At 53.0% G+C, this 57,671-nt stretch carries 53 protein-coding genes (2 of these 53 cut by a window edge); 23 read left to right on the top strand and 30 right to left on the bottom strand.

What is annotated here, in order from left to right; all coding sequences use genetic code 11:
• The 6 genes from ACOTXR_RS06645 to ACOTXR_RS06620 all read right to left on the bottom strand — a co-directional run.
• Positions 1 to 240, bottom strand: the 5' end (the start) of a protein-coding gene (locus tag ACOTXR_RS06645) for an amino acid ABC transporter permease (protein WP_014885453.1). 864 nt of this gene lie to the left of the window's left edge; 240 of the gene's 1,104 nt are visible here — the first part of the coding sequence; the start codon lies at positions 238 to 240; its stop codon lies off the left edge, out of view.
• A gap of 9 nt (positions 241 to 249) precedes the next feature.
• Complete coding sequence (locus tag ACOTXR_RS06640; protein WP_058690870.1) at positions 250 to 1,431, bottom strand: amino acid ABC transporter permease; 1,182 nt, start codon at positions 1,429 to 1,431, stop codon at positions 250 to 252.
• A 67-nt stretch (positions 1,432 to 1,498) separates the two neighbouring features.
• A complete protein-coding gene (locus tag ACOTXR_RS06635; protein ID WP_014885451.1) occupies positions 1,499 to 2,524 on the bottom strand; it encodes an amino acid ABC transporter substrate-binding protein in 1,026 nt (341 codons plus the stop codon).
• A 474-nt stretch (positions 2,525 to 2,998) separates the two neighbouring features.
• Entirely contained in the window at positions 2,999 to 3,220 is a 222-nt protein-coding gene (locus ACOTXR_RS06630; protein WP_008502867.1) for a lipoprotein, read from the bottom strand.
• 304 nt (positions 3,221 to 3,524) lie between these two features.
• Positions 3,525 to 6,638, bottom strand: coding sequence for an efflux RND transporter permease subunit (locus ACOTXR_RS06625; protein WP_045268631.1), 3,114 nt, complete (start codon positions 6,636 to 6,638; stop codon positions 3,525 to 3,527).
• Positions 6,639 to 6,649: 11 nt separating this feature from the next.
• Positions 6,650 to 7,789: an efflux RND transporter periplasmic adaptor subunit gene (locus ACOTXR_RS06620; RefSeq protein ID WP_058690871.1), complete on the bottom strand. Its 1,140-nt coding sequence runs from the start codon at positions 7,787 to 7,789 to the stop codon at positions 6,650 to 6,652.
• A 389-nt stretch (positions 7,790 to 8,178) separates the two neighbouring features.
• Between ACOTXR_RS06620 and envR the strand changes: the two genes are divergently transcribed.
• On the top strand, positions 8,179 to 8,895 hold the full coding sequence (gene envR, locus ACOTXR_RS06615) for an acrEF/envCD operon transcriptional regulator (RefSeq protein WP_014885448.1): 717 nt from the start codon (positions 8,179 to 8,181) through the stop codon (positions 8,893 to 8,895).
• Here the strand turns inward: envR and ACOTXR_RS06610 are convergent.
• From ACOTXR_RS06610 to ACOTXR_RS06530, 17 genes are all read right to left on the bottom strand, one after another.
• Positions 8,811 to 10,892, bottom strand: a complete 2,082-nt coding sequence (locus ACOTXR_RS06610; protein WP_222834715.1) for a putative bifunctional diguanylate cyclase/phosphodiesterase — start codon at positions 10,890 to 10,892, stop codon at positions 8,811 to 8,813. The two genes, envR and ACOTXR_RS06610, sit on opposite strands and share 85 nt — an antisense overlap.
• Positions 10,893 to 11,027: 135 nt before the next feature.
• A complete protein-coding gene (locus ACOTXR_RS06605; RefSeq protein ID WP_014885446.1) occupies positions 11,028 to 11,192 on the bottom strand; it encodes a DUF2556 family protein in 165 nt (54 codons plus the stop codon).
• 179 nt (positions 11,193 to 11,371) lie between these two features.
• Positions 11,372 to 11,668: a DNA-binding transcriptional regulator Fis gene (gene fis, locus ACOTXR_RS06600; RefSeq protein ID WP_000462905.1), complete on the bottom strand. Its 297-nt coding sequence runs from the start codon at positions 11,666 to 11,668 to the stop codon at positions 11,372 to 11,374.
• A gap of 23 nt (positions 11,669 to 11,691) precedes the next feature.
• On the bottom strand, positions 11,692 to 12,657 hold the full coding sequence (dusB, locus tag ACOTXR_RS06595; protein WP_014885445.1) for a tRNA dihydrouridine synthase DusB: 966 nt from the start codon (positions 12,655 to 12,657) through the stop codon (positions 11,692 to 11,694).
• Between the two features lie 330 nt (positions 12,658 to 12,987).
• Positions 12,988 to 13,728 (bottom strand): carbonic anhydrase, encoded by a 741-nt coding sequence (locus ACOTXR_RS06590; protein WP_014885444.1) that lies wholly within the window; start codon positions 13,726 to 13,728, stop codon positions 12,988 to 12,990.
• 128 nt (positions 13,729 to 13,856) lie between these two features.
• A complete protein-coding gene (prmA, locus tag ACOTXR_RS06585) occupies positions 13,857 to 14,738 on the bottom strand; it encodes a 50S ribosomal protein L11 methyltransferase (RefSeq protein ID WP_014885443.1) in 882 nt (293 codons plus the stop codon).
• Positions 14,739 to 14,749: 11 nt separating this feature from the next.
• A complete protein-coding gene (gene panF / locus ACOTXR_RS06580; protein ID WP_014885442.1) occupies positions 14,750 to 16,201 on the bottom strand; it encodes a sodium/pantothenate symporter in 1,452 nt (483 codons plus the stop codon).
• Positions 16,191 to 16,433 (bottom strand): YhdT family protein, encoded by a 243-nt coding sequence (locus tag ACOTXR_RS06575; RefSeq protein ID WP_014885441.1) that lies wholly within the window; start codon positions 16,431 to 16,433, stop codon positions 16,191 to 16,193. Before ACOTXR_RS06575 ends, panF begins: the two co-directional genes overlap by 11 nt.
• Positions 16,434 to 16,537: 104 nt before the next feature.
• On the bottom strand, positions 16,538 to 17,857 hold the full coding sequence (locus ACOTXR_RS06570; RefSeq protein WP_257440721.1) for a M60 family metallopeptidase: 1,320 nt from the start codon (positions 17,855 to 17,857) through the stop codon (positions 16,538 to 16,540).
• Between the two features lie 182 nt (positions 17,858 to 18,039).
• On the bottom strand, positions 18,040 to 18,549 hold the full coding sequence (locus ACOTXR_RS06565) for a hypothetical protein (protein ID WP_257411029.1): 510 nt from the start codon (positions 18,547 to 18,549) through the stop codon (positions 18,040 to 18,042).
• 171 nt (positions 18,550 to 18,720) lie between these two features.
• Positions 18,721 to 20,622, bottom strand: a complete 1,902-nt coding sequence (locus tag ACOTXR_RS06560; RefSeq protein ID WP_058690874.1) for a M60 family metallopeptidase — start codon at positions 20,620 to 20,622, stop codon at positions 18,721 to 18,723.
• Positions 20,623 to 20,844: 222 nt separating this feature from the next.
• Positions 20,845 to 22,194 carry an acetyl-CoA carboxylase biotin carboxylase subunit gene (gene accC, locus ACOTXR_RS06555; protein ID WP_003860388.1) on the bottom strand — a complete coding sequence of 450 codons (1,350 nt, stop codon included), beginning with the start codon at positions 22,192 to 22,194 and terminating at the stop codon, positions 20,845 to 20,847.
• Between the two features lie 10 nt (positions 22,195 to 22,204).
• Positions 22,205 to 22,666: an acetyl-CoA carboxylase biotin carboxyl carrier protein gene (gene accB / locus ACOTXR_RS06550; RefSeq protein ID WP_010436174.1), complete on the bottom strand. Its 462-nt coding sequence runs from the start codon at positions 22,664 to 22,666 to the stop codon at positions 22,205 to 22,207.
• A gap of 21 nt (positions 22,667 to 22,687) precedes the next feature.
• Entirely contained in the window at positions 22,688 to 23,140 is a 453-nt protein-coding gene (gene aroQ / locus ACOTXR_RS06545) for a type II 3-dehydroquinate dehydratase (RefSeq protein WP_023331425.1), read from the bottom strand.
• A 234-nt stretch (positions 23,141 to 23,374) separates the two neighbouring features.
• Entirely contained in the window at positions 23,375 to 23,974 is a 600-nt protein-coding gene (gene msrQ, locus ACOTXR_RS06540) for a protein-methionine-sulfoxide reductase heme-binding subunit MsrQ (RefSeq protein WP_014885437.1), read from the bottom strand.
• Positions 23,975 to 24,976, bottom strand: a complete 1,002-nt coding sequence (gene msrP, locus ACOTXR_RS06535) for a protein-methionine-sulfoxide reductase catalytic subunit MsrP (RefSeq protein ID WP_023331424.1) — start codon at positions 24,974 to 24,976, stop codon at positions 23,975 to 23,977.
• Positions 24,977 to 25,053: 77 nt separating this feature from the next.
• Positions 25,054 to 26,028: an MDR family oxidoreductase gene (locus ACOTXR_RS06530; RefSeq protein WP_200923726.1), complete on the bottom strand. Its 975-nt coding sequence runs from the start codon at positions 26,026 to 26,028 to the stop codon at positions 25,054 to 25,056.
• Between the two features lie 182 nt (positions 26,029 to 26,210).
• On the opposite strand from ACOTXR_RS06530, the gene csrD reads away from it, so the two are divergent.
• The 8 genes from csrD to tldD all read left to right on the top strand — a co-directional run bounded on the left by csrD (position 26,211) and on the right by tldD (position 38,476).
• On the top strand, positions 26,211 to 28,151 hold the full coding sequence (gene csrD, locus ACOTXR_RS06525) for an RNase E specificity factor CsrD (RefSeq protein WP_058690875.1): 1,941 nt from the start codon (positions 26,211 to 26,213) through the stop codon (positions 28,149 to 28,151).
• A gap of 282 nt (positions 28,152 to 28,433) precedes the next feature.
• Positions 28,434 to 29,477 (top strand): rod shape-determining protein MreB, encoded by a 1,044-nt coding sequence (mreB, locus tag ACOTXR_RS06520; protein ID WP_000913396.1) that lies wholly within the window; start codon positions 28,434 to 28,436, stop codon positions 29,475 to 29,477.
• A 61-nt stretch (positions 29,478 to 29,538) separates the two neighbouring features.
• The gene (gene mreC, locus ACOTXR_RS06515) at positions 29,539 to 30,555 is read left to right on the top strand and encodes a rod shape-determining protein MreC (RefSeq protein WP_008502850.1); all 1,017 of its coding nucleotides are present in this window, start codon (positions 29,539 to 29,541) and stop codon (positions 30,553 to 30,555) included.
• Positions 30,555 to 31,043 (top strand): rod shape-determining protein MreD, encoded by a 489-nt coding sequence (gene mreD, locus ACOTXR_RS06510; RefSeq protein ID WP_008502849.1) that lies wholly within the window; start codon positions 30,555 to 30,557, stop codon positions 31,041 to 31,043. The genes mreC and mreD overlap by 1 nt, the downstream gene beginning before the upstream one ends.
• A gap of 10 nt (positions 31,044 to 31,053) precedes the next feature.
• Positions 31,054 to 31,647 carry a Maf family protein gene (locus tag ACOTXR_RS06505; RefSeq protein WP_058690876.1) on the top strand — a complete coding sequence of 198 codons (594 nt, stop codon included), beginning with the start codon at positions 31,054 to 31,056 and terminating at the stop codon, positions 31,645 to 31,647.
• The gene (gene rng / locus ACOTXR_RS06500) at positions 31,637 to 33,106 is read left to right on the top strand and encodes a ribonuclease G (protein WP_014885432.1); all 1,470 of its coding nucleotides are present in this window, start codon (positions 31,637 to 31,639) and stop codon (positions 33,104 to 33,106) included. The genes ACOTXR_RS06505 and rng overlap by 11 nt, the downstream gene beginning before the upstream one ends.
• A gap of 42 nt (positions 33,107 to 33,148) precedes the next feature.
• Positions 33,149 to 36,946: an AsmA2 domain-containing protein YhdP gene (gene yhdP, locus ACOTXR_RS06495; protein WP_058690877.1), complete on the top strand. Its 3,798-nt coding sequence runs from the start codon at positions 33,149 to 33,151 to the stop codon at positions 36,944 to 36,946.
• 84 nt (positions 36,947 to 37,030) lie between these two features.
• Positions 37,031 to 38,476 carry a metalloprotease TldD gene (gene tldD / locus ACOTXR_RS06490; RefSeq protein WP_421767003.1) on the top strand — a complete coding sequence of 482 codons (1,446 nt, stop codon included), beginning with the start codon at positions 37,031 to 37,033 and terminating at the stop codon, positions 38,474 to 38,476.
• A 51-nt stretch (positions 38,477 to 38,527) separates the two neighbouring features.
• Here the strand turns inward: tldD and aaeR are convergent, their stop codons facing one another.
• Positions 38,528 to 39,454 (bottom strand): HTH-type transcriptional activator AaeR, encoded by a 927-nt coding sequence (gene aaeR, locus ACOTXR_RS06485; RefSeq protein ID WP_045134756.1) that lies wholly within the window; start codon positions 39,452 to 39,454, stop codon positions 38,528 to 38,530.
• Positions 39,455 to 39,633: 179 nt separating this feature from the next.
• Here aaeR and aaeX point away from each other — a divergent pair, with 179 nt between their 5' ends.
• The 5 genes from aaeX (at position 39,634) to ACOTXR_RS06460 (ending at position 44,611) form a co-directional block, all read left to right on the top strand.
• Positions 39,634 to 39,837, top strand: a complete 204-nt coding sequence (aaeX, locus tag ACOTXR_RS06480) for a p-hydroxybenzoic acid efflux pump operon protein AaeX (RefSeq protein ID WP_003860416.1) — start codon at positions 39,634 to 39,636, stop codon at positions 39,835 to 39,837.
• Between the two features lie 7 nt (positions 39,838 to 39,844).
• Positions 39,845 to 40,777, top strand: a complete 933-nt coding sequence (gene aaeA / locus ACOTXR_RS06475) for a p-hydroxybenzoic acid efflux pump subunit AaeA (RefSeq protein ID WP_058690879.1) — start codon at positions 39,845 to 39,847, stop codon at positions 40,775 to 40,777.
• 5 nt (positions 40,778 to 40,782) lie between these two features.
• Positions 40,783 to 42,750 carry a p-hydroxybenzoic acid efflux pump subunit AaeB gene (gene aaeB / locus ACOTXR_RS06470; RefSeq protein ID WP_014885427.1) on the top strand — a complete coding sequence of 656 codons (1,968 nt, stop codon included), beginning with the start codon at positions 40,783 to 40,785 and terminating at the stop codon, positions 42,748 to 42,750.
• Between the two features lie 89 nt (positions 42,751 to 42,839).
• Positions 42,840 to 44,294, top strand: a complete 1,455-nt coding sequence (locus ACOTXR_RS06465) for an NAD-dependent succinate-semialdehyde dehydrogenase (RefSeq protein WP_023337864.1) — start codon at positions 42,840 to 42,842, stop codon at positions 44,292 to 44,294.
• Between the two features lie 44 nt (positions 44,295 to 44,338).
• Positions 44,339 to 44,611 carry a barstar family protein gene (locus ACOTXR_RS06460; RefSeq protein WP_045281399.1) on the top strand — a complete coding sequence of 91 codons (273 nt, stop codon included), beginning with the start codon at positions 44,339 to 44,341 and terminating at the stop codon, positions 44,609 to 44,611.
• Positions 44,612 to 44,678: 67 nt separating this feature from the next.
• Here ACOTXR_RS06460 and yhcN (ACOTXR_RS06455) read toward each other — a convergent pair whose 3' ends face one another.
• The 3 genes from yhcN (ACOTXR_RS06455) to argR form a co-directional block, all read right to left on the bottom strand.
• Positions 44,679 to 44,945, bottom strand: a complete 267-nt coding sequence (yhcN, locus tag ACOTXR_RS06455) for a peroxide/acid stress response protein YhcN (protein ID WP_014885424.1) — start codon at positions 44,943 to 44,945, stop codon at positions 44,679 to 44,681.
• Positions 44,946 to 45,056: 111 nt separating this feature from the next.
• Positions 45,057 to 45,320, bottom strand: coding sequence for a peroxide/acid stress response protein YhcN (gene yhcN / locus ACOTXR_RS06450; RefSeq protein WP_014885423.1), 264 nt, complete (start codon positions 45,318 to 45,320; stop codon positions 45,057 to 45,059).
• Positions 45,321 to 45,695: 375 nt separating this feature from the next.
• On the bottom strand, positions 45,696 to 46,166 hold the full coding sequence (argR, locus tag ACOTXR_RS06445; RefSeq protein WP_008502836.1) for a transcriptional regulator ArgR: 471 nt from the start codon (positions 46,164 to 46,166) through the stop codon (positions 45,696 to 45,698).
• Positions 46,167 to 46,563: 397 nt separating this feature from the next.
• Here argR and mdh point away from each other — a divergent pair, with 397 nt between their 5' ends.
• Positions 46,564 to 47,502, top strand: coding sequence for a malate dehydrogenase (mdh, locus tag ACOTXR_RS06440; RefSeq protein WP_014885422.1), 939 nt, complete (start codon positions 46,564 to 46,566; stop codon positions 47,500 to 47,502).
• 88 nt (positions 47,503 to 47,590) lie between these two features.
• Here the strand turns inward: mdh and degS are convergent, their stop codons facing one another.
• From degS to zapG, 3 genes are all read right to left on the bottom strand, one after another.
• Positions 47,591 to 48,658, bottom strand: a complete 1,068-nt coding sequence (degS, locus tag ACOTXR_RS06435) for an outer membrane-stress sensor serine endopeptidase DegS (RefSeq protein ID WP_014885421.1) — start codon at positions 48,656 to 48,658, stop codon at positions 47,591 to 47,593.
• A 92-nt stretch (positions 48,659 to 48,750) separates the two neighbouring features.
• On the bottom strand, positions 48,751 to 50,118 hold the full coding sequence (gene degQ, locus ACOTXR_RS06430) for a serine endoprotease DegQ (RefSeq protein ID WP_023331415.1): 1,368 nt from the start codon (positions 50,116 to 50,118) through the stop codon (positions 48,751 to 48,753).
• Positions 50,119 to 50,288: 170 nt separating this feature from the next.
• Positions 50,289 to 50,687 carry a Z-ring associated protein ZapG gene (gene zapG / locus ACOTXR_RS06425; protein ID WP_010436126.1) on the bottom strand — a complete coding sequence of 133 codons (399 nt, stop codon included), beginning with the start codon at positions 50,685 to 50,687 and terminating at the stop codon, positions 50,289 to 50,291.
• Between the two features lie 189 nt (positions 50,688 to 50,876).
• Here zapG and zapE point away from each other — a divergent pair, with 189 nt between their 5' ends.
• From zapE to ACOTXR_RS06385, 8 genes are all read left to right on the top strand, one after another.
• Entirely contained in the window at positions 50,877 to 52,001 is a 1,125-nt protein-coding gene (gene zapE / locus ACOTXR_RS06420) for a cell division protein ZapE (RefSeq protein ID WP_058690881.1), read from the top strand.
• 330 nt (positions 52,002 to 52,331) lie between these two features.
• On the top strand, positions 52,332 to 52,760 hold the full coding sequence (gene rplM, locus ACOTXR_RS06415) for a 50S ribosomal protein L13 (RefSeq protein ID WP_003860434.1): 429 nt from the start codon (positions 52,332 to 52,334) through the stop codon (positions 52,758 to 52,760).
• Between the two features lie 15 nt (positions 52,761 to 52,775).
• Positions 52,776 to 53,168, top strand: a complete 393-nt coding sequence (gene rpsI / locus ACOTXR_RS06410) for a 30S ribosomal protein S9 (RefSeq protein ID WP_003860436.1) — start codon at positions 52,776 to 52,778, stop codon at positions 53,166 to 53,168.
• A 308-nt stretch (positions 53,169 to 53,476) separates the two neighbouring features.
• The gene (gene sspA, locus ACOTXR_RS06405; RefSeq protein WP_014885418.1) at positions 53,477 to 54,115 is read left to right on the top strand and encodes a stringent starvation protein SspA; all 639 of its coding nucleotides are present in this window, start codon (positions 53,477 to 53,479) and stop codon (positions 54,113 to 54,115) included.
• Positions 54,116 to 54,120: 5 nt separating this feature from the next.
• Complete coding sequence (gene sspB / locus ACOTXR_RS06400) at positions 54,121 to 54,615, top strand: ClpXP protease specificity-enhancing factor (RefSeq protein WP_014885417.1); 495 nt, start codon at positions 54,121 to 54,123, stop codon at positions 54,613 to 54,615.
• Positions 54,616 to 55,068: 453 nt separating this feature from the next.
• Positions 55,069 to 55,752 carry a DUF1120 domain-containing protein gene (locus tag ACOTXR_RS06395; RefSeq protein ID WP_045134758.1) on the top strand — a complete coding sequence of 228 codons (684 nt, stop codon included), beginning with the start codon at positions 55,069 to 55,071 and terminating at the stop codon, positions 55,750 to 55,752.
• Positions 55,753 to 55,872: 120 nt separating this feature from the next.
• Positions 55,873 to 56,577, top strand: a complete 705-nt coding sequence (locus ACOTXR_RS06390) for a fimbria/pilus chaperone family protein (protein WP_014885415.1) — start codon at positions 55,873 to 55,875, stop codon at positions 56,575 to 56,577.
• 4 nt (positions 56,578 to 56,581) lie between these two features.
• Positions 56,582 to 57,671, top strand: the 5' portion of a protein-coding gene (locus ACOTXR_RS06385) for a fimbrial biogenesis usher protein (RefSeq protein WP_078309665.1). Its footprint extends 1,331 nt past the window's final position; only the first 1,090 of its 2,421 coding nucleotides appear in the window; it begins with the start codon at positions 56,582 to 56,584; its stop codon lies beyond the right edge, outside the window.

The raw sequence follows: 57,671 nt of genomic DNA, 5'->3' as shown, positions 1-57,671 counted from the left end.
AATAAACACCCAGCATGCGCCTGCTTTCGTACAGTCGGCACGCGTGGAACCCACCCAGTTCGCCTGCAGGAATGCCCAGTTGAGTAGCGGCGGGATCAGTTCCCACATCAACCACAGGCAGACTATTGTCAGCAGGCTGTTGCTCCAGCTGGAGAATAGGTTCTTACGTGCCCAGATAATGAAACGTCCACCGGTTGTGCTGGCTGGACGCGAGGAGTGCGACAGTATCGCTTTCGACATCATAAATCCTTAGCGCTCGACCAGTGCAATACGGCGGTTATAAAGGTTCATCAGCAATGAAATCGCCAGACTGATGATCAGATAGACAGACATGGTGATGGCAATGGTTTCTATAGCTTGTCCGGTCTGGTTAAGCACGGTGCCGGCGAAGAGAGACACCATATCCGGGTAACCAATCGCGGCGGCCAGCGAGGAGTTTTTGACAATGTTGAGATACTGACTGGTCAGTGGCGGAATGATTACCCGCAGGGCCTGGGGAATAATGACCTGGCGCAGCGTCACGGTATTCGGTAAACCAAGTGAACGCGCCGCCTCGTGCTGTCCGTAAGGCACCGCCTGGATCCCGGAGCGAATGATTTCTGCAATAAATGCGGAGGTATAAATCGAGAGCGCCAGCGTGAGTGCTGCCAGTTCAGGAATTAACACCATCCCGCCCTGGAAATTGAACCCGCGCAGATGGGGGATATCCCAGTGCAAAGCCGCACCAAAAAGCCAGTGTGCGACTAACGGTAAGCCAACAATTAGCGCAGCGCCAACGGGCCATGTTTTACGAAGCTGCCCTGTTTTAATCTGGTGCTTGCGGTTATAACGGAACAGCCCGACAGAAATGGCGATCGCAATAATAACTGCGACGATGAAGGCGTAAAGCCCTTCGGCGAACTGCGGAGAGGGAATGTATAGCCCACGATTACTCAGGAAAAACAGCTCAAACGCATCGACGGCCTGACGGGGGCCAGGAAGGTTACGCAGGACCGCGAAATACCAGAAAAAGATTTGCAGCAGCGGTGGGATGTTGCGGAACGTTTCAATATAAAAGGTTGAAAGCTTCCGCAGGAGCCAGTTTTCAGAAAGACGAGCCAGGCCAATAAAGAAACCCAATATCGAGGCGAAGACAATACAAAGCGCCGATACCAGCAGCGTATTCAGTAAACCGACCACAAACACGCGTCCGTACGTGTCACCTTCCTCATAATCAATAAGATGCTGAACAATACCAAACCCTGCACTGCGATCCAGGAACGCAAAACCGGAGGTAATACCGCGGTTATTCAGGTTGGTGATGGTGTTATGGATGAGATACACGGCGATGAGAACAACCACAACAATAGCAATGATCTGGAATAGCCAGGCGCGGACCGCGGGATGAGAAAAGGATAGCGTTCCTTTTACGGCTGAGCGGCGATGGGACATAAAGAAACCTCAGTAACCATGACTCTGGACTGGGCACCGCCTGAGCAGTGCCCGTTACAGCTTTGACTTAACGTACTGGTGGCGCGTACTGAATGCCGCCGTTATTCCAGAGATTGTTCTGGCCGCGTTTGATCTTCAGCGGGCTTTCCGATCCCACGTTGCGCTCAAAGATCTCAGAATAGTTACCCACCTGCTTGATGATGTTGTAAGCCCACTTGTTATCCAGCTTCAGATCCTTGCCGAAATCACCCTCTTTACCGAGCAGGTGAGCCATATCCGGGTTGGATGGATTAGCGGCTTTCTCATCAACGTTTTTCGAGTTGATGCCCATCTCTTCCGCGTTCAGCATGGCAAACAGGGTCCAGCGAACAATGGAGAACCAGTCTTCATCACCACGACGAACAACAGGTCCGAGAGGTTCTTTGGAGATCACTTCTGGCAGCACAATCCATTCTGCCGGGTTGCTCAGCTTAATACGTAAGGCATACAGCTGTGACTGGTCAGAGGCCAGCGTGTCGCAACGGCCGGATTCCAGTGCTTTGGCTGATTCATCCGAGCGATCAAACGTCACAGGGGTGTATTTCATCTTATTGGCTTTGAAATAATCCGCGACGTTCAGCTCCGTATCCGTACCCGCCTGGATACACACGGTGGCGCCATCCAGTTCTTTGGCACTTTTCAGGCCCGCTTTATTGTGGGTCAGGAATCCGATGCCGTCATAATAGGTCACGCCGGTAAATGACATCCCCATACCTGCATCACGAGAGGAGGTCCAGGTGGTATTACGAGAGAGCATGTCAACTTCACCGGATTGCAGCGCCGTAAAGCGTTCTTTCGCCGTCAGCGGGGTGTATTTTACTTTGCTGTCATCCCCAAAAACGGCAGCTGCGACGCCGCGGCAGACATCCACATCAATACCGGTAAATTTGCCGTTCGCATCGGCATATGAGAAGCCAGGCAGACCATCACTGATACCACATTGAACAAAACCTTTCTTTTTAACGGCATCCAGTGTCGTACCCGCATGGGCCTGGCCCGCTACGGCAAACAACATGCCTGCAGCGGTCAGGCTGGCTATCATCGTCTTTTTCATAATGCATCCTGTGTGGCGAAATTTATCGTTATAGAAGCGCTTTTTAAGCGCTAAACCTGTCTGTGGCTTTGGCCAACGTTTATAAAGCAAACGTAATGCCAGTTTTGCGTTCCACAAAATAAGTGATAACAGAACGCTTAATGCTGAGTGTAGACACGCTTAAATAAAACGAACGCCCCGAAACGGTGCGAAATTACAACCTGTGCCACAAATCGGAGCAAAAGTTTCGATGAGGATGAGATAAATCAAGAGATAGTTTCTGAAGTGAATATTGGCAGGGTATTCAATAAGATTAATGTGTGAAAATCATCACGATAAAATATGAAATAAACTTTTATATACTAAAAAGATGTGATAGCCAGTCGATGGGAATTAATTTCTTGAATAAAAACGGGGCTATTTTTTTACTTATTAGAAAACAATGCACTTTTTAAACGCAAAAGCGCGGCCCGAGCCGCGCTTTCTTAATGGATGTTACTTCGTCAGGGCAACGATACCTAGCGTCAAACCCGCCACGGCAGCCGCTCCGCCGGCGATAGCACCCGCGGTTTCCCAGTTATCCTGGGTGGTGCCTTTCATACAGGTATTGGTATGAACCAGTCGACCCTGGTCATCGTAAACCGGTACACATGGAGAATCGTGCGCGCATCCAGCAAGTAGCGCAGCGAGAAGTGCAACGGAAATGAATCTTTTCATGATGTTACCTCAGTATTATTTCTCATTCGCTACAAAGCCAGGAGGGCTATTAACGAACCGGAGGCTATTTTACCACCGGGGTAACACCTCGTTGCACGGGGAATAATCTCAAAGTATGTCGTTTGTAAAAATCGTGGAGAAAAGTCGGTTTCAGGATGAATTAATGGAGAAATTATGGAGACACAACAGGGCGTTTCTACTTAATGTAAATCACCGCATTTTTAACACTGCAATTCAATAATGTCTAATTTATTGTTTATATTAAAAATAAAAAAGGCACCGCAGGGTGCCTTTCATGGGGGCGTTACTCTTTATGGCGGGTAAACCGTCGCCGGACAACCACAAAGAAAACGGGAACGAAGAAAATCGCCAGCAGCGTCGCGGAAAGCATGCCTCCCATAACGCCCGTACCGACAGCATTTTGCGCACCACTCCCGGCTCCGGTACTGATTACCAGCGGCATGACGCCAAGGATAAAGGCCAGGGAGGTCATCAGGATCGGTCGAAGGCGCATCCTTGATGCTTCCAGGGTGGCTTCAATAATCCCTTTACCTTCTTTATCCATCAGGTCCTTAGCAAATTCGACAATCAGGATGGCGTTTTTCGCCGACAGGCCAATTGTCGTCAGCAGGCCGACCTGGAAATAGACGTCATTGTTCAATCCGCGCAGCGACGCGGCGAGCAGAGCACCGATAACACCCAGCGGCACAACCAGCATCACGGAGAATGGGATGGACCAGCTCTCATACAGGGCCGCCAGACACAGGAACACCACGATCAGTGAAATGGCATACAGTGCGGGCGCCTGGTTACCGGAAAGGCGTTCCTGATAAGACATGCCCGTCCAGTCATAGCCAATTCCTGCAGGCAGTTTTGCGGCAAGGCTTTCCATCAACACCATCGCTTCGCCGGTACTTTTACCCGGTGCGGATTCCCCGAGGATCTCCATTGAAGGCATCCCGTTGAAGCGTTCCAGGCGAGGTGAGCCATAAACCCAGTGAGAGTAGCTAAAGGCGGAGAAGGGAACCATCTCTCCGTTCGCGCTGCGCACGTAGAGGTTGTTAATGTCCCCCGGCAGCATGCGGAAACGGGCATCTGCCTGCACGTAAACTTTTTTCACGCGCCCGTGGTCGATAAAGTCGTTCACATAGGTGCCACCCAACGCCGTCGAGATAGTCTGGTTGACGTCGGAAAGGCTGACGCCCAATGCCTGCGCCTTTTCCTGATCGACATCCAGCTTGAACTGAGGCGTATCTTCCAGCCCGTTTGGACGCACGCGCACCAGCAGGTCTGGGTGCTCTTTTACCATCCCGAGCAGTTGATTACGTGCCTGCGTTAGCTGGGTATGTCCCAGGTTAGCCTGATCGATAAGTTCAAAGTCGAATCCCGTTGCGGTTCCAAGCTCAATAATCGCAGGCAGGTTGAACGGGAACACCAGGCCGTCTTTAATCTGACTGAACGCTTTTGTCGCGCGACCCACGATAGCTTCAACGCTATTTTTCTCGCCCGGGCGCTCCTCCCAGGGCTTCAGGCTGACAAAGGCAATACCGGAGTTCTGACCCTGGCCGCTAAAGCTAAAGCCGTTTACGGTGAAGACGGATTCAACGTTCGCCTTCTCTTTGCCCAGATAGTAGTCCTGAACCTGGTCGAGGACCGCCTGAGTACGCGTCTGGGTCGCCCCTGCCGGGAGTTGAACCATTGTCATAAAGACCCCCTGGTCCTCTTCGGGCAGGAAGGAGGTCGGTAAGCGCAGGAACAACACCGCCATGCCACCAACAATAATGACGTACACCACCAGATAGCGACCGGTCTTACGCAAAATACCGCTCACGCTGTTGCTGTAGTGTTCCACACTCTTATCAAAGAGCGCATTGAACCAGCCAAAGAAGCCCCCTTTTTTCTCGTGGTGGTCGCTGGAGACGGGCTTAAGCAACGTTGCGCAGAGTGCGGGGGTCAGGATCAGCGCGACCAGTACGGATAGCGCCATCGCGGAAACGATAGTTAACGAGAACTGGCGATAGATGGCCCCAGTCGAGCCACCAAAAAATGCCATCGGAACAAAGACCGCCGAGAGGACCATGGCGATCCCCACCAGCGCGCCCTGAATCTGCTCCATCGACTTCTGCGTGGCCTCTTTCGGCGGTAGTTTATCTTCCACCATCACGCGCTCAACGTTCTCGACGACCACGATGGCGTCATCAACCAGTAGCCCTATCGCCAGCACCATCCCAAACATCGTCAGGGTATTGATGGAGAAACCGAACGCAGCCAGCACGGCGAAGGTCCCCAGCAGAACAACCGGCACGGCGATCGTTGGGATCAGCGTTGCCCGCAGGTTTTGCAGGAACAGATACATGACCAGGAAGACCAGAATGATCGCCTCAAACAGGGTCTTCACCACTTCATGAATCGAGATTTTCACAAAAGGCGTGGTGTCGTAGGGGTAGACGACCTTCAGTCCCTGCGGGAAGAACTGTTGCAGTTGTGCCAGCTTGCTCTTGATGGCTGCCGCCGTATCCAGCGCGTTTGCACCAGTAGCGAGCTTAATCCCCAGACCGGTTGCCGCCTGCCCGTTGATTTTGGTCACCATATTGTAGTTTTCGCCACCCAACTCAATGCGAGCCACATCCTTCAGATGAACCATTGAGCCGTCCTGGTTCACTTTGAGCGTGACGCGACCAAACTCTTCCGGTGATTTCAGGCGAGTTTGCGCGATGATGGAGGCATTCAGCTGCTGTCCAGGGACTGATGGTGTTCCACCCAACTGGCCTGCCGCTATCTGGTCGTTCTGCGTTTTTAACTGATTGATAATATCCAGCGGCGTCAGTTGGTATTTGTTCATCGCGTTACTGTCGAGCCAGATGCGCATCGCATACTGGGCACCAAACAGCTGAACGTCGCCGACACCCGATGTTCGGCTGATGGCATCCTTGACGTTCGAAGCGACGTAGTCGGAGATATCATCCTGAGTAAGGCTTTTATTGTCCGAAACAAAACCGGCGACCAAAAGGAAGCTGCTGCTGGACTTCTCAACGCCAATCCCTTGCTGCTGAACTTCTTGCGGCAGCAGCGGCATGGCCAGCTGCAACTTGTTCTGTACCTGCACCTGGGCGATGTCCGGGTCTGTTCCCGACTCGAAGGTCAGGGTGATGGTGACATTACCCGCTGAATCGCTGGTGGAGGACATATACATCAGGTTATCGATACCGTTCATGTTCTGTTCGATAACCTGGGTCACGGTATCCTGTACCGTCTGGGCATCTGCGCCGGGGTAGGTTGCGGAAATCGCAACGGCTGGCGGGGCAATCGTTGGATACTGGGCAACGGGCAGTTTGAGAATAGCCAGCCCGCCTGCAATCATCAAAATGATGGCAAGTACCCAGGCGAAAACCGGCCGCTGTATAAAGAAATTAGCCATGTCGTCGTTCCTTAACTGGCGGGCGCTGTGGTGGTATCTGGGGTGGCGACGACGGTGGCACCTGGCCTGGCTTTTTGTAATCCGCTGACAATCACGCGGTCACCGTTTTTCAGCCCTTCCGTCACCAGCCAGCGATCGCCAATGGCCTGAGGCGCAACGACGGTGCGTGGCTCAACCTGGTTTTTATCGTTAACCACCATGACGGTTGCATCACCTCGCGGCGTACGGGTCAGACCCTGCTGGGGAATCAGAATTGCATTCGGCTGTGTGCCTTCATCAATGCGGGCGCGAACGAACATCCCGGGTAACAGAAGGTGTTGAGGGTTAGGGAAAATGGCGCGCAAGGTAATCGAACCGGTGCTTTGATCCACCGTGACGTCTGAGAACTGCAACGTTCCTTTCAGCGGATAAGGCTGACCATTTTCCATCAGCAGTTCAACGCTGCTGGCCGTGTCGCCTTTTTGCAGGCTTGTCTGTTTCAGGCGCATAAATTCACAGCTGGACTGGGTGACGTCGACGTAAATCGGATCAAGCTGCTGGACTGTTGCCAGTGCAGAGGCCTGCCCGTTCGTGACGAGAGCACCTTCTGTCACGCTGGATTTGCCGATGCGCCCATCGACGGGAGACGTCACTTTGGTATAGGCAAGGTTAATACGTGCACTTTCGACGCCGGCTTTGGCGGCGATAACACTGGCATCGGCCTGTTGGGCTGTTGCCACCGCCTGGTCATACTCCTGCTTGCTGACATACTGGGTGCCTACCAGCGGGAGATAACGTTTTACTGTCAGATGCGCAATATTGGCCGCCGCCTGGGCCTTCGCCAGCTCACCTTTCGCGCTGTCGTAAGCCGCCTGATAGGTCGCAGGATCAATCTGGTAAAGCGAATCTCCTGCTTTTACATCGCTACCTTCCGTGAAGTTACGACGCAGGATGATACCGCTAACCTGTGGACGAACCTCCGCCACGCGGAATGCATCCGTTCTGCCCGGGAGTTCAGTGGTGACCGCCAGCGGCGCGCTTTTCACGATATGCACGCTGACCTGAGGTGCCTGGGGATGTTGTTGTTGGTCTTCCTGGCCATCGCATCCAGAGAGCAGTACAGCGCAGACAATGAAACCGGATAAGGGCAAACGTCTGAAATGATTCGTCATTACTGTTCCTTTAAATACCCATTAACCGAGATTTGCCGTAGAACGGTCGTTGGGGCAGAGGGATAAAAAAATAAAATGTAGCTGCGTATAATAATGAGGATATTTAATGTTTTTTAATTTATAAGTGCGAATGACGAGGCGTGAAGGAAAAATCAGAATGGGGCCCGGAGAAGATATGAATATACTCCCCTCCAGGCTAACCAGAGAAAGCGGGTTTAATGCCTTAAAATATTCATATCATGAATTAAATATTGATTATGCATTTGTATTAATTATGAGTTAAGGGGATTGACTTTTTTTGTGCAAAATGAAAACGGGTTTTAGGGAATAATTCCAGCCATCCGAACCCGAGGTTACGTATAAACCCAGTGAGTAACGAGTAGCTGCCTATGGCGCGTAAAAAGAAAGAAGAGGCTCAACAGACCCGACAGCAGTTGATTGAGGCGGCTATCGGGCAGTTTGCGACGCGTGGCGTGGCCAGCACGACGCTGACGGATATCGCGGATGCCGCAAAGGTTACGCGCGGTGCCATCTACTGGCACTTTACCAGTAAAACAGAGATATTTAATGCGATCTGGGAACAGCAATTACCGCTGCGTGACATTATTTGCGACAGGCTTTCTCTTTCCGAAAATGATGACCCGTTGTTAATGCTTCGTGAGCAATTTATTACTGCGCTACAGTATATCGCGCATGAACCCCGGCAATGCGCGCTTTTACAAATTCTGTATCATAAATGTGAGTTTCATAGCGATATGATTTCAGAAGATGAAATCCGTAAACGCATTGGCTTTAATTATGATTCTTTACGTATTACGCTAGAAAAATGTATTTCTCAGAGAATCGTTGCGGCGCAGATGAATGTTGAACTGACCATGATTGTATTGCATGGCTTTTTTAGCGGAATCATTAAAAACTGGTTAATGAATACCGACAGTTTTAATCTCTATCAACAGGCACCCGCGCTGGTCGACAGTATTCTGGCGACACTCCCTGTCTTGCGCGTGTCGCCTCAGGATGACTACAGCTCAGCGCCAGGCAACATTTCACCTCGCGCACAAAGCGCCTCTATGGTCTGCGCGCTGGCTGGTTTGCCTAACAGATAACCCTGAAGGGTGTTACAACCCAGCTCTGTTAAAAAGGTTTGCTGGGCTTCGGTTTCCACACCTTCAGCCACGACTTTCAGGTTAAGTGTTTTTGCGAGAGCCACAATCGCCGAGACAATGGTGGCATCCTCGCTTTCCCCGCTTAACTCTTTTACAAATGCTCTGTCGATCTTCAGTTCACAGGCCGGTAAGCGCTTGAGATACAGCAGGTTTGAATACCCGGTTCCAAAGTCATCAATGGACGCTTTCACGCCTGCATTCGTCAATTCTGTCAGCACCCGTACGCTCTCATCCGGGTTGCTCATTGCCGTCGTTTCCGTAACTTCCAGGATCAGCATTTCCGGCGGTACCTGATGGCGCTCCAGGCAGTCGAGAACCGTTTTAACCAGTGATGGTTGTTCAAACTGCAATGTCGACAGGTTTACAGCCATTGACCAGTCTTGATGTCCCTGAAGATGCCATTCTCTCAGCTGGCGGCAGGCTTCATTGATCACCCAGTTACCAATAGGGATGATAAGCCCCGTCTTTTCCGCCAGTGGCAGGAAAAGATCCGGCGTCAGTAGTCCCTGCTTAGGATGTTGCCAGCGCAACAGTGCCTCAAACCCGAGGAGAGGTCCTGCGGGCGCGTGAAATTTTGGCTGATACAACAGGCGCAGCTCATTGCGTTCGATGGCCATCCACAGATCGTTCATTAACTGAAGATGGGTCTGCGCCAGGGTGTTCATGGAAGGCTGGAAAAAGTGATAACCGTTTCGGCCCATATGCTTGGTGTGGTACATCGCCGCGTCGGCGTTAAACATCAACTCGCGTTCGGTTTTGCCGTCGTGAGGATAAAAAGCGATACCAATGCTGAGGGTCACCATCAGTTCATAAGGGTCGAGGTTGAACGGGCTATCGATTGCGCGTACCAGCGAATTTGCCAGCGAGGCGGCATCGTCCGGGCCTTCGCCCTCAGCCAGCAGAACAAACTCATCACCGCCGATACGTGCAAGAGTGAACTGGCCCTTCAGAAGCAGTAGCAGACGCTGCGTAACGGCGACCAGCAGTTTGTCACCGACATCATGACCATAGGCGTCATTGATGGCTTTAAAGCCGTCGAGATCCATAAACATCAGCGCAAAATGGGTTCCTTCACGATCGGCTTTACTGATCGCCTGATCGAGTCGGTCTTCCAGCAGGATGCGGTTGGGCAGACGCGTTAGCGTATCCTGCAGCGCCAGTTGAGCAAGTTCCCGGTTCGCTTCTGCAAGCGATGAGGCCAGTAGGGCAGTACGTGCCTGAAGACGGGCATCCAGCATCGACACCAGCAGGGTGATCCCAAGAATAGAGAGCGCGACGACGCTGACCAGCATGGCGAGCCAGCTGCTGTTAATACCAACATGGTGCGTCATCGTCGACATTGGAAACTGCGCGGCTCTCATCCCGGCGTAGTGCATACCGGCAATGGCAATGCCCATTGTGATGGCGGCACCCAGACGCATCAGCACGACCTGAGCCGCTTCGTGACGCAGGCGGAAGGTCAGCCACAATGCAGCAAGCGAAGCGGCAAGGGCAATGACGACTGAAATGGCCACCCACAACGTGTCCCAGACGATACCGGGCCTCACTTCCAGCGCGGCCATACCGGTGTAATGCATGGCGATAATACCGCTTCCCATCACCAGCGCGCCGGGTAGCAGACGGCGCAAGCGCAGTTGTTCACAGCTGACGAGCCAGAGTGCAAACAGTGAAGAACCCACGGCAATGACCATGGATAAAATGGTCAGGCTTACGTTGTAACTCATGCTCATGGAGAGGTCCATCGCCAGCATGCCGATAAAGTGCATAGCCCACACGCCAATGCCCATCGCAATACCGCCGCCAGCCAACCAGACGCGGGCGGCGACGCCCTGACTTCCGGCGACACGTGCGGCCATATTCAGTGCGGTATACGACGCGAGGATGGCCACAACGAAGGAGAGAACTACAAGGATAAGGTTGTATTGGCTAACCAGCATGGTCGGTTCTACTCGTGTCTGACGTTAAGCAGGAGAGGTTGAGAAGGGCGAGACATTATCACCGTAAGGTAACGGCTCAAAGGGTTTTAAATCCCCGTTTTTAGTGGGTAATTCGGGGGCAGTGACGTCAGGGCGTTAATCGAGTTCTGAGCAGTTCACTAATTTGAGCGGGTTCACGGAGTTCATATTGCGGCACTTGTCGGTTTCAGTGCTCATCAGTTCAATCCACTGCATCAAAAGGGCATCGAAGAGGAAAACGGAGATTGCAAAGACAACCAGCCACCAGTATTTACGAATCATTGTGTCATTCCGCGTGAAGAGAACCACTGAAGTGGTGGAAATATACACGAAAAGTTGCGGTTTAAAAGCGGGATACGCGACGGTTTACAAAGTGTTGACGATAACATTAACAGGCAATAAAAAAGGCGCATCCCCATGCCGAGTAGCGCCTTTTTAAACAAGCATTTCGCTAATCGAAATTAGTTCATGCCGTATTTTTTCAGTTTCTTACGCAGAGTACCACGGTTGATACCCATCATCAGCGCAGCGCGGGTCTGGTTACCGCGGGTGTATTGCATCACCATGTCCAACAGTGGCTGTTCAACTTCAGCCAGTACCAGCTCATACAGGTCATTAACATCCTGACCATTCAGTTGAGCAAAATAGTTCTTCAGTGCCTGTTTAACCGAGTCACGCAGGGGCTTTTGAGTTACCTGGTCCTGAGAGTTAACGGTAGAAACGGTCAGTACGTCAGAATTTACGCGTTGTTCGAACATAGTTCTGTCAGCTCTTTATTTCATTACGCAAGATTTTCGAAGTATGCCTCCAACGCCTCCAGCTGTTCGCTGGCATCCTCTATGGCGTTGAATGTGCGCCGAAACTGGTCATCTGGAGCGTGCTCCTGGAGATACCAGGAGACGTGTTTACGCGCAATTCGGTACCCTTTTGCCTGACCGTAATGGTCATGCAGTTCCCGAACATGCGAACAAAGCAAGCGCTTAACCTCTGCCAGAGGCAGTGGGGCAAGCAGCTCCCCAGTGTCCAGATAATGCTGGATTTCCCGGAAGATCCAGGGTCTTCCCTGAGCTGCACGTCCTATCATCAGAGCATCAGCTCCCGTATAGTCGAGCACAGCCCTGGCTTTAAGCGGGTCAGTTATGTCGCCATTCGCGATAATCGGAATGGAAACCTTCTGCTTAACTGCCCGAATGCTGTCGTATTCAGCTTCACCATTGAACAAACAGGCGCGAGTGCGTCCATGAATGGTCAGGGCCTGAATGCCACAGTCTTCGGCCAGTTGGGCAATCTCTACACAGTTACGGTGTTCCGGCGACCAACCCGTGCGAATCTTCAACGTAACAGGAACGTCCACCGCGCTGACAACCGCCGTCAGGATAGACTTCACCTGATCGGGGTATTGCAGAAGGGCTGAACCTGCAAGCTTGCGATTCACTTTCTTGGCCGGGCAACCCATATTGATATCAATAATCTGGGCGCCACTTTCCACGTTAATACGCGCGGCATCTGCCATCTCTTCAGGCACGCTTCCGGCGATTTGCACGGTGCGGATACCTGGCTCATCAATGTGCACCATCCGAAGGCGGGATTTATCGCTTTCCCAGACCTGCGGGTTAGACGACATCATCTCGGATACGGTTAAACCGGCTCCCATCTCATAGCACAGCGTCCTGAACGGCCGGTCGGTAATACCTGCCATTGGGGCTGCGATCAGGCGATTTCTAAGCTGGTGGTGTCCGATGCGCATGAGTTAAGAAATGACCATACTGTGACTGCAAGGCGGCGTATATTACGCATTTTTTGCACGAGATGAAAGGCCAAACTTTGAACAATCCACTGTTGTAGATCAAGGAATCGCCGCTCAATCATTCCGTTAAAAATTATTCATCATTTAAATCATTGGGTTATAATTAAATGATTGTTTTATGAGCGCTTACAATTTCCCGTAACTTCTCATCATTTCTCATTAAACGCGACAGTTGAGCGGGATAATCTGCTGTTTTTCACAGCAGATTTCCTCACTTCTTTGCGATCTCTGTCGCATTTTAGAACATGATCTCAGGGCAAAAAATGCAGATTATTCGACCACAAGACGGCCATGCAGGGCCTGTACCGGGCGGTTGTTATCGTGATGCATTGTATGGGTGAATTTCTCCAGCTGCTCAGCTGAGAGCGTGAGAGGGTGCTTAAGCACAATCCAGGTGACGCCTTCTGAACAAGGTGGGGTGGTCAGTGAACCGCTGAAGCGCCAGTAAGTTTTGTTGACCGGGAGCAGCTTGTTCAGGTTGAGATCCTGCTTAATGGAGATGTTCTGTTCGGCCTGTTGGGGCATCACGCTCCACAGTTTATCAAGCTCCGGGTTCGCGGCGCCTTTGTCAAACATGACGGCCACTACGGTCAGCTCACCTGCGCTATTTTTATGCACCAGATGCATTTCCATTGCGTATTTTTTGCCATGCACGGTGTTCTCGCTCGGCGCGTGGAAATGGAACTGCTGCAGAGTCCAGGCTTGATTATCCAGGGTTATCGTGTCGCGGGTATCCGCTTTCTCACTGGCCTGAATGGTATGGCCATTGTTCGTCAACGTCATGGGGCCATCAATGTAGTGCGTTTTAAGCGGAGAGAAATGGGCGTTTGCAGTCGATTCAATGTTAATCGGAGACTGATACATCCCGTTTTGACAGGTCTTGTAGGCCTCGTCCAGTTCACCCCAGTGTTCCGGTGAACCTTCCCCTTCGTAGCTCCAGTGTGAAGCGAAAGCTGATGCCGAGATCATACTCAGCGCAATCAGCGCTGCCTTGCCAGTAATGTGTTTCATAATATTCTTCCGGTGAATTGTTGTAATTCAAATCATTATGATTTGTGTGGTTATTTTACCGGAGAAATGCGCGGGGAGAGAGGACTATCAGTGGAGGAGAGGCGTGGTCAGATGACCACGCCAAATGCTTATTTTTTACGACCGGTGATCCTGCACCACTCTTCTTTCTCTACCACCGGGTCAAGGGCGAAGAGATCCGCGTAGGCTTCACACACGCTGTCGGCCTGGCTTGCCAGGATACCTGAAAGCCCCAGCAGACCGCCCTCAACGGGCAGTACGCTGATTAACGGTGCCAGTTCACGTAACGGGCCTGCCAGGATGTTGGCGACCACCACGTCGGCTTTCATGGCCGCTGGCTGCGCATCCGGCAAATACAGCTCCAGACGATCGGAGACGCCGTTACGCTCGGCGTTATCGCGGCTGGCCTGAATTGCCTGCGGATCGATGTCGATCCCAATCGCTTTTGCCGCACCCAGTTTCAGCGCCGCGATAGCGAGGATCCCGGAGCCGCAGCCGAAGTCGATCACGGTTTTTCCTGCCAGATCCAGACCGTCCAGCCACTGCAGGCACAGGGAGGTGGTGGGGTGGGTGCCGGTACCAAATGCCAGGCCCGGGTCGAGCATCACGTTGACGGCGTTTTCATCTGGCACTTCGCGCCAGCTTGGGCAGATCCACAGACGCTTGCCAAACTGCATCGGGTGGAAGTTATCCATCCACTCCCGTTCCCAGTCTTTATCTTCCAGCTGTTCGATTTTGTGCACGAAACCTGCACCTAACAGTGGATGGTTTTCCAGAATCGCGACGACCTCTTTCATGTCGGTCTCGGCATCGAAAAGTCCAATGACGTCGGTATCACCCCACAGGCGCGTTTCGCCCGGCAGCGGCTCGAAGACCGGCGTGTCATGCGTGTCCTGGAAGGTGATGGAGACCGAGCCGGCCTCCATCAGCGCATCGCTCAGTTCCTCGGCGTTCGCGCCGGTTGTGTTCAGTTTTAATTGGATCCACGGCATGGCAAAACTCTTTATTTATCAGTAGAAATCATAGCGGACTGTGGGACGGGCTGACCGAAACGGTTCCCCACCACAAACGCCAGTAAACTTAGCAGTAACGAAGGCACAATAGGATGGAAGCCCAGGTACTGAATCTTAAACGTTGCGAGTACGGCATACAGCACACCGCCAACAATCATCGCGCCCAGCGCGCCTGCAGCATTGGCACGTTCCCAGTAGAGACCTAACACCAGCGGCCAGAGGAAAACGGCTTCAAGGCCGCCGAACGCCAGCAGGTTCAGCCAGATGATCATCTCCGGCGGGCGCCATGCGGCTAACAGCAGCAATGCCCCTAACACCAGCGTAATAATGGCTGACATACGCTTCAGGCGACGTTCATTTTCTACCTGCTCAGGACGCAGGTTGAGATAGAGATCTTTAATGATCGTCGCGGAGCTTTGCAGTAGCTGGGCGTTGATAGTGGACATAATAGCGGCCATTGGCGCAGCAAGGAAAATCCCGGCGGCAAATGGCGGCAGCACTTTAACCATCAGTGTCGGGATCACCAGATCCGGCACGGTAAGGTCAGGGATGACTGCACGTCCTAATGCACCCGCCAGATGCATACCGAACATCAGGATCGCGACGACAATCGTCCCGATAATAATGCCTTTGTGAACGGCTTTGCTGTCTTTATAGGAGATACAGCGCACGGCGGTATGGGGCAGACCAATCACCCCAAAGCAGACTAACACCCAGAACGACGTCATAAATGCCGGAGAAAGAATATCATCCGCGCCTTGCGGCGAGACCAGTTTCGGATCTATGGCTTCCAGGGTTTCCACCGCATGCGTAAGTCCACCCGCAGCATGAACGATGCCCACCAGCAGAACGATCGTACCAATCAGCATGACCATTCCCTGCAGCGTATCGTTCAGCACGCTGGCGCGGAATCCGCCAAACGCAGTATACAGCGCAATGCTTACCCCGAAGATAATCAACCCTGTCTCGTAGGGGATCCCGGCTGCCGTTTCCAGCAGACGAGCTCCACCGATAAACTGCACCGTCATCGCACCAATAAAGGCGACCAGCAGGCTCAGGCTTGCCAGCCATACCAGCAAGCGACTCTGGTAGCGTGCAAACAGCATATCGTTGAGCGTCACGGCGTTATAGCGCCGTGCCAGAATGGCAAACTTTTTACCCAGAATACCCAGAGAGAGCCAGACGGCAGGTAGCTGGATCATGGCCAGCAGTACCCAGCCTAACCCGTACTTATACGCGGCACCGGGACCGCCGATAAATGAACTGGCGCTGATGTAGGTGGCCGTCAGCGTCATGGCCAGCACGACGCCACCCATCGAACGGCTACCGAGGAAATACTCATTCAGAAAGGCGCCGGTCGCCCTTTTACGCATGGCATAAATGGACAAGCCAAATACGACCAGCAGGTATGCGACAAGCGGCAGAATGACTTCAAGCTGCATCATCGTCCTCCAGCGGAATATCCCGGTAGATAAATTTAACCATCGCCCAGCACAGCAGGATAAATACCAGCGGTACCAGCAGGCACGCCATTTCAAACCAGTGTGGCAGGCCGGTAATACCGATGTCTGAATTAGGTAAGTAAGCGGTTACCAACCATGCGGCAAGATAGAGAAGGGTCAGCCACAGCGCCCAGCGCGCTTCTTTATGGGCCTGAACAAAACGAGCGTCCATCCACTCTCCTGGATAATTCATAGTGAGAGGCGGATTGTACGCATTGCAGGGGGGATACCAAATCATTTTCTGCTGCGCCAGAAACTGGCGCAGCAATAAAGCATTTACTTCACAATGGAGAGATCGACATTCACGTTTGCCGTCCAGTCAGTGTTGTGCCAGTCATTCGCAATCAGGTGGAGAACACCCGTATAGCTGCCCTGAGGCAAAAGCGGGTTATCTTCTGCTTTATAAGCGATTCTTAAATATGCACTTGTTCCAGAGTTGCAGTTTACCGCGGTGTTAACGGAATGAATATTGCAGCCGCCATGGCTGTTCTGGCCACGCAGTTTCACGATGAAGGTTCTGTTACGGCTATCGACAACCTGCGCATACAGTGGCGTTTCACCATCCTCAACCCAGACCAGAGAGGTAGGGCCCGCCTTAGGTGTGTTGGTCACAAAAGCAATATTTACGGTGTTATCTTCAGCTGGAACTTCAATCGTTATCGGGGAAGAGCCGTTCAGGCTACCGGTAAAGGTTTTCGCAACTTTCTTAGGTTGAGGTAAATTCAGCGCATTAATTGCTGCAATCGCCTCTGCGGAAAGGGGAATATTCCACTGCTGGAAATACTGGTTCAGATTAACGCCGGCGATTTTACTGGCATTAAGCGTAAACCAGTCGATTTTTTTCTGGCTGCTATTAACCAGGGTTGGGTCATTCTGGTTAACTTCACGGTAAGCTTTCGACAGTGCCGGGTAAAGCTGTGGCCAGCTCGTCATTATTTCACCAAAGAAAGACGCCCTACGGAACAGATCTTCTTTAGCAAAATTCCAGGTGTGCCCGGATTTCAGCAGAGTGCCGACAGCTTGTTGATCCCAACCGAAACCGTAAAAGCCTTCATTACTATGACAGTTTTTGAAATCGGTATCGCCGAGGGTGGTGTAACATGCAGCGATAGAATAAAGGTTGACGGTAACTTCTCCCTGGTCACTCCAGGACCATCCCATCTGGAACTGATGACCGTATTCGTGCCAGTCGAGCCAGCTCGGCGTCTCAGGGATTGAGCTGTCACCACCCACGCCAATCAGCCCTTGCCCGCTATTTGCCCAGCAGCAGCTCTGATAAGAGACGAAGAGCAAGCCACGGCTAGGCTGGTGCAACCAGCTCGAGCCATCCAGCCCATCGACTTTGTCATAAGTAATGGTTCGCAGCAGCGACTGGCGGAGGGTCTGCTCTATATTTTTAGTTGCTGAGTTTTGCGCAATTGCCTGACTTGCAACGAAGCGTGTCCTGCCATCAAACATAAAGTGGTAGCCTGATGGCGTTGTGGCCTGTGCTTGCTGGCGCCACTCGGCTCTGTCATTCATACCAAAGATAAAGAGGGGGTGATACGTACCGCCGTTAACAATATCAACGGAGACGAATGTATCAATATTCTCCATTTTTTTGGTTTTATCCTGACACCCAACGATAAGCAGCGCGTTCTGAGAGAATGTGTAGGTTGTGTCACCGTTTGCATTCAGAATAAGCTCATTAGCAGGACCGACAATACCTTCGTAGTTAGGGAGGGTGCGAATAAGTACCCTCCGCAACGAAAATGAAACTTTTAGTCAATTAAATTCAATCACTTACATAGGCGTTTTTTTGCGTTTGGTGACTTATTCGCACCTTCCTTAGGATCAACGGCAGCATAGCAGGAAACATTTTGCGGAACATCACCGAGACGGAGGGTAACGTTTTCACCCTTGACGCCCCACGTATGTGTTAAGATGTAATTATTACGTCCACCGTTGGTGGTTCTGTTCGTGCCATTGCCATGAACTTCGGTAACAGGAATTTGATAGCGACCTTGTTCAGCCTCACCGTAAACTTTTAAAGTACGGTTGAGCCAGAACAGGGGGTTATTGACATTTTGTACATCATAGGTTGATGCATAAGCTGGATTGATTAAATTATTGTAGTCAATACCTAATTCATCGAGTGCTTCAGTAAATCCCGGATTATTTTTCCACTCGTCCCACATCGTTTGGTTAGTAGAGACCGTCTCCGCCGCATAACAAGCGGAAGAAACAGACGCACAAAGTAGTGCTGCGATGGAAAAAGTTTTCTTTATTCCATGTTGAAATATATTCATAGTTAAAATGTCCGTAATTAAACATGAGGTGAAGCTTGTTTAATTACAACATTTCGTAACGGATTATTAAATGTAGAACTAATTAATATTCATTGTAGTCAATCTGATAAATAAGCAAGTCAGGCCGAATCATTTTCTGCTGCGCCAGAAACTGGCGCAGCAATAAAGCACTTACTTCACAATGGAGAGATCGACATTCACGTTTGCCGTCCAGTCCGTGTTGTGCCAGTCACGCGCAATCAGATGAAGAACACCCGTATAGCTGCCCTGAGGCAGATGCGGGTTATCTTCTGCTTTATAAGCGACTCTTAAATATGCGCTTGTTCCTGAGTTGCAGTTAACCGCGGTGTTAACGGAATGAATATTGCAGCCGCCATGGCTGTTCTGGCCACGCAGTTTCACGATGAAGCTTCTGTTACGACTATCGACAACCTGCGCATACAGTGGCGTTTCACCATCCTCAACCCAGACCAGAGAGGTAGGGCCAGCCTTAGGTGTGTTGGTCACAAAAGCAATATTCACAGTGTTATCTTCAGCCGGAACTTCAATCGTTATCGGGGAAGAGCCGTTCAGGCTACCGGTAAAGGTTTTCGTCACTTTGTTCGGCTGAGGTAATTTCAGAGCAGCAATTTGTGAGTCAGCATCAGCGGAATAGCCTAAACCCCAACGTGTAAAGAATTCACGTAAATCACGTCCCGCTGCTTTGCTGGCATTGACCACAAAGAAATCAATTTTTTGTTGATTGGTTGCAACCAGAGATTTACCTTTACCCTCGTTATAGGTTTCGCGGTAGGCTTTGCCAATATAAGCGAAGAGATCGGGCCACGATGTTTTCAGCTGCGCAAACATCATTAATTTACGGAAGACGTCAGTGTCAGTATCAAACTGGTGTGTTTCGCCAGAGTTCAGGAAAGAACCTACGGCCTGCTGATCCCAGGAGAAATTGTTGTAATACAGGTTTTCGTGACAGGATTTATCCGTGACTTCTCCGCGTAACACACGGCAGGCTGAAACGGACATAATATTATTTGTCACTTCCGTTAACCCGTCCCATGCCCAGGTCATCTGATTTTGGTGGCCATATTCATGCCAATGGCCCCAGCTGGTTTCGGTTGGTAAGCTGTTGCCAAAGCCGATCCCAATACGTCCGGCTCCTCCCTGAGACCAGCAGCAGCTGTTAAAAATACCGAAATTCAAACCACGCAGAGGCTGATGTAAATACGATGACCCATCAAGCCCGTTAACCCTATCATAGTCCATGACGTAGCTTAATTGTTCGCGCAGCATTTGCAGCACATTGGTATTCAGTGACGCTTTAGCGGTGGAATTATTCACGACATACCGAGAGCGCCCGTCAAACAGCAGCGTTTGCCCGGTCGGTGTACTCTGCTGGCTCAGGGCCTTCCACTCTTCTTTTGTGTTAAGTCCGAAAACAAATAGCGGGTGTTTTTTCGCGGTCGTCGATGTGACATCCACACGAACGAGTGTGTTCATATGGCTATAGGTACCACTTTTATCCCAGCAGGCCAGCAGCATTAATCCATTTTCACTCAGGGTATATTGCGTTGAGTGATTGGCATTTAACTGCACCTGATATTTAGTGGTGATTGTACCGCTGTATTGATTTTCCAGTCCTGCGTAGCAGACCACATCATCGGGTTGGGAAGAGGTGGTCAATGTGAACGTATCACCCTCTTCACCATAATAATAGGTATTAAAATAGGGATTGCGACCTGTGAAGCCTGTTCTGGCACGAGCTTCATCATGATCTTCAATGGCTGGAATATAATAAATGTCTTTGTCAGCATCACCATAAATTTGCATGGTGCGCTTTTGCCAGTAGAGAACATCAGTCGGGTCGGCTGAACGGGTGAGGGTTTTTTGTGGATCTTCAGATAACAGTTGATAACTCATACCGAGTTCATCCAGAGCTTCATTGAAGGCCTGGTTATCCTGCCATCTTTCCCACCAGTTGGCCGTGGTTTCAGCGTATAAAGGCAAAGACGTTACCGATGCACATAACAGCGCAGCAGCAACACATTTTTTCTGTATGCCACTCTTCAGTATATTCATAAAAGATATGTCCGTTATCGAGAAAATATTAAGAAAAACGGACTCATTACATCACGCTGTAATATCGTTAAGAACCGAGGAATGATGAAAAGTAAATGTAGAAAAAATGATGATATTGAATATTTCTAGGTTGGGTTGGACATATAGTGACGGTAAATAGTTTGGGGTGAGAAACAAGGACGCAAAAAATAAACACGCCTGATAAACAGGCGTGTTTTTAGATTACTTCTCGTTGAGGCCGAGTTTCTTCTCAAGATAGTGGATGTTAGTTCCACCATTCTGGAAGTGCTCGTCGCTCATGATGCGCATCTGGAGATCAACGTTGGTTTTAATACCGTCGATGATCAACTCCTGCAGGGCGTTCTTCATGCGGGCAATCGCCACGTCACGGTTTTCGCCGTAGCAGATGAGCTTACCGATCATTGAGTCATAGTACGGCGGTACGGTGTAACCGGCGTAGATATGAGACTCCCAACGCACACCAAAGCCTCCCGGCGCGTGGAAACGCGTGATTTTACCCGGGCTTGGCAGGAAGGTGTTCGGGTCTTCGGCGTTGATACGGCATTCAACCGCATGGCCTTTCACCACGACTTCTTCCTGCTTGATGGACAACGGCTGACCCGCAGCGATACGCAGCTGTTCTTTGATCAGGTCAACGCCGGTGATCATTTCGGTAACCGGGTGTTCAACCTGAATACGGGTGTTCATCTCGATGAAGTAGAACTCGCCGTTTTCGAACAGGAACTCAAAAGTACCCGCCCCGCGATAGCCGATATCGACACACGCCTTGGCGCAACGCTCACCGATGTAGCGACGCAGTTCCGGGGTAATGCCCGGCGCAGGTGCTTCTTCGACGACTTTCTGGTGACGACGCTGCATGGAGCAGTCACGTTCTGCCAGATAGATCGCGTTACCCTGACCGTCAGCCAACACCTGAATTTCGATGTGGCGTGGGTTTTCCAGGTATTTTTCCATGTACACCATGTCATTGCTGAAAGCCGCTTTCGCTTCCGCTTTGGTCATGGAGATGGACTGCGCCAGTTCAGCATCGCTGCGTACTACGCGCATACCGCGACCGCCGCCACCGCCGGACGCCTTGATGATAACCGGGTAGCCAATGCGTTTAGCATGAGCACGGTTAGCATCCATGTCGTCGGTCAGAGGGCCGTCAGAGCCTGGTACGGTTGGCACACCGGCTTTTTTCATCGCGGTGATCGCAGACACTTTGTCGCCCATCAGGCGGATAGTGTCGGCTTTCGGGCCGATGAAGATAAAGCCAGAGCGTTCAACCTGCTCAGCAAAGTTGGCGTTCTCAGAGAGGAAGCCATAACCCGGATGAATTGCCACCGCGCCGGTGATTTCAGCGGCGCTGATGATAGCCGGGATGTTCAGATAGCTTTTTACGGACGGAGCCGGGCCAATACAGACCGTCTCATCCGCCAGCAATACGTGTTTTAAATCGCGATCCGCACTTGAGTGCACCGCGACGGTCTTGATGCCCAGTTCTTTACAGGCACGAAGAATACGCAGTGCAATCTCGCCGCGGTTGGCGATAACAATTTTATCCAGCATGTTCGCCTCGTTACTCGATGACGACCAGCGGCTCGTCAAATTCAACCGGCTGACCACTTTCGACCAGAATCGCTTTCACAGTACCTGATTTGTCTGCTTCGATCTGGTTCATCATTTTCATCGCTTCAACGATGCACAGGGTATCGCCTACGTTGACTTTCTGACCCACTTCGATGAACGCCTTCGCGTCCGGGCTCGGGGTGCGGTAGAAAGTACCAACCATTGGGGAACGTACGATGTGACCACTGATTTCTGCTGCAGCGGCAGGTGCGGCTTCAGCTGCTGGTGCAACGGCTGCGGAGAGCGCAGGCTGCTGCACTGGCGCAGCGTAAGCCTGCTGCATTACCGGGAAGCTAGCGGCTGGGGCTGCACGGCTGATGCGTACAGACTCTTCGCCTTCAGAAATTTCCAGTTCGGAGATGCCTGATTCTTCAACCAGCTCGATCAGTTTTTTAATCTTACGAATATCCATGAGTGGGTTCCGTACTCTTGTTTAGTGTGATTGTGACAAGCGTTTTACCGCTGTCTGTAAAGCGTATGAATAACCGTCAGCGCCCAGTCCGCAGATAACGCCAGTAGCGATATCCGACAGATACGAATGGTGGCGGAACGGCTCTCGGGCGTGCACGTTACTCAGGTGGATCTCGATAAACGGGATACTCACCGCGAGCAGTGCGTCGCGGATAGCAACACTGGTGTGCGTAAACGCGGCCGGATTGATCAGGATATAGTCCACATTGTCTTTAGCCTGATGAATACGGTCGATGATTGCGTACTCCGCGTTTGACTGAAAATGATCCAAATCCACATTCAGCGATGCTGCTTCCGTGCTCAGACGGTTAACAATTTCGCTCAATGTTAGCGTGCCGTACTTCTCTGGCTCACGGGTGCCGAGCATGTTCAGGTTCGGTCCGTTCAATACTAAGATATGGAACTTGTCAGTCATTATGCCGCTATCTCCTGCGATTTTCGGGTAAAAAACAAAATATACCGTCGAAGCGCAAATGTCACCTTTTCAGAGGCCAAAAACCACTGTCAGGCGAACCAAGGTCGCACATTATAACGATTTCGTAGCATTTGGCAGCTAAATACTGGTCTTATCAGGGAAGATTATCAACCGCAATCCAAAAAAGATTTGCGGTTGAGGGGGAATCTGCGGGAAAACGCACAGTTTCGCGAACTATCGCAACCACTGGCGGAACTTCTTGTAACGCCATGCTAAAAGCGCCACTGCCGCCAGCGCATACAGGACTGGCTGCGGGGAGAGGATCTTCACCGACCACAGATAATGAATGGGGGCGAGGATCGCGACAAGATAGACGAAGTTGTGCAGTAACTGCCAGCGTCTGCCCAGCTTTCGCTGCGCATATTGCGTGGACGTCAGCGCTAACGCCAGTAAAACCAGCCAGCTTACGATACCCAGCGTCAGATAAGGGCGTGTCACCAGCTCTCGGCCAAGCAGTGTCAGATTGTTAATTCCCAGTTCCAGCAGGGCGTAGCTGGTAAGGTGCAGCGTCGCCCAGGCAAAACACCATAGCCCCAAAAGCCGACGGGTACGTATCAATAATGGCTGTTTAGCGTAGCGCGCCAGCGGCGAGACGAGCAAGGTTGCCAGTAAAAATTTCAGAGCCATCCGACCCGTAAAATGCTGGATATCTTTTGCTGGATCGGCGCTAAAAAGGCCCTGACTGGCGGCCCAGAACAACCAGATAAAAGGAAGTATCCCAGCTAAATGCAGCAGCACTTTCAGCCAGGTAATCTGCTTTGCCGTTAAACGCACTCAGAAGTTCTCCCGTAAATTAAGGCCACGGTAAAGCGAAGCCACTTCATCCGCATACCCGTTAAACAACAGCGTGGGCTGACGCTTAACGTCCAGCGCACCACCCGCGCCAATAAAGCGCTCAGTCGCCTGCGACCAGCGGGGATGATCCACATGCGGATTCACATTCGCGAAGAAACCGTATTCACCCGGTGCTGCCAGGTTCCAGGTCGTTGGCGGACGCTCGCGGGTCAGCTTAATGCTGACGATAGACTTAATTCCTTTGAAGCCGTATTTCCACGGTACGGTTAACCGAATGGGGGCGCCGTTTTGAGGAGGAAGCGCCTTGCCGTATACGCCAACGGTCAGCAGGGTAAGGGGATGCATGGCTTCGTCGAGGCGTAGCCCTTCAACGTACGGATAGTCCAGTCCACCGCCGATAAACCGATCTTTCTGGCCCGGCATCTCGTCCGGAGCGTAGCGCGTCTGGAAGGCGACATATTTTGCATTGCTGGTGGGCTCAACCAACGCCAGCAGCTTATGCAGCGGGAAGCCGACCCAGGGTACCACCATCGACCAGGCTTCCACGCAGCGCATGCGATAGATGCGCTCTTCGAGCGGGAAGCGGGTGGTCAGATCGTGGTGGTCGAGCGTCAGGGGTTTTGCCACCTCGCCGTCAATTTTCAACGTCCACGGATCGGTTTTCATGCTGCCTGCATTGGCGGCAGGATCGGCTTTATCCAGACCAAATTCGTAAAAGTTGTTGTAGCCGGTGACTTTGTCTTCAGGGGTGAGCGTCAGTTTGTTTTGCCACTCGGCGGGTTTCGTAAACGTAAGCGGGGCACCGGAAGGCGCCTTAGGGCGATCGTTACCTTTAAACCAGTCGAGCAGGTCGGCATGTGCCGCAGGGGAGAGCGTCAGTGCAGTGGCGCTGATGCCAAGCATTTTCAGGATCTGGCGGCGCTGTAACATAAAGACAGACTCGGACGTTACGTCGGCTTCCGTCAGTTTTCGGTTTTTCATGGCATCCTCCGTCATGCGTTTTTCTAAGCATGACGGAGGAGAGCGCTTCACGCGAATATGTCACGAAAATTTGAAGATTAGGCGATTTTCACCAGCGCGCGACCGTGGAACTGGTTATCCATGATTTTACTGGCATAGTCTGGCGCCTGGCTGAGGCTTATCTCCGTTGCGCTCTGGGTAAAGAACGATTCCGGCAGATCGCGTACCAGACGTTCCCAGGCCTCCGTGCGGCGAGCCGCTGGCGTCATCACGGAGTCCACGCCCTGCAGGCGAACGTTACGCAAAATAAACGGCATGACGGTAGTTGGCAGGGCAAAGCCGCCCGCCAGACCGCAGGCTGCCACGCAGCCGCCGTAGTTCATCTGCGCCAGGACCTTCGCCAGCACTTTATCGCCGACGGTATCTACCGCGCCCGCCCAGACCTGTTTTTCCAGTGGACGGGTTTCGGCGAATTCATCGCGGCCAAGAATGCGGCTGGCACCGAGCTGGCGAAGATAATCATGCGTACTTTCCCGGCCGGAAACCGCCGTGACCTGGTAACCCAGTTTGTGCAGCAACGTTACCGCCGTGCTCCCCACGCCACCGCTGGCGCCGGTCACGACAATGTCACCCGACTCAGGGCGAACCCCCGCCTCTTCCAGCGCCATCACGCACAGCATGGCGGTAAAGCCTGCGGTGCCGATGATCATCGCTTTGCGACCATCCATGCCTTTCGGCATCGGCACGAGCCAGTTGCCTTTTACGCGCGCCTGTGTTGCCAGCCCGCCCCAGTGATTTTCACCCACACCCCAGCCGGTGAGCAACACGTGCTGGCCCGCATGGAAGCGAGGGTCTTCGCTGCTGTGGACCCGGCCAGCAAAATCAATACCCGGCACCATAGGGAAATTTCGGATGATTTTACCCTTACCGGTGATCGCCAGTGCATCTTTGTAATTTAAACTGGACCAGTCGATATCGACGGTGACGTCGCCTTCCGGCAGACGGCTCTCTTCTACGGCCTGTACTGAGGCAAGCGTTTTGCCGTCCTGCTGTTCTAAGATCAAAGCCTGCATACGGGGTCCTCACGACTCAGATGATTGGAAAATAATTTCTGAAGACTATACTCGCTCAGGGTAAATCAATGCCGATTTAACGCAATAAATTGCCAGATACGCCCGATTTGGTAGTATGCCGCATTTGAAATGCAAGTTAGCGCTTACTCGCTACCCCCTCAACCCACGGAGTAATCTCAAGGATGCGATTAACGACGAAGTTCTCGGCTTTTATCACCCTGCTAACGGGGCTGACCATCTTTGTCACGCTTCTGGGTTGCTCTTTGAGCTTTTATAACGCCATTCAGGACAAACTGGTCAACCGGGTGCAGTCTGTTGCGTCGGTCATTGATACGCGTCTGCTGACCACGCCACTCCCGGCGCTCTCCCGGGAACTGGATGAGCTGATGGTGCCGGTTGATATTATTCGGATCGATATTCAGCAGGGAAAGCATCAGGTTTTAAGCCATGAACGGCAGGGAAGTTATCGCCCTGCGGGCGTAGTGAGTCAGTACCGGGAAGTAACGGTCCACTCCCTTAAAAACCCGGGTATGACCATTCACATGGTCTATCTCGATCCGATGGCCAGCTATTTCCGTTCCATGATGACCACCGCGCCGCTCACGATCGCGGTTGCATTCATTATTCTGCTCATTTTTCTCGCGGTTCGCTGGTTGCGCCGCCAGCTCTCAGGGCAGGAACTGCTGGAAATCCGCTCCGTCCGCATCCTGAACGGTGAGCGCGGCCCGCAGGTGCGCGGCTCTGTTCATGAATGGCCGTCACGCACCAGCAGTGCGCTGGATACGTTGCTCTCAGAAATTCAGTTTGCCAGCGACCAGCGCAGCCGTATGGATACGCTGATCCGCTCTTATGCCGCGCAGGATAATAAAACAGGCCTTAACAACCGCCTTTTCTTTGATAATCAACTGGCCACGCTGCTCGACGATTCGGAAAAAGTGGGCACTCACGGCGTGGTGATGATGATTCGCCTGCCCGATTTCGATCTGCTGCGCGACACATGGGGGCAGCGGGCCGCGGAAGAAAATCTCTTTACGCTGATCAACCTGCTCTCCACCTTTATCATGCGCTACCCCGGGGCACTGTTGGCCCGCTATCACCGCAGCGACTTTGCCGTGTTATTGCCGCATCGCACGCTAAAAGAGTCGGAAAGCATTGCCAGCCAGCTGCTGAAGGCGGTAGACGCGCTGCCCCAGAGTAAAATGCTCGACCGCGACGACATGGTGCATATGGGGATCTGCGCCTGGCGTGGCGGTCAGTCGACGGAGCAGGTGATGGAGCATGCGGAATCGGCTACCCGCAACGCCGTGTTGCAGGGGGCGAACGGATGGGCCGTTTACGATGACTCGTTACCGGAAAAAGGGCGTGGAAACGTGCGGTGGCGTACGTTGATTGAGCAAATGCTGAGCCGCGGTGGGCCACGCATTTATCAAAAACCGGCGGTCATGAAAAACGGCTATGTCCATCATCGCGAACTGATGTGCCGTATTTTTGACGGTACGGAAGAGGTTATTTCTGCGGAATATCTGCCAATGGTGCTGCAATTCGGGCTGTCTGAAGAGTATGACCGCCAGCAAATTTCCCGCCTGATCCCATTTTTATCTTTCTGGCCGGAAGAAAGTCTGGCGTTACAGGTCACCGTTGAGTCGTTAATACGCCCGCGTTTTCAGCGCTGGTTGCGTGATACATTAATGCAATGCGAAAAATCGCAACGCAAACGCATTATTTTTGAACTTGCTGAGGCGGATGTGGGTCAACACATCAGCCGGTTACGTCCGGTGGTTCGTTTGATCAACGCGCTCGGTGCGCGTGTGGCGGTGACACAAGCTGGTTTAACGCTGGTCAGTACCGACTGGATCAAGGAACTGGATGTGGAGCTATTAAAGCTGCATCCAGGGCTGGTAAGAAATATTGAAAAGCGCACGGAAAACCAGCTGCTGGTTCAGAGTCTGGTTGAAGCGTGTAAAGGAACCCGAACACAAGTCTTTGCCGCGGGCGTGCGCTCCAGGGGCGAATGGCAGATGTTAACAGAGCGCGGTGTCATGGGCGGTCAGGGCGATTTTTTTGCCGCCTCTCAACCGCTTGACACCAACGTGAAAAAATATTTGCAAAGATACTCTGTTTGACCTGCCGTTTACGTTGTTTTCACGTAGAATATCGCGCCTGTAGCTTTGAGTATGTCGAGCAAAAAGCCAGTGAACGACCTTTAACGGGTTACAAAGGTCAGTAAGGAATGCTGCTGTTGACTCAGCCCTGAGGGAGTCAGGGATCAATTTTGTAACATCAGGAAACGTACTGCACAAATTTTCACCGTTGCAGATGATTTTTGCGCCTTGTCGCTGCTGCGTGTGGTTGGTAAAGTAAGCGGATTTTGTTTTCCGCCCCAGCTTTCAGGATTATCCCTTAGTATGTTGAAAAAATTTCGTGGCATGTTTTCCAATGACCTGTCCATTGACCTGGGTACCGCGAATACCCTTATTTACGTAAAAGGACAAGGCATCGTATTGAATGAGCCTTCTGTTGTGGCCATTCGTCAGGATCGTGCAGGCTCGCCGAAAAGCGTCGCCGCAGTGGGTCATGACGCGAAGCAGATGCTGGGTCGTACCCCTGGCAACATCGCCGCAATTCGCCCAATGAAAGACGGCGTTATCGCTGACTTCTTCGTGACTGAAAAAATGCTTCAGCACTTCATCAAGCAGGTTCACAGCAACAGCTTCATGCGTCCAAGCCCGCGTGTTCTGGTGTGTGTGCCGGTTGGCGCAACCCAGGTAGAACGTCGCGCAATCCGTGAATCTGCTCAGGGTGCGGGTGCTCGTGAAGTGTTCCTGATTGAAGAGCCAATGGCGGCGGCAATCGGTGCAGGTCTGCCTGTGTCTGAAGCAACCGGTTCAATGGTGGTGGATATCGGTGGTGGTACCACAGAAGTGGCCGTTATCTCTCTGAACGGTGTGGTGTACTCCTCCTCCGTACGTATCGGTGGTGATCGCTTCGATGAAGCCATCATTAATTACGTGCGCCGTAACTACGGCTCTCTGATCGGTGAAGCGACCGCAGAGCGTATCAAACACGAAATCGGCTCTGCTTATCCGGGCGATGAAGTGCGTGAGATCGAAGTGCGTGGTCGTAACCTGGCGGAAGGTGTGCCACGCGGCTTTACCCTGAACTCCAACGAAATTCTGGAAGCGCTGCAGGAACCGCTGACTGGCATCGTGAGCGCGGTAATGGTTGCGCTGGAACAGTGCCCACCAGAACTGGCGTCCGATATCTCCGAGCGCGGTATGGTTCTGACCGGTGGTGGTGCGCTGCTGCGTAACCTCGACCGCCTGTTAATGGAAGAGACAGGTATTCCTGTCGTAGTTGCAGAAGATCCACTGACTTGCGTCGCCCGTGGTGGTGGCAAGGCGCTGGAAATGATCGACATGCACGGCGGCGACTTGTTCAGCGAAGAGTAGTCATTGTGAAAGGGTAGCGAATCGCTACCCTTTCTCTCTGACACGAGAATACGCATAGCCTATGAAGCCAATTTTTAGCCGTGGCCCATCGCTACAGTTTCGCCTTATTCTGGCGGTTCTGGTTGCGCTTGGCGTCATTATTGCCGATAGCCGCCTCGGTACGTTTAGCCAGATCAGAACGTACATGGATACCGCCGTCAGTCCTTTCTACTTTATATCAAATGGTCCCCGTGAACTGCTCGACTCCGTTTCTCAAACGCTGTCTTCACGAGACCAGCTCGAACTTGAAAACCGGGCATTACGCCAGGAACTGCTGCTGAAAAACAGCGAACTGCTGATGCTGGGGCAATATAAGCAGGAAAACGCGCGTCTGCGTGAACTGCTCGGCTCGCCGCTGCGTCAGGATGAGCAGAAGATGGTCACCCAGGTGATCTCCACCGTGAACGATCCTTACAGCGATCAGGTTGTGATCGACAAAGGGAGTGTGAACGGTGTGTATGAAGGCCAGCCTGTAATCAGTGATAAAGGCGTAGTGGGGCAGGTTGTTGCCGTCGCCAAGCTGACCAGCCGCGTGCTGCTGATTTGCGATGCCACGCATGCGCTGCCTATCCAGGTCCTGCGTAACGATATCCGCGTGATTGCGGCCGGTAACGGCTGTACGGACGATCTGCAGCTGGAGCACCTGCCTGCGAACACGGACATCCGTGTCGGTGATGTCCTGGTGACTTCCGGTTTGGGTGGACGCTTCCCTGAGGGTTACCCGGTTGCGGTGGTCTCTTCCGTGAAGCTCGATACTCAACGTGCGTACACCGTCATTCAGGCTCGTCCGACTGCGGGTTTACAGCGTCTGCGCTACCTGCTGCTGCTCTGGGGTGCCGATCGTAATGGCACGAATCCGATGACGCCTGAAGAGGTGCACCGTGTCGCAAACGAACGCCTGATGCAGATGATGCCGCAGGTTCTTCCACCTGCGGACTCCATGGGGCCACCTGCGCCAGTGCCCGCGCCGGCAACCGGGTTAACGCAGCCGCTGCCTGATGCGCCGCCACCGCCTAAACTCTCTTCGGGAGGGCAGTAGTGGCAAGTTATCGTAGCCAGGGACGCTGGGTCATCTGGCTCTCGTTCCTCATTGCACTGTTGCTGCAGATTATGCCCTGGCCGGATAACATTCTCGTTTTCCGGCCAAACTGGGTCTTGCTCATTTTACTTTACTGGATCCTTGCCCTGCCGCACCGCGTAAATGTCGGCACGGGTTTTGTTATGGGTGCCATACTGGATCTCATTAGTGGCTCTACGCTGGGCGTTCGCGCCCTGTCCATGAGCATTATTGCGTACCTCGTCGCACTAAAATTCCAGCTCTTTCGTAACCTCGCGCTCTGGCAACAGGCCCTGGTCGTGATGTTGTTGTCGCTTGCTGCGGATATCGTTGTTTTCTGGGCAGAGTTTTTAGTGATCAACGTCTCTTTCCGACCGGAAGTGTTCTGGAGTAGTGTAGTAAACGGTGTGCTCTGGCCGTGGCTGTTCCTGCTGATGCGTAAGGTTCGCCAGCAGTTTGCCGTGCAATAAAAAGGTTTCTATGACGTCTTTGTATCTCGCTTCCGGTTCCCCGCGCCGTCAGGAACTCCTGACCCAGTTAGGGGTATCTTTTGAACGCATCGTGACCGGCATTGAAGAAAAACGTGCTGAGGGCGAAAGTGCGCAGCAATATGTCTCTCGCCTGGCGCGCGAGAAAGCGCAGGCGGGCGTGGCGTTAGTGCCCCGCGATCTGCCGGTGCTGGGAGCAGATACCATCGTTATCCTTAATGGTGAAGTGCTTGAGAAACCGCACGATACCGAACATGCGACGCGTATGCTGCGCAAAATGTCCGGGCAAACGCATCAGGTAATGACGGCGGTCGCGCTGGCGGATAGCCAGCACGTGCTGGATTGTCTGGTGGTAACCGATGTCACGTTCAGAGTACTTACCGACGACGAGATCGCCGCTTATATTGCCAGCGGTGAACCGATGGATAAAGCAGGTGCATACGGTATTCAGGGGCTGGGTGGCTGTTTTGTCAGGAAGATTCATGGCAGCTATCACGCCGTAGTCGGCTTACCGCTGGTGGAAACGTATGAGTTGCTGAGCAATTTTAACTCACTGCGTGAGGGAAGGGATAATTATGACGGCTGAATTGTTGGTAAACGTAACGCCATCGGAAACCCGTGTGGCCTATATTGACGGTGGCATTCTTCAGGAAATTCATATTGAGCGTGAAGCGCGGCGCGGAATAGTAGGCAATATCTACAAAGGTCGTGTCAGTCGTGTACTGCCGGGTATGCAGGCGGCTTTTGTAGATATTGGTCTGGATAAGGCGGCATTTTTACATGCCTCCGATATCATGCCGCACACCGAGTGCGTTGCAGGCGAAGAGCAAAAGCAGTTTGCCGTGCGCGATATTTCCGAACTGGTGCGTCAGGGCCAGGACTTAATGGTGCAGGTGGTGAAAGATCCTCTGGGCACCAAAGGCGCTCGTCTGACCACCGACATCACCTTACCCTCCCGTTATCTGGTCTTTATGCCCGGCGCGTCACACGTCGGCGTTTCGCAGCGCATTGAGAGCGAAAGCGAGCGCGAGCGTCTGAAGAAAGTGGTCAGCGCCTACTGCGATGAACAGGGCGGGTTTATTATCCGCACCGCCGCGGAAGGGATCAGCGAAGACGATCTGGCATCCGATGCCGCATACCTTAAGCGCGTCTGGACCAAAGTGATGGAGCGTAAAAAACGCAACCAGACCCGCTACCAGCTTTACGGTGAGCTGGCGCTGGCTCAGCGCGTTCTGCGTGACTTTGCCGATGCGCAGCTCGACCGCATTCGCGTGGACTCTCGCCTGACGTATGAAGCGCTGCTGGAATTTACCGCTGAATACATCCCGGAAATGCCGGGCCTGCTGGAGCACTACACCGGGCGTCAGCCTATCTTCGATCTCTATGATGTCGAAAACGAGATCCAGCGTGCCCTGGAGCGTAAGGTTGAGCTCAAGTCCGGCGGGTATCTGATTATCGATCAGACCGAAGCGATGACCACCGTCGATATCAACACCGGCGCGTTTGTTGGCCATCGCAACCTCGATGACACCATCTTCAACACCAACATTGAAGCCACGCAGGCGATTGCCCGCCAGCTGCGTCTGCGCAATCTCGGCGGCATTATCATCATCGACTTCATCGATATGAGTAATGAAGATCACCGCCGCCGCGTGCTGCATTCACTGGAGCAGGCGCTGAGTAAGGATCGCGTGAAAACCAGCATTAACGGTTTCTCGCAGCTGGGGCTGGTGGAAATGACGCGTAAACGCACCCGAGAAAGCGTTGAGCATGTGCTGTGTAATGAATGCCCAACCTGCCATGGACGCGGAACGGTAAAGACGGTTGAGACCGTCTGCTACGAAATTATGCGTGAAATCGTCCGTGTTCATCACGCCTACGACTCCGACCGTTTTCTGGTCTATGCTTCCCCTGCGGTGGCGGAAGCGTTGAAAGGCGAAGAGTCGCACGCGCTGGCGGAAGTGGAAATCTTTGTCGGCAAACAGGTAAAAGTACAAATTGAACCGCTCTATAACCAGGAGCAGTTTGACGTTGTGATGATGTAAAACGCAGTACGCTGCGTGACTAAAGCTGACAAGGAGAGATGCGTGAGGCGATTGCCGGGGATTTTATTGCTTACAGGGGCAACGCTGGTCGTGATTGTCGCGTTGCTCGTGAGCGGGCTACGCCTCGTTTTGCCGCATCTCGACAGCTGGCGTCCGCAGCTGCTGGCAAAAATCGAATCCACCACCGGTGTGCCGGTGGACGTAAGCCAGCTAAGCGCCAGCTGGCAAAATTTTGGCCCGACGCTCGACGTCCGGGATATCAATGCCAGCCTGAAAGATGGCGGCCATCTGAAAATCAAACGCGTGACCCTGGCGCTGGACGTCTGGCAAAGCCTGCTGCATCTGCGCTGGCAGTTTCGCGATCTCACCTTTTACCAGCTTCAGTTTCTGACCAATACGCCGCTGACGGGCGGTGAGGATAATCAGGGCCTGGAAGCCAACCGCTTCAGCGATCTCTTCCTCCGCCAGTTCGATCATTTCGATCTGCGCGACAGCGAAGTGAGCTTTATTACCCTTTCCGGCCAGCGCGCCGAACTGGCGATCCCACAGCTAACCTGGCTTAACGGCAAGAACCGACACCGCGCGGAAGGACTGGTGAGCCTGTCCAGCCTGAACGGCCAGCACGGCGTGATGCAGGTACGTATGGATCTGCGCGACGATGACGGCCTGCTAAACAACGGTAAAGTCTGGCTGCAGGCCGACGATGTGGACGTGAAGCCCTGGCTCGGCGACTGGTTACAGCAAAACATGCAGCTGGAAACCGCCCGCTTCAGCCTTGAGGGCTGGCTAACCCTGACGAAAGGAAAATTCGCCAGCGGCGATATCTGGCTGAAGCAAGGGGGCGCAAGCTGGAAGGGCGAAAATCAGCAGCATCAGCTTTCCGTCGATAGCCTCACCGCGCATGTGACGCAGGAGAAAGAGGGCTGGCAGTTTGCTATTCCGGATACGCGCATCACGATGGACGGCAAGCCGTGGCCGCGCGGTGCGCTGACGCTGGCCTGGATGCCGGAGCAGGACGTGGGCGGCGCGGCCAGTAAACGCAGCGATGAGCTGCGTATCCGCGCCAGTAACCTGGATCTGACAGCCATCGAAGGCCTGCGCTCGATGGCGGCGAAACTCTCCCCGGAACTGGGCGAGATTTGGCTGGCAACGCAGCCGAGCGGCAAGATTGATGCGCTGGCGCTGGATATCCCGCTTCAGGCCACAGAGAAAACCCGTTTCCAGGCCTCGTGGAACGATCTTGCCTGGAAGCAGTGGAAGCTGCTTCCAGGGGCCGAGCACTTCAGCGGCAAGCTGGAAGGTAGCGTGGAAAACGGCAGGCTGACGGTGGATATGCACCACGCCAAAATGCCTTACGAGACGGTCTTCCGTGCGCCGCTGGAAATTGAACAGGGCAATGCGGTGCTGAACTGGCTCCGTAATGATAAGGGCTTCCAGCTTGATGGCAGGCATATCGACGTCAAAGCCAAAGCGGTGCATGCACGCGGCGATTTCCGCTACCTGCAGCCAGATGGCGATGAGCCCTGGCTGGGTATTCTGGCCGGCATCAGTACCGATGATGGTTCTCAGGCCTGGCGCTATTTTCCGGAAAACCTGATGGGGAAAGCGCTGGTCGACTATCTGAGCGGCGCGATTCAGGGCGGTCAGGCGGATAATGCCACACTGGTCTACGGTGGTAATCCGCACCTTTTCCCGTACAAACATAATGAAGGTCAGTTCCAGGTGCTGGTGCCGCTGCACAACGCCACCTTCGCGTTCCAGCCTGGCTGGCCTGCGCTGAAAAACCTGGATATCGAACTTAACTTCCTCAATGACGGCTTATGGATGAAGTCTGACAGCGTTGCGCTGGGCGGCGTGACGGCCAGCAACCTGACGGCTAACATCCCGGACTACTCAAAAGAGAAGCTGCTTATCGATGCCGACATCAACGGTCCAGGTAAAGCGGTGGGGCCGTACTTTGAGGAGACGCCGCTGAAAGAGTCGCTGGCGGCGACGCTGCAGCAGCTCCAGCTTGATGGCGATGTGAATGCTCGCTTACATCTTGATATCCCGCTGGACGGTGAGATGACCACCGCCAAAGGTGACGTCCGTCTGAAGAACAACAGTCTGTACATTAAACCGCTTGAGAGCACCCTGAAAAACCTCAGCGGGCAGTTCAGTTTTGTGAATGGTAACCTCAAGAGCGAGCCGCTGACTGCCAGCTGGTTTAATCAGCCGGTGAATATTGACTTCACAACCACTGAGGGTGAAAAAGCTTACCAGGTGGCCGTCAATCTTGACGGTAACTGGCAGCCTGCGCGTATGGACGTCCTGCCGAAGCCAATTGAGGCGTCAGTGGATGGCGCGGTAGCCTGGAATGGCAAAGTGGCTATTGAGCTGCCTTATCACGCAGGCGTGCAGTATAAGGTCGACATCACGGGTGACCTGAAAAACATCCACAGCCAGTTGCCCGCGCCGCTGGATAAACAGGCCGGACAATCGCTGCCGGTGAAGGTCGACGTCGATGGCAACCTGAACAGCTTTGCGTTGACCGGAAATGCGGGCAGCACAAACCATTTCAACAGCCGCTGGCTGCTTAATCGCAAACTCACCCTCGACAGGGCTATCTGGACGACGGACAGCAAAACCACGCCACCGCTGCCCGACCATGAGGGCGTTGAGCTCAATCTTCCGCCGATGGATGGCGCGGAGTGGCTGGCGCTGTTCCAGAAAGGCGTTGGACAAAACGTGGATGAAGCCGCCCAGTTCCCGCAAACCGTTACGGTACGCACGCCGTCGCTGATGTTGGGCGGACAGCAGTGGAACAACCTTAGCATTGTTTCTCAGCCCACCGCGAATGGCTCCAAAGTGGAGGCGCAGGGCCGGGAGATCAACGGCACGCTTACCATGCGTAATAACGCGCCGTGGCAGGCAGCGATTCGCTATCTCTACTACAACCCGGCCACCGCGAGTAAAGATCAACCGGCGAACACATCGCCGCTGAGTCAAGCCTCCCGTGTCGATTTTAGCGGCTGGCCCGATCTCCAGCTGCGCTGCGCGGAATGCTGGCTGTGGGGGCAAAAATATGGCCGTATCGACGGCGATTTTGCCATCCAGGGGAATACGCTTACGCTCTCCGGCGGCCTGGTCGATACCGGTTTTGGCCGCATGACGGCCGCAGGGGAATGGGTCAATAACCCTGGCGAACAGCGGACCTCCCTGAAGGGCGACATTAAAGGCAACAAACTGGATGCGGCAACCAATTTCTTTGGCATCACTACGCCGCTGCGGGGATCGTCATTTGACGTGAATTACGATCTTCACTGGCGAGACGCGCCGTGGAAGCCAGACGAAGCGTCACTGAACGGTATTTTAAAAACCCGCTTTGGCAAGGGTGAAATCGCCGATGTGAGCACGGGGCGCGCCGGGCAGATCCTGCGCCTGCTGAGTTTTGATGCGCTGCTGCGCAAGCTGCGCTTCGATTTCAGCGACACCTTCAGCGAAGGTTTCTACTACGATTCCATCCGCAGCACGGCGTGGATAAAGGACGGCGTGATGCATACGGATGACACGCTGGTAGACGGCCTGGAAGCGGATATCGCCATGAAAGGCTCAGTCAATCTGGTACGCCGTGAGCTGGATATGGAAGCCGTGGTGGCGCCGGAAATTTCCGCGAGCGTGGGCGTGGCGGCGGCGTTTGTGGTGAACCCGATAGTCGGTGCGGCGGTATTTGCTGCCAGTAAAGTGCTGGGCCCGCTGTGGAGCAAAGTCTCGATTCTGCGCTATCGCATTACCGGTCCGGTGGATAAACCTCAGATTAACGAGGTACTGCGCCAGCCGCGCAAAGATGCACAGCAATGATTTGACGTGGGCAGGTAATTGCCTCACTCTCAATAAATACGATTTTTATACCGCCACGGGCGGCAACGAACGAGTAGCAATACGATGAGTCTGAACCTGGTAAGTGAACATTTGCTCGCAGCGAACGGCCTGAGCCATCAGGACCTGTTCTCCATTCTTGGTCAACTGACCGAACGCCGTCTCGACTACGGCGATCTCTATTTCCAGTCGAGCTATCACGAATCCTGGGTTTTAGAAGACAGCATCATCAAAGATGGTTCTTATAACATTGACCAGGGCGTCGGCGTGCGCGCCGTCAGCGGTGAGAAAACCGGTTTTGCCTATGCCGACCAGATTAGCCTGGCTGCACTGGAGCAAAGTGCGCAGGCTGCGCGTACCATTGTGCGTGATACTGGCGATGGCCGTGTGAAAACCCTCGGTGAAGTGTCGCACTCTGCGCTCTATACCAGTATCGATCCGCTGCAAAGCATGAGCCGCGAAGAGAAGCTGGATATTTTGCGCCGCGTGGACAAAGTGGCGCGTGCTGCAGATAAACGCGTTCAGGAAGTCTCTGTCAGCCTGAGCGGTGTTTATGAACTGATTCTGGTGGCGGCAACGGACGGTACGCTGGCCGCCGATGTGCGTCCGCTGGTGCGTCTTTCCATCAGCGTGCAGGTTGATGACAACGGTAAACGCGAGCGTGGCTCCAGCGGCGGCGGCGGTCGTTTCGGCTATGACTGGTTCCTGGGCGATGTAGATGGCGAAGCGCGCGCTGACGCGTGGGCAAAAGAAGCCGTGCGTATGGCACTGGTGAATCTTAATGCTGTTGCGGCTCCCGCCGGGACATTCCCGGTGGTGCTGGGCGCAGGCTGGCCGGGCGTGCTGCTGCACGAAGCGGTGGGCCACGGTCTGGAAGGCGACTTTAACCGTCGCGGGACATCCGTGTTCAGCGGTCAGATTGGACAGCTCGTCTCCTCTGAGATGTGCACCGTGGTGGATGATGGCACTATGCCTGACCGTCGCGGTTCGGTGGCTATCGATGATGAAGGTACGCCAGGCCAGTACAATGTGCTGATTGAAAACGGCGTGCTGAAAGGTTACATGCAGGACAAACTCAACGCGCGCCTGATGGGCGTCGCGCCAACGGGTAATGGCCGTCGTGAATCTTACGCGCACCTGCCAATGCCGCGCATGACCAATACTTACATGTTGCCGGGCAAATCCACGCCGCAGGAGATTATCGAGTCTGTAGATTACGGTATCTTTGCGCCAAACTTTGGCGGCGGCCAGGTGGACATCACCTCCGGTAAATTTGTCTTCTCTACCTCAGAAGCGTATCTGATTGAGAAGGGAAAAGTGACCAAAGCGGTAAAAGGTGCGACCCTGATTGGTTCCGGTATCGAAGCCATGCAGCAGATCTCTATGGTCGGTTACGATCTGAAGCTGGACAACGGCGTGGGCGTCTGCGGTAAAGAGGGCCAGAGCCTGCCGGTTGGCGTCGGCCAGCCAACCCTGAAAGTGGATAATCTGACGGTGGGCGGTACAGCGTAGTTTTTCACCGCCTCACCCTAACCCTCTCCCCAACGGGGAGAGGGGAAAGGCCTATTCTTTCCTTCTTCCCCGCATCCCCTGAAACAGTTCTGCCACGTCCACAAAATAGTCGGTCAGATAGTTGATACACACCTGCACTTTGAGCGGCAGCTTGTCCTTTTCGGTATACAGGGCGTAGACCGGGCGCGGATCGGATTGATAGCGAGGGAAAAGGATCTCCAGCACGCCGCTGTTGATCTCATTGATCACCCACATCAACGGTACGTAGGCGATCCCGGCCCCGGCTACCAGCCAGCGCGAAATGGTCATCGGATCGTTAGTGACAAACCTCCCCTCCGGCAGCAGTTTGGTGGAGATCCCTTCCGGGGCAATCAGCTCGAATTCATTGTCGGGTCGCACGCTGTACTCCAGCCAGGAGTGGTTGGTGAGATCCGCGGGTTTCTCCGGAACGCCGTACTGCGCAAGATAGCTTTTCGAGGCGCAGACAACCATCGGCATGCTGCCCAGTCGACGCGAGAAGAGGCTGGAATCCTGCAACGCCCCCACGCGGATCACCACGTCCAGACCATCGGCGATCAGATCCGGCGCCGGGATACCCGTCACCAGATTGACGGTAAGCCCGGGGTACTCCTTCAGCATATCCGCGGTCATGGCAGCGAGTACATTTTGTGCCATAGTTGAAGAACACCCTATACGGAGTGTGCCGATCGGGGTGTTGTTAAAGGCGTAGAGCTGTTCATGGACGTCCTGCACTTCGTGCATCATGCGTCGGCAGCCCTGATAGTAAATTTTACCCGCCTCCGTCAGCCCAATGCTGCGGGTACTGCGGTTGAGCAGCTTGACCTGTAACTCATCTTCCAGTTTAGAGACCGTCTGGCTAATGGATGAGACGCTCATCTGAAGCTGACGTGCCGCGGCGGTAAACGAACCCAGTTCAACCACTTTGGCGAAGACCGACATGCGTTTTAAACGTTCCATTGTTCACTCTGGCTTAAAAGTGATTTAGATCACATATTATAGATAACAGCATAACAGTTACGTTAATATATTATTAATTACATAACGGCTGCGCCATTCTCGCCCGACGTTTCTTGCTCTTCTGCGATGGCGTGCGCTAAAAAATTCTGAAGCCTGCACTCTCTCTTATCAAGGTCAACATGAGTCTGTTTCCCGTTATCGTGGTGTTCGGTCTGTCGTTCCCACCGATATTTTTCGAGCTACTTTTATCACTGGCGATCTTCTGGCTGGTGCGCAAGGTGCTGGTCCCTACCGGGATTTACGATTTCGTCTGGCACCCTGCATTGTTCAATACCGCGCTGTATTGCTGCCTGTTTTACCTGATATCGCGCATGTTTGTCTGAGGTTGATGTGAAAACGCTAACAAGAAAAATCTCCCGCACTGCCATCACGATGGCGCTGGTTATCCTCGCCTTCATCGCTATTTTTCGTGCCTGGGTCTATTACACCGAATCACCGTGGACGCGTGATGCGCGCTTCAGCGCTGATGTCGTGGCCATCGCCCCCGATGTGGCTGGTCTAATCACGGCGGTGAATGTTCACGATAACCAGCTGGTGAAAAAAGATCAGGTTCTGTTCACCATCGACCAGCCTCGTTACCTGAAGGCGCTGGAAGAAGCGGAAGCAGATGTCGCCTATTACCAGGCGCTGGCATCGGAAAAACGCCGTGAGGCGGGCCGCCGTAACCAGTTGGGCGTTCAGGCCATGTCCCGTGAAGAGATAGACCAGTCTAACAACGTGCTGCAAACCGTGCTGCACCAGCTGGCGAAAGCGCAAGCCACGCGCGATCTCGCTAAGCTCGATCTGGAGCGCACCGTGATCCGCGCGCCATCCGACGGCTGGGTCACTAACCTCAATGTCTATGCCGGGGAGTTTATTACCCGTGGCTCCACTGCCGTGGCGCTGGTTAAACAGAACTCCTTCTACGTGCTCGCCTATATGGAAGAGACCAAGCTGGAAGGCGTGCGTCCGGGTTATCGTGCGGAAATCACGCCGCTGGGCAGTAACCGCGTCTTCAAAGGTACCGTCGACAGTGTCGCTGCAGGGGTGACCAACTCCAGCAGCTCTAACGATACTAAAGGAATGGCGACGGTGGATTCCAACCTGGAATGGGTGCGTCTGGCGCAGCGTGTGCCGGTACGTATTCACCTTGATGAACAGCAGGGCAACCTGTGGCCAGCGGGGACCACGGCGACGGTGGTGATCACCGGTGAAAAAGATCGGGATGCCAGCCAGGACTCCTTCTTCCGTAAAATTGCCCATCGCCTGCGCGAGTTTGGTTAATCGCCATGGGTATCTTTTCCATCGCCAGCCAGCACATTCGCTTCGCCGTGAAGCTGGCCTGTGCCATTGTGCTGGCGCTGTTTGTTGGCTTTCACTTCCAGCTTGAAACCCCTCGCTGGGCGGTCCTGACGGCTGCAATAGTTGCGGCGGGTCCTGCCTTTGCCGCGGGTGGGGAACCCTATTCTGGCGCGATCCGCTATCGTGGGATGCTGCGTATCATCGGGACGTTTATCGGCTGTTTCGCGGCACTCACCATTATTATTCTGATGATCCGCACGCCATTGCTGATGCTGATGGTGTGCTGTATCTGGGCGGGTTTCTGCACCTGGATTTCGTCTCTGGTGAAAGTGGAAAACTCCTACGCCTGGGGGCTGGCGGGTTATACCGCGCTGATTATTATCATCACCATTCAGTCTGAACCTTTGCTCGCGCCGCAGTTTGCCGTGGAGCGCTGCAGCGAGATTGTGATCGGTATTGTGAGTGCGATTGTCGCTGACCTGCTTTTCTCTCCACGCTCCATCAAACAGGAAGTCGACCGTGAACTTGACGCGCTGATCGTTGCCCAGTACCAGCTGATGCAGCTGTGCATTAAGCATGGCGACAGTGAAGAGGTGGATAACGCCTGGAGCGGGCTGGTTCGCCGGACGCAGGCGCTGGAGGGGATGCGTAGCAACCTCAACATGGAGTCCTCGCGCTGGGCCCGTGCGAACCGCCGCCTGAAAGCCCTCAATACTGTCTCCCTGACGCTGATTACCCAGGCGTGTGAAACGTATCTCATCCAGAACACCCGTCCGGAAGCGGTCACCGATACGTTCCGTGAGCTGTTTGCCGAGCCGGTGGAAACCGTGCAGGACGTGCATAAACAGCTTAAGCGTATGCGTCGGGTGATCGCCTGGACCGGGGAGCGCGACACGCCGGTGACCATCTACACCTGGGTCGGGGCCGCGACGCGCTATCTGCTGCTGAAACGTGGCGTGATCGGCAACACCAAAATTAGCGCGGCGGAAGAAGAGGTCCTCCAGGGTGAAGTGGTCATCAAGGCCGAATCTGCCGAACGCCACCACGCGATGGTCAACTTCTGGCGTACCACGCTTGCCTGTATGCTCGGTACGCTGTTCTGGTTGTGGACAGGCTGGACGTCTGGCAGCGGCGCGATGGTGATGATTGCCGTTGTGACCGCACTGGCGATGCGTCTGCCTAACCCCCGTATGGTTGCCGTTGATTTCCTCTACGGTACCATTGCCGCCCTGCCGATAGGGGCGCTTTATTTCCTGGTCATCATCCCGTCGACGCAACAAAGCATGTTGCTGCTCTGTATTAGCCTGGCGGTGATGGCGTTCTTTATCGGCATTGAAGTGCAAAAGCGTCGCCTGGGATCGCTGGGGGCGCTGGCGAGTACGATTAACATCATCGTGCTCGATAACCCGATGACTTTCCATTTCAGCCAGTTCCTCGACAGCGCGCTGGGCCAACTGGTGGGCTGTTTCCTGGCGATGATGGTCATTCTGCTGGTGCGAGATAACTCACAGGCGCGGACGGGGCGTGTGTTATTGAATCAGTTTGTTTCTGCCGCCGTGTCGTCGATGACCACCAATACCGCGCGTCGTAAAGAGAACCACCTCCCGGCGCTCTATCAGCAGCTGTTTTTACTGCTGAACAAGTTTCCGGGCGACATCGCGAAGTTCCGCCTGGCGTTAACCATGATTATCGCGCACCAGCGTCTGCGCAGTGCACCGGTGCCGATCAACGACGATCTCTCCGCCTGGCACCGTCAGCTGCGTCGTACCGCGGACCATGTGCTTTCCGCCAGCAGTGATGACAAACGTCGCCGTTACTTTACGCAGCTGCTTGAAGAGCTCGATATCTATCAGGAAAAGCTTAAGCACTGGGATGCACCGCTTCAGGTCACCGAACCGGTAGGGCGGCTGGCGCTGATGCTGCGTCGCTATCAAAATGCTCTCACCGATAACTGACTGAAGTAAAAAAACCGACGCCAAAAGCGTCGGTTTTTTTGTGGCTATACTTATTCCAGCACGTTCTTACATTCAGAAAGGGAGGACACATGACGACCCAGGCGCTTCAGGACAATACCCTTTTTCAGACCGGCTATCTGGTTAACGGCCTCTGGAAACCGCTGGATACGACGTTTGATGTGCTTAACCCGGCTACCGGGGAAGTCATCGCCCGCGTCGCGAAAGCCGGCAAAGCAGAGACCGAAGCAGCAATTGCTGCCGCCACCCAGGCTTTCCCTGCATGGCGCGCCAAAACCGCGAAAGAGCGTTCGGCCATTCTTTATCGCTGGTACGAACTGATTATTGAGAATAAAAGCTGGCTCGGACGGCTAATGACCACCGAACAGGGTAAGCCCCTGAAAGAAGCGGAAGGTGAAGTGGAGTACGCCGCCAGCTTTATCCAGTGGTTTGCCGAAGAGGCCAAGCGTGCGAACGGTGAAATTATTCCGCCGATCAAACCCGGCTCGCGCATTCTGGCGACCCGTGAACCGATAGGTGTTGTCGCGGCTATCACGCCGTGGAACTTCCCGATGGCGATGCTCACCCGCAAGTTAGGCCCGGCGCTGGCAGCCGGATGCACCGGGGTAATCAAACCGGCCAATAACACGCCGCTCAGCGCTTTTGCGCTGCTGACGCTGGCAAAACAGGCCGGCGTACCGGATGGGGTACTCAACGCGGTCGCCGGGAATACGCACGAAATCAGCGACGCGATTATGGCCAGCCGGGACGTGCGAAAAATCTCCTTCACCGGCTCGACATCGGTTGGCAAAACGCTGGTGCGTAACGCCGCAGAAACCATGAAAAAAGTCTCGATGGAGCTGGGGGGAAATGCTCCGTACATCGTCTTTGAGGATGCAGACATCGACGCGGCTGTGAAAGGCGCGATCGCCAATAAGTTTCGCAATGCCGGGCAGGTGTGCGTCAGCGTGAACCGCTTCTATATTCAGGAAACCGTCTACGACAAATTCGTGAATAAACTTGCTGATGCAGTGAATGCGCTGAAGGTGGGAAATGGTCTTGAGGACGGCGTCGTCGTCGGGCCGTTGATTGAAGGCGCAGCGGTCGACAAGGTACGTGAACATGTTGACGACGCTGTTGCGCGTGGCGCAACCGTGCTGGCGGGCGGTAAACCTCATTCCCTTGGCGGCAATTTCTGGATGCCAACCGTACTGGGGGACTGTCATGAAGGGATGAAGCTGGCAGAAGAGGAGACGTTTGGCCCGGTCGCGGCGTGCTTCCGTTTCACTTCAGAAGATGAAGTCATCCAGCGTGCCAACAACACGCCTTATGGTCTGGCGGCGTACTTCTATACACAGAATCTCTCGCGGGTCTTCCGCGTTTCACAGGCAATTGAAAGCGGAATGATTGGGATTAACGAGTGCGCCGTCTCCACAGAGCTGGGGCCCTTTGGCGGCGTAAAAGAATCCGGCCTGGGGCGTGAGGGATCGGTGCTGGGGCTGGAAGAGTATCTGGAAGTTAAAACCCTGCATATCGGGGGATTATAATAGATGGAGCGGCATCTGCCGCTCGCCTGGACTGGTGGCTGGTAATGAAAACCTATACCTTTGATTTTGATGAGATAGACAGTCAGGAAGACTTCTACCGGGAATTTACACGGGTGTTTGATCTTGAACAACAAAGCGTGACGAACCTGGATACGCTGTGGGATGTGGTAACCGGCAGTCTGTTGCCGCTACCGCTGGAAATAGAGTTTATCCATCTGCCCGATAAGCTGCGCAGACGTTTCGGGGCGCTGATATTACTGTTCGATGAAGCGGAAGAAGAGCTGGAAGGACAACTGCGTTTCAATGCTCGCCACTGAGCAAGCCATAAAAAAGCCCCTGACCATCAGGCCAGGGGCAAGTCGTATGATGAGATACGACGAGGGTTTATTTATACAGTTCTGCCGTGGCATGCCAGTGGTCACCCTGATTCAGTTCGGTGACGCGATAGCTGCTGGCGCCTGCTTTTTCAGCTTTGGCGGCAAGTTCCTGACGGATATCCATCGGTGAGCCGGTGACCGACGTGACGGATACGCTGCCCATACGCTGCAGATTTTGTGCCTGGTCGGCATTCACTTGCTGTACGGCTGCGCTTGCGCCGAAAGAGAGAACGGATGCCAGACCGAGGGTTGCGATGATCAATTTGGTTTTCATAGTCTTTACTCCTGGAAAAGGTTTTTTGCTCAACGGCGAGAAGGGTTGAACCGCTATTTTTATGCCTGGTGCCGTTGAGTGGAGAATTACATCTTCAGTGATAACTAAAACTTATTTGTACAGCTCTGCGGTTGCGTGCCAGTGGTCACCGGAACGCGCTTCGATGATGCGATAAGATGATGCACCTTTTTCTTCCGCTTTTTTGTTCAGCATTTCATGCATGTCCATTGGCGACGTGCCGACTGCACCGACCGAAACCGTACCGATTGCCTCACGGGATTGTGCCTGGTCAGCATTAATAGCGTCAGCCGCGAAAGCACCGAAGGACAGGACAGACAGGACGCTCAGCGCCGCTACAGTAGTTTTGATTTTCATGATTCTTACCTCGTCGAATTTTTTAGTGGGGTCTTGTTTCGTGACCCTCATCACAAAATCAAGTATACACTAATAACGGCAAAAATTAATACCAGGCTAATGGTTTCCTGTGTTATTACGTGTTAAACACACCGTTTTTTATAACCAAAATGCATAATATTGAGTGATTTTTGAGCTTTAGGTGTGTTTAAATCTAAGTAAATCATATGGATATCTGATTTTGATTTTTTGTGCGATTTTTTGATTTATCATTCACCAGGTGAATGTTAATAGGTGGTAAAAAGCACTATTTGTTAAAACCAGAGGCAGTGGAATGCAGGGGAAAACGAGGCTGGAGCAGGATGTTCCCCGTAGCAGCGCTACGGGGAGAGAGGATTACAGTTCCTGTTCGAACAGAACCAGAATCGCTTCGTGGAGATCTTTTACGGAGAAACCGCTGGCCGGGGTGGTAAAAATGGTGTCGTCGCCTGCGATGGTACCCAGGATGCCCTCCGTTTTACCTAACGAGTCCAGCATGCGGGCAATCAGCTGTGCGGCACCAGGGCTTGTGTGGATCACCACCACGGCGTCGTTATAGTCGATATCCAGAACCAGATTTTTGAGGGGGCTGGAAGTGGTCGGCACGCCAAGTTCAGCCGGCAGGCAATAGACCATCTCCATCTTCGCGTTACGGGTACGTACCGCGCCAAACTTAGTTAACATGCGGGAGACTTTCGACTGATTGATGTTATCGAAACCTTGTTCCTGCAGCGCCTGAACAATTTCTCCCTGAGAACTGAATTTCTCTTCTTTGAGTAGCGCTTTAAACGCCTTTACTAATTCTTCTTGCTTAGACGAGCTTCGCATAAGTCACCCGGAATATGACGAAAGAAACAACATTATTATGCATGTGGATGAATTTTTATGCAAATTATCTACTCAGCGCAAGGCTGAAATAATGTTATGAAAGGGAGTGATTTTATCAGATTTCGTTATCAGAAAACATGCCTGGGTCACGCCACGCAAATAAGCTTAAAAGTAAATTAAATGTTATCAAAATGATGTTGTTTTGGTGGCGGGGCAGGGTGTATTGTAACCACCTCTTAATGCGTTGCCTTCTGTCGTCAGATAGCCTTCTGATGAGAGATAAAGACGCGTGACCTCAAATTCTTTAGCTTCGAAAATTGTAATTAAAGACTTGCTGAATTAAGGTCGCGGCAACGGATTTACAGATACTTAAGTTAACCATAATAAGGAGTTTAGGATGAAAGTCGCAGTCCTCGGCGCTGCTGGTGGTATCGGCCAGGCGCTTGCCCTACTACTGAAAACCCAACTGCCTTCAGGCTCAGAACTCTCCCTGTACGATATTGCTCCGGTAACCCCAGGTGTGGCGGTTGACCTGAGCCACATCCCGACAGCTGTAAAAATCAAAGGCTTCTCCGGTGAAGATGCACGTCCTGCACTGCAGGGTGCTGACGTGGTGCTGATTTCTGCAGGCGTGGCGCGTAAGCCAGGCATGGATCGTTCAGACCTGTTCAACGTCAACGCGGGCATCGTAAAAAACCTGGTGCAGCAGATCGCTGAAGTCTGCCCGAAAGCGTGCATCGGCATCATCACTAACCCAGTGAACACGACCGTCGCTATCGCGGCAGAAGTGCTGAAGAAAGCAGGTGTTTACGATAAAAACAAACTGTTCGGCGTGACCACGCTGGATATCATCCGTTCCAACACCTTTGTTGCTGAGCTGAAAGGCAAACAGCCAACAGAAGTGGAAGTGCCAGTCATTGGCGGTCACTCTGGTGTCACCATTCTGCCTCTGCTGTCGCAGATCCCAGGCGTGAGCTTCACCGAGCAGGAAGTGGCTGACCTGACCAAACGTATCCAGAACGCGGGCACCGAAGTGGTGGAAGCGAAGGCGGGTGGCGGTTCTGCAACGCTGTCTATGGGCCAGGCGGCGGCACGTTTCGGTCTGTCACTGGTTCGCGCTCTGCAGGGCGAAAAAGGCGTTGTTGAATGCGCTTACGTTGAAGGCGATGGCGAACATGCCCGCTTCTTCTCTCAGCCGCTGCTGCTGGGTAAAAATGGTATTGAAGAACGTAAGTCTATCGGTACGCTGAGCGCGTTTGAGCAAAACGCGATGGAAGGCATGCTGGATACGCTGAAGAAAGATATCACGCTGGGCGAAGAGTTCGTTAATAAGTAAAACGAGCCAACTGCCGTAGGCCGGGTAAGCGTTAGCGCCACCCGGCAAAAAAACCGAAGCACTGACTGGCTTCGGTTTTTTATGGCTGTTAGTTTGTTGCCGGATATTCCTGAACCGTCACATGCAGCGTCAGTTTTTTATCGTTACGCATGACTTCAACAGGGATGATCGAACCCGGACGAATTTCTGCCACCTGGTCCATCGTCTCCAGGGCAGAGACGGCCGGTGTGCCGTTAACCGAGACAATGACATCATTCACCTGAATCCCCGCGTTAGCCGCCGGACCGCCAGGCGATACCTCGTTGACCACAATGCCCTGAATCTGATCGATACCGCCGCCCTGGGTATGCATCGGTGCAATTTCGCGCCCGCCAATGCCGATATAGCCGCGGATGACGCGCCCGTCGCGAATCAGCTTATCCATAATCTTGGTCGCCAGCTGGAAGGGAATAGCAAAGCCGATCCCCTCCGGCGTCTCGCCGTCGTTGCTCTTATCGAACGAGAGGGTATTGATGCCCATCAGTTCGCCCAGCGAGTTAACCAGCGCGCCACCCGAGTTACCGTGGTTGATTGACGCATCGGTTTGCAGGAAATTCTGCCGCCCTGACGGGTTAAGGCCAATTCGACCGGTTGCGCTGATAATCCCCTGCGTGATCGTCTGGCCGAGGTTGTAAGGGTTACCGATAGCCAGGACCACATCGCCAATGTGTGGCGTGCGTTTGCGGTTAATCGGAATGACCGGCAAACCCCCGGTGGCATTGATTTTGAGCACGGCAAGGTCGGTCAGGCTGTCAGAACCCACCAGCAATGCTTCAAACACGCGGCCATCCTGCAGGGCAACGATGATTTGGTCGGCATCGTTGATCACATGTTTGTTGGTAATAATGTAGCCGCGCTCGTCCATAATCACCCCGGAGCCCAGCGTGCGGATCTCAAGCTGGTTATGGGCCGAGCTATTGAGGCCGCGGTTATAAACGTTAACCACGGCAGGGGCGGCACGGCGAACGGCCGTGTTATAGGTTGCTGGCGTTTCATCCGCGCTGTCGAACTGGGGAGCGGACAGTTTATTGAACTGACGCAAAGACGGCATCGCCAGCAGCAGCAGGCCAGCGACAATCAAACCGATAACAATGGAACGTAAGAGCTTTGAAAGCATGATGCGCGTGTCGTGATAAAAGGAACGATTTGCAGCATAACATGAGTTATCCGGACATCACACGCAGCGGTGATGTCCGGGATAGCAAATGCTTAGCGCAACAGAATGTAGATGGACTCATTGCCGCGCATCACCTGCAGGGCAATGACCGCCGGCTTGCTCTCCAGCACTTTGCGAAGTTCAGCGATGGATTGCACGCGATTACGGTTTACGCCAATGATGACGTCTTCCTGATGCAATCCGGCCTGCGCGGCAGGGCTGCTCTTCTCAACGGTGTCGATGCGAATGCCTTTCGTACCGTCTTTCAGTTGTCCGTCGCTCAACGTCGCCCCTTGCAGCGCAGGGGCGATAAGCTCCGCGCTGGCCGATGACGAGGTACTCTTATCCAGTGTCACTTCGACGTTCAACGGCTTACCGTCACGGATCAGACCGAGTTTCACCTTCGCACCGGGCTCAGTCGTGGCAATACGCGAGCGCAATTCAGCAAAGCTGCTCAATGGCTTATCGTTGAGGCTGACGATTACATCGCCTGATTTGATGCCTGCTTTTGCCGAGCCGGAGTTTGGCAGCACTTCACTGACAAAAGCACCACGCTGCACGTTAATATTGAACGCTTTCGCAATATCCGCACTCATCTCCATGCCTTTGATACCCAACAGCCCGCGTTTGACTTCGCCAAACTGGATAAGCTGCTGTGCCAGCGTTTTGGCCATATTGCTCGGGATAGCAAAGCCGATCCCGATACTGCCGCCGCCCGGCGCCAGTATCGCTGTGTTAATCCCAATCAGCTCACCGTTAAGGTTGAGCAACGCCCCGCCGGAGTTCCCGCGGTTGATCGAGGCATCGGTCTGGATAAAGTTTTCCAGACCTTCCAGATTCAGGCCGCTACGCCCCAGCGCAGAGATAATGCCGGAGGTGGCGGTTTGTCCTAAACCAAAGGGGTTGCCCACGGCAACGGCAAAATCACCGACGCGGAGTTTGTCGGAATCCGCAATGGCAATCTGGGTCAGGTTGCTCGGGTTTTGTACCTGCAGCAGTGCGATGTCACTCTGGTCATCACCGCCAATCAGTTTGGCGTCAAATTCGCGACCATCGTTCAACTGTACGCTGATTTTATCGGCCTGGCTGATGACATGATTGTTGGTCAGGATATAGCCTTTGGCCGCATCAATAATGACGCCTGAACCCAGACCTTCAAAGGGTTGTGCCTGCTGGTCAGGGCCCTCATCGCCAAAATATTTTTTCAGTTCTTCCGGTACGCGCTGGCTTTGTACTGCCGTACCTTCAACCTGCACGCTGACAACCGCAGGCAACACTTTTTCCAGCATCGGCGCGAGGCTTGGAATGGCTGCTTGTCCCGGCACCTGTGAGGGCAACGCCGCACTGGCAGGGAAGGACGCCGAGAGGGATAACCCGACACTTAACGCTAAAGCGCTCAACAGCTGGTTTTTTTTCTTCATTGGTGCTGACTCTCGTATCCTGGAATGAAAGAAGAACGGCCCAAAATCATAATGATGTTATTGAATTTTATACCGCTGAACAATGAGGCGTTTGACTAAATAATAGCTGGGGACGGGAAGAAAGGACGGGCGCAAGGGATGCGCCCGTAAAATATATTCAGGTTGTGCGATTAATCGCGTTTTGCGCCACCGCGTAGCAGACCGGATGCGCCGTCAGAATAGTCACGAGGCATCTGAACCGGAGCCTGATCGTTACCGGCCTCCGAGTCTGCCAGACGGTTGCGGAACGGGTTCGTTTCCGCGGTCATTTCCGGCAGCAGGCTGCTGGAGCTCTTCGCCATATGCTGATACAGCTGACGGTAGTCGGTTGCCATATTGTCCAGCAGCTCAGCGCTACGGGCAAAGTGGCTAACCAGCTCTTCGCGATACTCTTCCAGCTCTGCTTTGTTCTTTTCCAGTTCGTACTGCAGTGACTGCTGCTGACGCAATTTGCGGTTACCGAAACGCATGGCCACAGCACCGATCACGATGCCGACGACTAAACCGATTAGCGCATATTCCCAGGTCATGAACTTCTCCCGTTGTCTTGTTGTTCCGTAGGGTGTTGGCTCGGCTCCTGCCTGTGCCTGATAATGCCACTATAACCGCTATTTCCGCAGAAGTGGAATCCTGACGTATCATCGCGTAGTGTAGAACGGCCTTTTTTTCATCAGTCACGCCTGCTGGTGAGCGTTAATTGAAGGAATAACAATAAGATTATGCAAAACCTGTCCCCTGCGTCGCGATATCAACAGGCCCTTAACGAGGGCACGCACCAACCAGATGATGTTCAACGTGAGGCGGTAAACCGCCTGGAGATGATTTATCAGGAACTCACGGCAAAACCCGCTGACGTTGATCAGAGCAGTGGGCTAAAAGCGGCATTTGGACGATTGCTCGGTAAAAAAACGCCACAGACTCAGGCTCCGGTGCGTGGTTTATATATGTGGGGCGGGGTCGGGCGCGGAAAAACCTGGCTGATGGACCTGTTCTATCTCAGCCTGCCTGGCGCACGTAAGCAGCGTCTGCACTTTCACCGTTTTATGCTGCGGGTGCATGAGGAACTGACCGCGCTGCAGGGCAAAAGCGATCCGCTGGAGACTGTGGCCGACAGATTCAAGGCGGAAACAGACGTGCTCTGCTTCGATGAGTTTTTTGTGTCTGACATCACCGACGCCATGCTGCTAGGCGGCCTGATGAAAGCCCTGTTCGCCCGAGGGATCACGCTGGTGGCGACTTCGAATATTCCGCCCGACGAGCTCTATCGCAACGGCCTGCAACGGGCGCGCTTCTTGCCCGCTATTGATGCTATCAAGCAACACTGCGACATCATGAACGTGGATGCCGGGGTGGATTACCGGTTACGCACGCTGACCCAGGCCCATTTGTGGCTTTCACCGCTCAATGCGCAGACTACCCGCGAGATGGATAAACTGTGGCTGGCGCTGGCGGGCGCAAAACGTGAACATGCTCCGACGCTGGAGATAAACCATCGCCCGTTGCCAACGCTCGGCGTCGAAAACCAAACGCTGGCGGTCTCCTTTACGACGCTCTGCGTGGATGCCCGTAGTCAGCACGACTACATTGCGCTTTCGCGTCTCTTCCACACCGTGATGGTACTGGATGTGCCGGTGATGACGAAACTGATGGAAAGTGAAGCGCGACGCTTCATTGCCCTGGTGGACGAGTTTTATGAGCGCCACGTTAAGCTGGTGGTCAGCGCCGAGGTACCTTTATATGAGATCTACCAGGGCGAGCGGCTTAAGTTTGAGTTCCAGCGCTGCCTGTCGCGCCTGCAGGAGATGCAGAGCGAGGAATACCTGAAGCGGGAGCATATGCCATAAATGCCACCCTCTCCCGTGGAAAGGGGCTGGGGGTGAGATAAATGCTCCCCTCTCCCTGTGGGAGAGGGGCCGGGGGTGAGGGCACCAGACCACACAATACTTAACCCCGAAAAACCCATTCCAAATCACATTTAAGGGTCGATCTTTGACCTCAACTTCTCTATAATCTTGCGACCCCACGTTACGAGAAGGTTTTTTTCCCGAAACTTTCTATGTGTCGGCATGTGCTATTCGAAGGGGTAGGTTTGCCGGACTTTGTCGTGTGAACCTCAACTGACTAAACGTTTGGGTGTTCACCAACGTGTAACTTATTATTTGGGTAAGCTTTTAATGAAAACTTTTACAGCTAAACCAGAAACCGTACAGCGCGACTGGTATGTTGTTGACGCGACCGGTAAAACTCTGGGCCGTCTGGCTACTGAACTGGCTCGTCGCCTGCGCGGTAAGCATAAAGCGGAATACACTCCGCACGTTGATACCGGTGATTACATCATCGTTCTGAACGCTGATAAAGTTGCTGTAACCGGCAACAAGCGTACTGACAAAATGTACTACCACCACACCGGCCACATCGGTGGTATCAAAGAAGCGACCTTTGAAGAGATGATTGCTCGCCGTCCTGAGCGTGTGATTGAAATCGCGGTTAAAGGCATGCTGCCAAAAGGCCCGCTGGGTCGTGCTATGTTCCGTAAACTGAAAGTTTACGCAGGCAACGAGCACAACCACGCGGCACAGCAACCGCAAGTTCTTGACATCTAATCGGGATTATAGGCAATGGCTGAAAATCAATACTACGGCACTGGTCGCCGCAAAAGTTCCGCAGCTCGCGTTTTCATCAAACCGGGCAGTGGTAAAATCGTAATCAACCAGCGTTCTCTGGAACAATACTTCGGTCGCGAAACTGCCCGCATGGTAGTTCGCCAGCCGCTGGAACTGGTTGACATGGTAGAAAAACTGGATCTGTACATCACCGTTAAAGGTGGTGGTATCTCCGGTCAGGCAGGTGCGATCCGTCACGGTATCACCCGCGCTCTGATGGAGTACGACGAATCCCTGCGTTCTGAACTGCGTAAAGCTGGCTTCGTTACTCGTGACGCTCGTCAGGTTGAACGTAAGAAAGTGGGTCTGCGTAAAGCACGTCGTCGTCCACAGTTCTCCAAACGTTAATCCATTCTGCTTACGCAGAACGATTGGCGAAAAACCCGCTTCGGCGGGTTTTTTTATGGATAATGCGCAGGTTATCCACAATATCCATGCATATATCTTCTCTTTTTCCTCTTTTCCAGAATCCCCTCACCACAAAGCCATCAAAATCTGGTAAACTATCATCCAATTTTCTGCCCAAATGTCGGTGAATACTCGATTTTTGTTCGATTCCTGAACAATGTGTCTTCTCTGGGATGGGCGATACAACATCTGGCTGGCCCCTGTTGGGCCGGTAGCAGTAAAAATTCTGAATATACCTGGAGGTTTTCATGGCTGTCGCTGCCAACAAACGTTCGGTAATGACGCTGTTTTCTGGTCCTACTGACATTTATAGCCATCAGGTTCGTATCGTGCTGGCCGAGAAAGGTGTCAGTTTTGAGATCGAGCATGTGGAAAAGGATAACCCGCCTCAGGATCTGATCGATCTCAACCCGAGCCAAAGCGTACCGACGCTGGTGGATCGCGAGCTGACCCTGTGGGAATCCCGTATCATTATGGAATACCTGGATGAGCGTTTCCCGCATCCGCCGCTGATGCCTGTTTACCCTGTTGCGCGTGGTGAAAGCCGCCTGTACATGCAGCGTATCGAAAAAGACTGGTACTCGCTGATGAACGTCATCACCAGCGGTTCCGCTTCTGAAGCCGATGCAGCGCGTAAGCAACTGCGTGAAGAGCTGCTCGCCATTGCCCCTGTGTTTGGCCAAAAACCCTTCTTCCTGAGCGATGAGTTCAGCCTGGTGGATTGCTACCTGGCGCCGCTGCTGTGGCGTCTGCCAACCCTGGGCGTAGAGTTCAGCGGTCCTGGCGCGAAAGAGCTGAAGGGCTATATGACCCGCGTATTTGAGCGCGACTCTTTCCTGGCATCTTTAACTGAACCGGAACGTGAAATGCGTCTCGGCCGAGGCTAATGACTGTGGAAATGTCACAACTGACCCCACGCCGTCCGTATCTGCTGCGCGCCTTCTATGAATGGCTGCTGGATAACCAGCTCACGCCGCACCTGGTTGTGGATGTGACGTTGCCGGGCGTGCTGGTTCCAATGGAATATGCACGCGACGGACAAATCGTACTGAACATCGCGCCACGCGCGGTGGGTAACCTCGAACTGGCCAACGACGAAGTGCGCTTTAACGCGCGTTTCGGCGGTGTACCGCGTCAGGTTTCTGTGCCGCTGGCTGCGGTGCTGGCGATTTATGCGCGTGAAAACGGTGCAGGCACCATGTTTGAGCCGGAAGCGGCGTATGACGAAGACGCAATTCACGTCAATGACGATGAAGAAGCTGGCGCTGAAGGTGAAACGGTCATGTCGGTGATCGACGGCGATAAGCCCGACCATCACGACGACGACGATCCTGATGACACACCGCCGCCGCGCGGTGGTCGTCCAGCACTACGCGTAGTGAAATAAATCCGCTTGCGGCCTGTTTATTAAAAGCCAGTGATATCACTGGCTTTTTTTTATTCTTATTTCAAATAATCGTGACGATAGGTATAAACAAGCATTGTTTATACCTCTTGATTCTTCATCACTTGGTTAATAATTAAATGGATTTATAATTCCTGTGAATTATTGTGATTTAAGCCAATATCAAAACAGTGATAAAAGTAAAGGTAAATTTTGGGTAATATTATTTTTTTGATGTTAATCTCCTTTTTAAACGAGTAATTCCTTAATAAATTAAGGAAATAATCATTTTTTTGATATTCTTAATATCAAAATTAATTTTGCTAAATTGCATGTATTTATAAAAATAATATTATGGGCGCATGCTGACAAGCATGACTACAATCAGTAATCGGTAAAGGCATTTACCATTACGTGATTTAATATTGCAATTTCTCGTATGTTAAGGATTAACAAGTGAAAAAAGTATTACTCGCTACCGCCCTTTCTCTGTGTGTAACATCAGCATTTGCTGCTAACCCTACCGCTGTTCTGAAGGTTAAGGGTACGCTGACAAATGCAGCATGTACGCCAACATTAAGTAATGGTGGTACCGTTGACTACGGTAGAATTAATCTGGGCAATTTGAGTGCTACAGCGGTTAACCAGCTGGGTCAGAAAAATATCGACCTGACCATTAATTGCACCGCGGCAACGAAAGTCTCCTGGAACATGGTTGACGATCGCAAAGATTCAAACGCGAAACTTGAAGTTGAGAAGGGCATGTTTGGTGGGGATTCTCAGACTTCTGAAAGCCAGCTTTATGGTGTCGGTAAAACTGCAGGTGCAACACCAGTAAGCATCGGTTCTTATTCAATGTTTGTTAAAACTGACAGCGTAGTGGCTGATGGTGCTACTGTTGATCCAATTTACCAGCAGGGCTCTGCGGGTGAATGGACTAAGAGCATCAACGGTTCTACTCAGGGCGACAATTATCGTGATTTCACCGTTGCGACTGTTGGCTCTTTGGCTCCTCTGGCGTTCGAAACTGCAACCTTCCCACTGGTAACCTCCCTGGCGATCCAGGATACCACCACGCTGGCGATCACTGATGACACCCAGCTTGACGGTCAGGTAACAATCAGTCTGCGTTATCTGTAAGACTTTTTAATCGAGTAAATGTTATTTAATTACCGGAGAGTAAATGCGCTGCATTTACTCTCTTTTTAACGGCGCGATAAACATGGACTGTTCTGTTGTTGCTTTCAAGGAGATATTATTATGCAAGGTTTAAAATCCACTTTAATTAATACACTTATTACTGCCACATTATTGTCTGCCAGTGTTGCTGTACATGCAGAAGGCATGGTGCCTGAAACCAGTCTGTTAATCATTGATGAAGCGACGCACAGTGGAACGATAAACGTCAAGAATACCGACTCGCACCCTTCACTTTTATATACGAATGTCGTTGATCTGCCGGATGATACCGGTCTTAAGCTTATTGCGACGCAGCCAGTGGTACGTCTTGAGCCAGGTCAGACGCAGCAGTTGCGCTTTATTCTTCAGAATAAACAACCGTTGGACGTTGAGCATTATAAACGCGTCACGTTCGACGGTATTCCACCTAAAAACGATGATAAAAAAATCAAGATCGGTATAAACATTCGCCAGGATATCCCCGTGCTTATTCGTCCGGCATCTCTGGGAGTGGTTACTGATGCCTGGAAGTTCCTTAAGTGGTCTTCAAACGGCGCGTCTGTCACCGTGAAAAACCCTAGCAAATATGTGGTCCGTCTTGGGCAGAACGTAATGCTGCTGCCTTCAGGTGTGAGTGCCACTCTGTCCAAAACCTACATTCTTCCTGGCGAAACGCTAACGGCTGATATGAAAAAGAAAGTCAGCGGTGACAGCAGCGTTAAGTTTTTCCCGGCCAGCCGCTATGGCGTTGAGGTACCGAGCTTTACATCGGAATTAAATAAATAGGGATATGACGGTGATTAAACAAAGCCGCCTTGCATTTTGTGTCCGCGCCATTCTTTGCGGCACATTACCTCTGGTATTACTTGATTCGACATCCGTCCTGGCGAGGGAAGTCACCTTCGATACGGGGATTATGCAAACGCTGGGGTTGAATACAGATCTCAACCATTACTTCGCTGAAGCACCGCGATTTTTACCCGGAACCCACTCCGTTTCGGTGAAGGTCAATGGGAAAGAGCGAGGAATGGCTGCAGTTCGTTTCAACAAAGATGGCGTGCTTTGCTTTGACAACGATCTCATGGAGTTTGCCGGGCTGATGCCTGTGCCAATAAAGTCTGATGAGGCGTGTCACGATATTCGTGATAACTATCCTAAAGCCATCATCAACGCTTTGCCTAACCAGGAAGCCGTTGAACTCTATCTGCCAGCTGAAGCGGTGAACAGTCTGTCAGCAGATATCAAAAACTTTCAGCATGGCGGAACGGCGGCGCTGCTGAACTATTCATTGTTCAGTACCCATAACGACTATGGTGACAACGACACTAGCCGCTACTCTCAGGCCAGCCTGGAAGCCGGATTCAACACGATGGACTGGGCGCTGCGCAGCCGTTATATCCTGACGGATGACAACGGTAGCCGAAATGCTGAAAGCATTTACACCTATGCAGAACATGTATTTGCCGCGCAGAAGATGACGATGCAGGTGGGTGAAATCAACGCCATGTCCAACGTGTTGAGCGGCGTGCCGATTACCGGCGTGCAGTTTATGCCGACCAGCGGCCTGGCGAAAACAAGCTCTGGCGTGAGTGTTTCCGGTATCGCCCAGTCTTCCCAGGCACGTGTAGAAGTCCGCCAGAACGGGCAGTTGGTCTTCAGTACCCTTGTGCCTGCTGGCCCCTTCACGCTGGATGACGTGCCCGTGGTTCGCAACAATGTGGATCTGGACGTCTCGGTGGTAGAGTCCGATGGTGCGACTAACCGGTTTATTGTCCCGGCGTCTCAGGTAAGGGCGCGCAACCTTTCACGCCCACAGGGGCTGACCCTTTCTGTAGGTCAGGTGCGCAGCATCGAAAGCGAATATAGCGATCCGCTGGTAA

The sequence above is a fragment of the Enterobacter cloacae complex sp. IR53030 genome, assembly GCF_049238365.1.
In the GTDB taxonomy this organism is placed as follows: Bacteria; Pseudomonadota; Gammaproteobacteria; order Enterobacterales; family Enterobacteriaceae; genus Enterobacter; species Enterobacter kobei.
This window is presented reverse-complemented; position numbering and strand designations above follow the sequence as displayed.

Excerpts from the sequence above, each read along its gene's own strand:
- ACOTXR_RS06640 (WP_058690870.1), bottom strand. The coding sequence starts at position 1,431 with ATGTCCCATCGCCGCTCAGCCGTAAAAGGAACGCTATCCTTTTCTCAT.
- ACOTXR_RS06635 (WP_014885451.1), bottom strand. The coding sequence starts at position 2,524 with ATGAAAAAGACGATGATAGCCAGCCTGACCGCTGCAGGCATGTTGTTT.
- ACOTXR_RS06630 (WP_008502867.1), bottom strand. The coding sequence starts at position 3,220 with ATGAAAAGATTCATTTCCGTTGCACTTCTCGCTGCGCTACTTGCTGGA.
- ACOTXR_RS06625 (WP_045268631.1), bottom strand. The coding sequence starts at position 6,638 with ATGGCTAATTTCTTTATACAGCGGCCGGTTTTCGCCTGGGTACTTGCC.
- ACOTXR_RS06620 (WP_058690871.1), bottom strand. The coding sequence starts at position 7,789 with ATGACGAATCATTTCAGACGTTTGCCCTTATCCGGTTTCATTGTCTGC.
- envR (WP_014885448.1), top strand. The coding sequence starts at position 8,179 with ATGGCGCGTAAAAAGAAAGAAGAGGCTCAACAGACCCGACAGCAGTTG.
- ACOTXR_RS06610 (WP_222834715.1), bottom strand. The coding sequence starts at position 10,892 with ATGCTGGTTAGCCAATACAACCTTATCCTTGTAGTTCTCTCCTTCGTT.
- ACOTXR_RS06605 (WP_014885446.1), bottom strand. The coding sequence starts at position 11,192 with ATGATTCGTAAATACTGGTGGCTGGTTGTCTTTGCAATCTCCGTTTTC.
- fis (WP_000462905.1), bottom strand. The coding sequence starts at position 11,668 with ATGTTCGAACAACGCGTAAATTCTGACGTACTGACCGTTTCTACCGTT.
- dusB (WP_014885445.1), bottom strand. The coding sequence starts at position 12,657 with ATGCGCATCGGACACCACCAGCTTAGAAATCGCCTGATCGCAGCCCCA.
- ACOTXR_RS06590 (WP_014885444.1), bottom strand. The coding sequence starts at position 13,728 with ATGAAACACATTACTGGCAAGGCAGCGCTGATTGCGCTGAGTATGATC.
- prmA (WP_014885443.1), bottom strand. The coding sequence starts at position 14,738 with ATGCCGTGGATCCAATTAAAACTGAACACAACCGGCGCGAACGCCGAG.
- panF (WP_014885442.1), bottom strand. The coding sequence starts at position 16,201 with ATGCAGCTTGAAGTCATTCTGCCGCTTGTCGCATACCTGCTGGTCGTA.
- ACOTXR_RS06575 (WP_014885441.1), bottom strand. The coding sequence starts at position 16,433 with ATGGACGCTCGTTTTGTTCAGGCCCATAAAGAAGCGCGCTGGGCGCTG.
- ACOTXR_RS06570 (WP_257440721.1), bottom strand. The coding sequence starts at position 17,857 with ATGGAGAATATTGATACATTCGTCTCCGTTGATATTGTTAACGGCGGT.
- ACOTXR_RS06565 (WP_257411029.1), bottom strand. The coding sequence starts at position 18,549 with ATGAATATATTTCAACATGGAATAAAGAAAACTTTTTCCATCGCAGCA.
- ACOTXR_RS06560 (WP_058690874.1), bottom strand. The coding sequence starts at position 20,622 with ATGAATATACTGAAGAGTGGCATACAGAAAAAATGTGTTGCTGCTGCG.
- accC (WP_003860388.1), bottom strand. The coding sequence starts at position 22,194 with ATGCTGGATAAAATTGTTATCGCCAACCGCGGCGAGATTGCACTGCGT.
- accB (WP_010436174.1), bottom strand. The coding sequence starts at position 22,666 with ATGGATATTCGTAAGATTAAAAAACTGATCGAGCTGGTTGAAGAATCA.
- aroQ (WP_023331425.1), bottom strand. The coding sequence starts at position 23,140 with ATGACTGACAAGTTCCATATCTTAGTATTGAACGGACCGAACCTGAAC.
- msrP (WP_023331424.1), bottom strand. The coding sequence starts at position 24,976 with ATGAAAAACCGAAAACTGACGGAAGCCGACGTAACGTCCGAGTCTGTC.
- ACOTXR_RS06530 (WP_200923726.1), bottom strand. The coding sequence starts at position 26,028 with ATGCAGGCTTTGATCTTAGAACAGCAGGACGGCAAAACGCTTGCCTCA.
- csrD (WP_058690875.1), top strand. The coding sequence starts at position 26,211 with ATGCGATTAACGACGAAGTTCTCGGCTTTTATCACCCTGCTAACGGGG.
- mreB (WP_000913396.1), top strand. The coding sequence starts at position 28,434 with ATGTTGAAAAAATTTCGTGGCATGTTTTCCAATGACCTGTCCATTGAC.
- mreC (WP_008502850.1), top strand. The coding sequence starts at position 29,539 with ATGAAGCCAATTTTTAGCCGTGGCCCATCGCTACAGTTTCGCCTTATT.
- ACOTXR_RS06505 (WP_058690876.1), top strand. The coding sequence starts at position 31,054 with ATGACGTCTTTGTATCTCGCTTCCGGTTCCCCGCGCCGTCAGGAACTC.
- rng (WP_014885432.1), top strand. The coding sequence starts at position 31,637 with ATGACGGCTGAATTGTTGGTAAACGTAACGCCATCGGAAACCCGTGTG.
- tldD (WP_421767003.1), top strand. The coding sequence starts at position 37,031 with ATGAGTCTGAACCTGGTAAGTGAACATTTGCTCGCAGCGAACGGCCTG.
- aaeR (WP_045134756.1), bottom strand. The coding sequence starts at position 39,454 with ATGGAACGTTTAAAACGCATGTCGGTCTTCGCCAAAGTGGTTGAACTG.
- aaeX (WP_003860416.1), top strand. The coding sequence starts at position 39,634 with ATGAGTCTGTTTCCCGTTATCGTGGTGTTCGGTCTGTCGTTCCCACCG.
- aaeB (WP_014885427.1), top strand. The coding sequence starts at position 40,783 with ATGGGTATCTTTTCCATCGCCAGCCAGCACATTCGCTTCGCCGTGAAG.
- ACOTXR_RS06465 (WP_023337864.1), top strand. The coding sequence starts at position 42,840 with ATGACGACCCAGGCGCTTCAGGACAATACCCTTTTTCAGACCGGCTAT.
- ACOTXR_RS06460 (WP_045281399.1), top strand. The coding sequence starts at position 44,339 with ATGAAAACCTATACCTTTGATTTTGATGAGATAGACAGTCAGGAAGAC.
- yhcN (WP_014885424.1), bottom strand. The coding sequence starts at position 44,945 with ATGAAAACCAAATTGATCATCGCAACCCTCGGTCTGGCATCCGTTCTC.
- yhcN (WP_014885423.1), bottom strand. The coding sequence starts at position 45,320 with ATGAAAATCAAAACTACTGTAGCGGCGCTGAGCGTCCTGTCTGTCCTG.
- argR (WP_008502836.1), bottom strand. The coding sequence starts at position 46,166 with ATGCGAAGCTCGTCTAAGCAAGAAGAATTAGTAAAGGCGTTTAAAGCG.
- mdh (WP_014885422.1), top strand. The coding sequence starts at position 46,564 with ATGAAAGTCGCAGTCCTCGGCGCTGCTGGTGGTATCGGCCAGGCGCTT.
- degS (WP_014885421.1), bottom strand. The coding sequence starts at position 48,658 with ATGCTTTCAAAGCTCTTACGTTCCATTGTTATCGGTTTGATTGTCGCT.
- degQ (WP_023331415.1), bottom strand. The coding sequence starts at position 50,118 with ATGAAGAAAAAAAACCAGCTGTTGAGCGCTTTAGCGTTAAGTGTCGGG.
- zapG (WP_010436126.1), bottom strand. The coding sequence starts at position 50,687 with ATGACCTGGGAATATGCGCTAATCGGTTTAGTCGTCGGCATCGTGATC.
- zapE (WP_058690881.1), top strand. The coding sequence starts at position 50,877 with ATGCAAAACCTGTCCCCTGCGTCGCGATATCAACAGGCCCTTAACGAG.
- rplM (WP_003860434.1), top strand. The coding sequence starts at position 52,332 with ATGAAAACTTTTACAGCTAAACCAGAAACCGTACAGCGCGACTGGTAT.
- rpsI (WP_003860436.1), top strand. The coding sequence starts at position 52,776 with ATGGCTGAAAATCAATACTACGGCACTGGTCGCCGCAAAAGTTCCGCA.
- sspA (WP_014885418.1), top strand. The coding sequence starts at position 53,477 with ATGGCTGTCGCTGCCAACAAACGTTCGGTAATGACGCTGTTTTCTGGT.
- ACOTXR_RS06390 (WP_014885415.1), top strand. The coding sequence starts at position 55,873 with ATGCAAGGTTTAAAATCCACTTTAATTAATACACTTATTACTGCCACA.